Below are 56,430 nucleotides of genomic sequence, written 5' to 3' on the forward strand. Positions count from 1 at the left end.
ACCTCCCAGGCCCCTGGGCACTTCTCGATGCGCTGTATGCAGGCCGGGGCGGCCGGTTATGTCTGCAAGCAACAGGAACTCACCGAGCTGCTCAGCGCAATCAAGGCGGTCTTGTCCGGTTACAGCTACTTCCCCAATCAAGCCCTGCAAAAAGGCCGCAACATCAATGGTGGATGTACCGAGGAGGAAATGGTCGAACGCCTTTCGGGGCGTGAAATGATGGTGCTGCAACAACTTGCGCGGGGTAAGAGTAACAAGGAGATCGCCGACAGCATGTTCCTTAGCAACAAGACAGTGAGTACCTACAAGACCCGGCTGTTACTCAAGCTCAATGCCCGCTCGCTGGTTGACCTCATTGAATTGGCTCAGCGCCACGGGCTGGCCTGACACTGTAGGCCAAAAGCCTCTGCCGATGAGGCTTTTGGCTGGCCCGTCTTACAGGTCGTAGTCGAAGTCCGCCAGTTGCTTCTGCAGGCGGCGCTCTTCCAGCAGGTTGTCGATGGTGCGACGTTTGCTGAGATTGGTCTTGGCGATTTCGACCCGAGGCTCAACCTCTTCATCCGTGCTAGGGAAATCATCATCGACAACCAGGTCTTCTTTATCGGTGCTCATGCGTCACTCCAAGCCAAGGGGCCATTGGCCGTCCTTATAACGGGATTCTTGGAGTCGGTAAAAAAGATTTTTTCAATCGTGATATGCGGTTTTCTCTATGTGAGTCAATCGTCGCAAGTCTTGTGCTTGTATTCGCACAGGTCTTCGATACGGCAACTGCCACAACGCGGCTTGCGTGCCTGGCAGACGTATCGCCCATGCAGAATCAGCCAATGGTGGGCGTCCAGCAAATAGTCCTTGGGTACGAACTTGAGGAGTTTCTTTTCAACCTCTAGAACGGTTTTGCCTGGCGCGATGCCGGTGCGATTGCTCACCCGGAAGATATGCGTGTCGACGGCCATGGCCAATTGCCCGAAAGCGGTGTTGAGCACCACATTGGCGGTTTTGCGACCGACGCCGGGGAGCGCTTCGAGTGCTTCGCGGGTTTGCGGTACTTCGCCACCATGCAGTTCGATCAGCAGGCGGCAGGTCTCGATGACATTCTTGGCCTTACTGTTATAGAGCCCGATGGTCTTGATGTACTCGCTCAGCCCCTCCACCCCCAGGGCATGAATGGCCTGGGGCGTGTTCGCCACCGGATACAGGCGTGCCGTCGCCTTGTTGACACCGACGTCGGTCGCCTGCGCCGAAAGGATCACGGCGATCAGCAGTTCGAAGGGCGTGGTGTAAGCCAGTTCGGTCTTAGGGGACGGGTTGTCTTCATGCAGCCTGCGAAAGATCTCCAGGCGTTTTGCGGCATTCATGGGGTCAAAGGCTTCCTTGACGACGTGAGGGTGGAGGCGCTGGGCGCAGGCAATTGTACGCCCGATGCGAGGTCTGGCGGCAGGTCGCCGGCCCTCGCTTACCATGCAGACGAGCAGTTGCTGTTGCAACGCTCTGAGCGTACCGAGCGCCGCGATGTGGCTTGATTGGCGGGACTGCGCCTGGCGGATGCGACTGCCCCGGCCAAAGGGCCGGGGCAGTCGGGGGCTTACTTGATGCGCTGACCGGGCTTGGCGCCGCTGTCCGGGCTCAGCAGATAGATTTCTTCACCGCCAGGGCCTGCGGCCATCACCATGCCTTCGGACACGCCGAACCTCATCTTGCGCGGCTTGAGGTTGGCAACCATCATGGTCAGGCGGCCTTCGAGCTTGCTCGGGTCGGGGTAGGCCGACTTGATCCCGGAGAACACATTGCGGCGCTCGTCACCGATGTCCAGTGTCAGTTGCAGCAGTTTGTCGGCGCCAGCCACGGCTTCGGCCTTGACGATCAAGGCCACGCGCAGGTCGACGGCGGCGAAGGTGTCGAACTCGATCTCTGCCGACAGCGGATCCTTGGCCAGCTCGCCGTTGCCGGTGGACACCTTGGCCTCAGCGGCTAGCAGGTCTTCCTTGCTGGCGGCGACCATGGCTTCGACCTTGGCAGGCTCAATACGGCTCATCAGGGCCTTGAACGGATTGAGCGTGTGATTTTCCAGGCGCGACTGGTGATCGTTCCAGGTCAGCGGTGCGACGTTGAGGAAGGCCTCGGCGTCGGCGGCCAGCACCGGCAGAACCGGCTTGAGGAAGATCACCAGCTGGCGGAACAGGTTGATGCCCTGGGCGCAGATGGCCTGCACCTCATCCTGCTTGCCTTCCTGCTTGGCCAGCGACCATGGCGCCTTGTCGGCGATCCAGGCATTGGCGCGGTCGGCCAGTGCCATGATTTCGCGCATTGCACGACCGAAGTCACGGCCTTCATAGGCATCGGCGATCGAGGGGGCGGCAGCGATGAAGGCCTCGGTCAGCTCCGGTGCAGCGTCGCCTGCAACCATCACGCCCGCGTTGCCCTTGTGAATGAAGCCTGCGCAGCGGCTGGCGATGTTCACCACCTTGCCGACCAGGTCGGAGTTGACCTTCTGCACGAAGTCCTCAAGGTTCAGGTCGAGGTCGTCGACGCCGCGGCCGAGCTTGGCTGCGTAGTAGTAGCGCAGGTACTCGGGCTGCAAGTGGTCCAGGTAGGTACGCGCCTTGATGAAGGTGCCGCGAGACTTAGACATCTTGGCGCCGTTGACGGTCAGGTAGCCGTGCACATTGACTGCGGTCGGCTTGCGGAAACCTGCGCCTTCGAGCATCGCTGGCCAGAACAGGGCGTGGAAGTTGACGATGTCCTTGCCGATGAAGTGATACAGCTCGGCCTGCGAGCCTTCGTTCCAGAACGCGTCGAAGTCCAGCTCCGGGCGGCGTGCGCAGAGGTGCTTGAAGCTGGCCATGTAGCCGATCGGCGCGTCCAGCCAGACATAGAAGTATTTGCCTGGCTCGCCCGGGATCTCGAAGCCGAAGTACGGTGCATCGCGGGAGATATCCCACTCCTGCAGGCCGGAGTCCAGCCATTCGGCGAGCTTGTTGGCGACTGCGTCCTGCAGGGTGCCGCTGCGGGTCCACTGCTGCAGCATGGCCTGGAATTCCGGCAGCTTGAAGAAGAAGTGCTGGGAATCACGCAGTACCGGAGTGGCGCCGGAGATCGCCGACTTGGGGTTCTTTAGCTCGGTCGGGGCATAGGTGGCGCCGCATTTTTCGCAGTTGTCGCCGTACTGGTCTTCGGCCGCGCACTTGGGGCAGGTGCCCTTGATGAAGCGGTCGGCCAGGAACATGCCTTTTTCCGGGTCGAAGTACTGGGTCACCGAACGGGTGGCGATATGGCCTGCATCACGCAGACGCGTGTAGATCAGGCTCGACAGCTCGCGGTTCTCTTCGCTGTGCGTGGAGTGGAAATTGTCGAAATCGACCAGGAAGTCGGCGAAGTCGCTGCTGTGCTCGGCCTGGACGTTGGCGATCAACTGCTCAGGCGTGATGCCTTCCTTTTCGGCACGCAGCATGATCGCCGAGCCGTGGGCATCGTCGGCGCAGACATAGATGCACTGGTTACCGCGCAGTTTCTGAAAGCGCACCCACATGTCCGTTTGAATGTACTCCAGCATATGGCCAAGGTGGATGGATCCATTGGCATAGGGCAGGGCGCTGGTGACGAGAATCTGGCGTGGCTCGGACATGGTGGCTCGGCTACTTATCTGGCTACGGGGTAAAAATGAGGGTGATCGGCAACTATAAAGGCCTGACGAATATATTTCACCCCGCGAACGCATATGCTGACGATTGACGGGTTAGCATAGGCGCCTGTTTCGTATTCAGTTTGCCAATGGGAGTCTCCATGAGTGCCGTCACCCGTGCCGCCGTCGAAGGCGTGCTTCGCCAGTATACCGACCCCTACCTGAACCAGGATCCGGTCAGCGCCGGTTGCGTACGGGCCATCGAGATCCAGGGCGGGCAGGTCAGCGTGCAGTTGCAGCTCGGCTATGCCGCTGGTTTGTTCAAGGGCGGCTGGGCGCAAGTGCTGCAAACCGCCATCGGCAATCTGGACGGGGTCAGTTCTGTTAGCGTCTCCATCGATTGCGTGATCGCCACCCACAAGGCCCAGGCCCAGGTGCCGGCCATGGCTAACGTCAAGAACATCATCGCCGTGGCGTCGGGCAAGGGCGGGGTAGGCAAGTCGACCACCGCAGCCAACCTGGCCCTGGCGTTGGCCCGTGAAGGCGCCAGGGTCGGGATGCTTGACGCTGACATCTACGGCCCCAGCCAAGGCGTGATGTTCGGCATCGCCGAAGGCACTCGACCACAAGTACGCGACCAGAAGTGGTTCGTCCCGATCAAGGCCCATGGCGTCGAAGTGATGTCCATGGCGTTCCTCACCGACGACAATACGCCGATGGTCTGGCGTGGGCCGATGGTTTCCGGTGCGCTGCTGCAACTGGTTACCCAGACGGCTTGGGACGACCTGGATTACCTGGTGATCGACATGCCGCCGGGCACCGGCGATATCCAGCTGACCTTGGCGCAAAAAGTGCCGGTGGCAGGTTCTGTAATCGTCACTACGCCTCAGGACCTGGCGCTGCTGGATGCGCGCAAGGGCGTCGAGATGTTCCGTAAGGTCAACATCCCGGTATTGGGCGTGGTCGAGAACATGGCTGTGCACATCTGCTCCAACTGTGGTCACGCCGAGCATCTGTTCGGTGAAGGCGGGGGTGAGAAACTGGCCGCGCAGTATGGCGTCGAGCTGCTGGCGTCGTTGCCGTTGTCGATGCTGATCCGTGAGCAAGCCGACAACGGTAAGCCGACAGCTATCGCCGAGCCCGAAAGCCAGATTGCCATGGTCTATCAGGAGCTGGCGCGGCAGGTGGGCGCGCGTATCGTGTTGCAGGAAGCCGCAGCCCCTGCGATGCCGAGTATCACCATCAGCGAAGACTGAGCCGTAGGCCATCACGTTGGGGGCGGTGCAGCGCTGCTCCCACGGCCTGCATGGTTTTGCAACGCACACAAAAAAACCCGCCAATGGCGGGTTTTTTCTGAAGCGAGGAAGCTAAATCGACTTAGGCGATTTGAACTTCTTCAGCCTGCATGCCTTTCTGGCCGCGGGTAGCGACGAAAGTAACAGCCTGGCCTTCTTTCAGGGTTTTGAAGCCGTCAGCTTGGATGGCTTTGAAGTGCACGAACAGGTCGTCGCCCGACTGAGGGGTGATGAAGCCGTAGCCTTTTTCATCGTTGAACCACTTGACGGTACCGGATTGACGGTTGGACATTTTTCTGTCTCCTTGGACAAAGTTGATGGCGGCTCAGGAACAGCCCTGGCCGTGAACTGAGTGCAAAGGAGCAGAAGGGTTCTTGGAGATGGGCCGATCGTAAATCGTGCATCAAACAGATCTTCGGTGTCGCGTGCAGCACAGTGGCGTCACCTTAACCCACTTTCCCTGGCCTGCCAATAACCGTCGATGGGTTTGTCGCAATTCGGATCGGTGGCGCCACAGGCCCCGACTGGCGGGGATTGGGTCCAGGAGCAAGGATGCGACTTTGCCGCAGGCGCCGGGACCGGTAAGATGCGCGTCACGATTTTTTTCACCTTGCACTCTCAGGACTCCCCGCCATGAGCATCAAATCGGACAAGTGGATTCGCCGCATGGCGCAGGAACACGGCATGATCGAACCGTTCGTCGAGCGCCAGGTGCGCGGCGAACAGGACAGCCGAGTCATCTCCTTCGGCGTCTCCAGCTACGGCTACGACGTGCGCTGCGCCGACGAATTCAAGGTCTTCACCAACATCAATTCGGCCACCGTCGACCCCAAGAACTTCGATGCCGGCAGCTTCGTCGACATCAAGAGCGACGTGTGCATCATCCCGCCTAACTCCTTCGCCCTGGCGCGTACCGTGGAGTATTTCCGCATTCCGCGCGATGTGCTGACCATCTGTCTGGGCAAAAGCACCTATGCGCGCTGCGGCATCATCGTCAACGTCACCCCGCTCGAGCCCGAGTGGGAAGGCCACGTGACTCTGGAATTCTCCAACACCACCACGCTGCCTGCGAAAATCTACGCCAACGAAGGCGTGGCACAGATGCTCTTCCTGCAATCGGACGAAGAGTGCGAAGTCTCGTACAAGGACCGTGGCGGTAAGTACCAGGGTCAGCGCGGCGTCACCCTGCCGCGCACCTGAGTCGACCAATTGCCTGGAATTGTTTGCAGGCAATGGACTCCAACGAGATGAACAGTCCCGGTGTGCATGACGCTCACCGGCTCTCGTCAGGAGTTGCCCATGAAGATTGACCCCGCAATCAGCGCCAAGCTGGCCGTCCTGCAGCCGAACCAGATCGGGATACTGGCCTGGTCGCTGCTGGCTCATCCGCCCACTTGCGTACAGGCTGGCGGCGTGCCGCACCAGCCTGGTCCCGATACCCCACAGCCGACTGAGCCCGGCGAGCACCCGCCAATGGAGCCCGGCGAACCGACCTTGCCCGACGAGCCGCCTCCTGCGCCCGTGGCCTGATCATTCTGGAATCGGCCATACCTGCCCGGCACCCGTCAGATACAGGCGTGTGCCGGGCCTCGACACGACGTTCCAGCCACCGGTGAATTCGCCAAAGGCCGGCAACAGCGTGACCTGTGGCCCGACCACGAAGCAGGGCAGACGTACGCGCTGGCGGCCGCGCCCATGCAGCACGAAGGCCGGGTGGACATGGCCTGCCAGGACCGGGTGGGTCGGATGCGCCTCGGGATCGTGGCGCAGGGCGAACGGCTCCAGCAGCCAGGGTTCCTCGTGCACGGTAATGTTCAGCTGCGCGGGCGGATCGCCCGCATGGCGGTCATGGTTGCCCCTTATCAGGATGATCTGAAGGTCTGCATGGCGTTCCCGCCACGCGGCCAACTTGGCCAGTGTGGTGGGTGTGCGGGCATGCCGGGCGTGCAGGAAGTCGCCGAGCACGATCAGCATTGAGCAGGTGTATCGCGCCAGCAGGGCGTCCAGCCTGGCCAGGGTGGCCTCGCTGGTGCCGCTTGGCACCGGTTGATGCAATGCACGGTAGCTGGCCGCCTTGCCAATGTGCAGGTCGGCCACCAGCAGCGCTTGCCGGGCCGGCCAGTACAGGGCTTTGTCGGCCAGCAGCCACAATGGCTCGCCGGCATGTTCGATCAGCAGTTCATCCATGCCCATTGCCTGCGGCGCTTTCCAGGTCTCGTACCATGCGTGCGATGCGGTCGGCCAGCTTTTCGGTGCTCAGGGTTTCGCGCATGCCTTCCACCAACAAGGTGAAGGCCAGCGGACCAGGGCGGCGCAGTGCACGCAGCTCCAGGCGCTGGCTGGCGATCCTGCGCAGGTGATGTTGCAGGCGCTCGATCTGTAGTTCCTCGGCCAGTACCTCAGCATGGGCCTGATCGAGCAGCAGGTTGCCGGGGTCGTGCTTGCGCAGCACCTCGAAGTAAAGGCCGCTGGACGCCTGTATCTGCCGGGCACTCTTGTGCGCGGCCGGGTAACCGCCGAACACCAGCCCCGAGATCTGGGCGATTTCGCGAAAACGCCTGAGGGCCATTTCGCTGGCGTTGAGGCTGGCCAGGGTATCGGCCAGGAGCGCCTCGCCTGACAGTGCAGCGGGCAGGTGGGCGGCCCAGTCCAGATGCGAAGGGGTGAGCAGTTCGAGGCCGTAGTCGCTGACCGCTATCGAGACCGACAGGGGTTGGTCGCGGCTGACACGCCAGGCGATCAGGCTGGCCAGTCCGAGGTTGGCCATGCGTCCGGCGAAGGGGTAGAGGAACAGGTGCGAGCCCTGGCGAGTGGTCAGGGTTTCGGCCAGCAAGCTCGAGCGCGTGGGCAGTGCCGACCATTGCGCCTGAAGCGCCAGCAAGGGCCGCACGGCGCGCAGTTCGTCGCTGTCGAAGCGGCCCTGGGCTGCGGCCTCGAACTGTTCGACCACAGCGTCGGCCAACTCGCTGGACAGAGGCATGCGCCCGCCATTCCAGCGCGCCACGGCGGCCTTGCGCGAAGTGCTACGGCGCACGTAGGCGGTCATGTTCTCGACCCTCACCAGCTCCAGTACGCGGCCACTGAACATCAAGCTGTCGCCGGGACGCAGGCGCGCGATGAAGGCCTCCTCGATGCTGCCCAGCGACTGCCCTGCGCCGCCTTTGCTCCAGTATTTCACCTGTAGGCTGGCATCGCTGACGATGGTGCCGATACCGAAACGATGGCGCCGCGCCAGGCGCTCGCTGGTGACCCGCCAGACTCCGTCGGCGTGTGCTTCGACGCGTTGGTAGTCAGGGTAGGCGCTCAGCGCGCCGCCACCGTTGCGGACAAAGTCCAGGGCCCATTGCCATTGGCTGTCGTGTAGATCACGGTAGGCCCAGGTACTGCGCACCTCTTGCAGCAATGAGTCCGGGCGCATGCCGGCGCCAAGCGCCATGCTCACCAGATGCTGCACCAGCACATCCATGCAAAGCCGCGGTGAGTAGCGTGCTTCGATGCGTCCGCTGGCCAACGCCTGGCGCGCGGCGGCGGCCTCGACCAGTTCGAGGCTGTGGGTCGGGACCAGGGTGATGCGCGAGGTGCGTCCCGGCGCGTGCCCCGAGCGTCCAGCACGCTGCATCAGCCTGGCGATGCCTTTGGCTGAGCCAATCTGCAACACCCGTTCCACCGGCAAGAAATCAACGCCCAGGTCCAGGCTGGAGGTGCAGATCACCGCCTTGAGCTGGCCTTGCTTGAGCGCTGCTTCGACCCAGTCGCGGGTCGCACGGGCCAGTGAAGCGTGGTGCAGGGCGATCAGCCCTGCCCATTCCGGGCGGGCCTGGAGCAGGGCTTGATACCACAGTTCGGCTTGGGCGCGGGTATTGGTGAATACCAGGCTGCTGGCACTCTTTTCGATGGCGTTGGCTACCGGCTCGAGCATCTTCAGCCCCATGTGCCCAGCCCACGGGAAGCGTTCGAGTTGTGCGGGGATCAGGCTGTCGACCACCAGTTGCTTGCCCTGGCGACCTTTGATCAACAACCCGTCATCGGGCACCAGCACCTGCAAGGCATGGTCGAGGTTGCCCAAGGTCGCCGACAGCCCCCACACCTGCAACGTTGGATGCCAGCGGCGCAGACGTGCCAGCGCCAGTTGCAATTGCACGCCGCGTTTGTTGCCCAGCAATTCGTGCCACTCGTCGACAACCACCATGCGCAGGCTGGCGAAGTGATGTTCGGCCTGGGCGTGGGTGAGCAACAAGGTAAGGCTTTCGGGGGTGGTGATCAGCGTACTGGGCAGGCGCCGAGCCTGGCGGGCACGCTCGGCGCTGCCGGTGTCGCCGCTGCGTACGCCAACGGTCCAGTTCAGGGCAAGATCATCCAATGGGGCCTGTAAGGCTCGCGCCGTGTCCGCGGCTAGGGCGCGCATGGGGGTGATCCACAGCACCTGCAAGGGGGCGGGCTGGCGCCGGCCATCGGTTTGGGCGAACGCGCGCAGGGCGGCCAGCCAGAGCGCATAGGTCTTGCCCGCGCCGGTGCTGGCGTGGAGCAGGCCTGAGCGGCCTCTGCCGACCGCCGCCCAGACCTGGCGCTGAAAGGCGAAGGGTTTCCAGCCGCGGGCGGCGAACCAGGTGGAAGCGAGGTCAGGCATGCTGGCGAATGATCCGTCGAGGACTGTGCCTCTAGTGGACCACGCCAGCCACCCAATGGTTTAGCCGATCAGTTGCCCAGCAGGTAGCCGCTGCGGCACACCGTTTCGCCCGCCACGTGGGCAACCACCATGCCCGCCGTGGCCATGCGCCGCAGGCTACGTGCATATAGCAGCCCGGCCTGGCTGTTGCGCAGCGGCGTCACGCGATCGCTGAGAGGGTCGATGACTTCGGCGATCAGTTGCCCGGCCTCCAGGTACTGTCCGGGCTTGGCGTGAAACACCAGCAGCCCGCCCAGCGCGGCGGTGACGGGTTCCACCGCCGCCAGCGGCGTGGCGGGTTGGCGCAGGGGCGGCAGTGGCGCTGGCTGGCCCTCGAGGATGCCGTTGTGGGTCAGGAAGTCGAGGATTGCCTGGCAGTCCTGGGTGGCGAGTTCATGGCTGACGTCGGCTTGTCCGCGCAGTTCGACGGTCACCGAGAAGCTGCCTTGCGGGATCGGGAAGCGCTTGCCGAAACGTTGTTGCAACTGCCACCAGAGTAGGCTGAAGCATTCGTCGAACGATTGCCCGCCGGAGTCGGTGGCCAGCAAGCTGGCCTGCGCGCCCAGGTAGCGCGCCAGGGGCTCGACCTGGGGCCATGCCTCGGGCGTGGTGTACAGGTGCTCCACGGCCTCGAAGTCACAGTGCAGGTCGAGCACGATGTCGGCATCGCAGGCCAGCCGTTGCAGGGTGAGGCGCTGGGACTGCAGCGGGGTGAGCGCCGGGTGGGCATCCAGGCCGCGACGCAGGTACTCGCGGATCAGCGCCAGGTTATGCGCGGGGTCCTGGGTGAGGTGAGCCTCGATCTGGTCGCCGAGGCTGTCCGACAGGTCGACGAAGTTGCGGTTGAAGTTCTCGCCGCTTTGCAGCGCGAAGCGGCCCAGCGGCGCATCCAACAACACCTGCTCCAGACCCACCGGGTTGGCCACCGGCACCAGCACGATCTCGCCACGCAGTCGGCCTTGTTGCTCAAGCGCACCCAGACGCTGCTTCAGGTGCCAGGCCACCAGCATGCCGGGCAGCTCGTCGGCGTGCAGCGAGGCCTGGATGTACACCTTGGTGCCGCCGCGCGGACCAAAGTGGAAGCTGTGAAGTTGGCGGGCGCTGCCCGGAACAGGGGAGAGCAGGTCGTGGGTCGAATGGTGCATGGGGGTCCTGGGATAACGATCGGTGACATGAGCCGGGGCCAAGGATAGCAGCACAACTTCACCTGCGGCGCAGCGTCAGCCCAGCAGCGCCTGGAGAGTGGCCAGATCGTCGGCCTGCTCGACGGTTTTGTCCTGACGCCAACGCAGCATCCGGGGGAAGCGCACCGCGATGCCACTCTTGTGGCGCTTGGACAAGGCGATGCCTTCGAAGCCCAGCTCGAACACCAAGGTCGGGGTGACGCTGCGTACCGGGCCGAAGGTCTCGACGGTGGTCTTGCGCACGATGGCATCGACCTGGCGCATTTGTTCGTCGCTGAGCCCCGAGTAGGCCTTGGCGAATGGCACCAGGCTGCGTCCGGCTGTACCGGGTGGTGCATCCCACACCGCAAAGGTGTAGTCGCTGTACAGGCTGGCGCGCCGGCCGTGGCCCCGCTGGGCGTAGATCAATACCGCGTCGATACTGAACGGGTCGACTTTCCACTTCCACCACAGCCCCATGTCCTTGGTGCGGCCCACGCCGTACAGGGCATCGCGTCGCTTGAGCATCAGCCCCTCGACGCCCAGGCTGCGCGAGCGCTCGCGTTGCCGGGCCAGTTCGGACCAGTTGTCGCCGGTGAGCAGTGGCGATAGCAGCAAGGGCGCCAACGGGTAGCGTTGCAGGAGTTGTTCGAGTTGCTGGCGACGCACATGTTGCGGTTGGTTACGCCAATCGTGTCCTTGCCATTCCAGCAGGTCATAAGCCTGCAGGACCACCGGCGCCTCGGCCAGCAGCTTCTTGCTCAGGGTCTTGCGCCCCAGGCGCTGTTGCAACAAGGCGAAGGGCTGCACGGCAATGCCTTGGGTATCCGGTTTCCAGACCAGTATCTCGCCATCGATCACCACGCCATCGGGCAGTGTGTCCGCCAGGCTATGCAGCTCGGGGAAGCGTTCGGTCATCAACTCCTCGCCTCGCGACCACACCCATACGCGTCCCTCACGCTTGACCACCTGGGCGCGGATGCCATCCCACTTCCACTCCACCAGCCAGTCGCACGGTGGCCCGAGCAGCGCGTCGAATTGCGCCACTGGCAGTTGCAGCGCATGGGCCAGGAAGAACGGATAGGGCTGGCCGCCACGTTGCTGGTGTTCATCGGTGGATTCGGGGGCGATCAGCGCAAGGTAGCGCTCGGCGTTGGGGCGATGGTTGAGGTCGGTGTAGCCCACCAGGCGCTGGGCTACGCGCTTGGCGTCGAGCCCCGCCAGTTGTGCCAGGGCGCGGGTGACCAAGAGTTTGGAGACCCCAACGCGGAAGCTACCGGTGATCAGCTTCAGGCACAGCATCAGGCTCGGGCGGTCTAGCTGTGACCAGAGTATTGGCAAGCGCTCGCGCACAACCTCCGGTGGTTGACCACGCAGCGGCAGCAGGTGCTGCTCGACCCAGTCGGCCAGGCTTTCGTCGCTGGCGTCGGGGCTTTCGGGCAACAGCAATGAAACGGTTTCGGCCAGGTCACCCACGGCTTGGTAGCTCTCCTCGAAGAGCCACGGCGGCAGGCCAGACAGTTGCGTGGCCAGCTCGCGCAGCAGGCGGCTGGGGACCAGTTGGCGTGGCCGGCCTCCTGCCAGAAAGTACACCGCCCAGGCGGCATCCTGTGGCGGTGCGCTGGCGAAATAGTCGACCAGCGCGTGCAGGCGTGCATTGTTCGACGTGGTGGCGTCCAAGCGCAGGTAGAGGTCGGCGAAGGCCTTCATGCGCCAGGCTCTGCGCTGGCGTTGTCGTCTTCCTCGCCGTACTCGGTGACGAAGCCCCGGGCATCCAGCCCTTGCTCGGTGAGGTAGCGCACCAGCACGTTGACCGAGCCGTGGGTCACCATCACCCGCTCAGCGCCCGTCTGGGCGATCGCCCACAGCAGGCCGGGCCAGTCGGCATGGTCGGAGAGTACGAAGCCACGGTCGACGCCACGCCGACGGCGCGTGCCCCGCAGGCGCATCCAACCACTGGCAAAGCCGTCGCTGTAGTCGCCGAAGCGCTTCATCCAACTGCTGCCCGCCGCCGAGGGCGGTGCCAGCACCAAGGCTTGGCGCAGCAGTGGGTCATTGCGTGGGATGTCGCCTGCGTAACGGGTCTCTGGCAGGTGCACGCCGGCTTCGCGGTAGACCCGGTTCAGAGGCTCCACCGCACCGTGCACCAGAATCGGCCCGAGCCCGGCGTCCAAGCCGTGCAGGATGCGTTGCGCCTTGCCGAAGGCATAACAGAACAGCACGCTGGCCTTGCCCGCCTCGCGGTTGCCGCGCCACCAGGCGTTGATGGCGGCGAACACCTCGGCTTGCGGCGGCCAGCGGTAGATCGGCAGGCCGAAGGTGGATTCGGTAATGAAGGTATGGCAGCGCACCGGCTCGAACGGCGCGCAGGTGCCGTCGGGCTCGACTTTGTAGTCGCCCGAGGCGACCCACACCTGGCCCTGGTATTCCAGGCGAACCTGGGCCGAGCCCAGTACGTGGCCGGCCGGGTGCAGGCTCAAGGTCACGCCATGGTGCAGCAGGCGTTCGCCGTAGGGCAGTGTTTGCAGATCAATGCCCTGGCCCAGGCGGCTGCGCAGCACACCGGCGCCGTCAGCGGCGGTCAGGTAGTGACGGTTGCCGGGGCGCGAGTGGTCGCCGTGGCCGTGGGTGATGACCGCGCGCTCCACCGGGCGCCACGGGTCGATGTAAAAGTCCCCAGGTGGGCAATAGAGGCCTTCAGGGCGGGCAATGACGAGGTCCATGGGCATGGGCTTCGGTAGCGACGTTACAAGGTGGGAGCGTGAAAGCTTCGGGAAAGTTCTGTTATTGGCGCGCTTTGGCGCAAGGGTGTGTGTTGAAGGAGCACGCCGCCAGCCCAGGCGGCGTGTTCATGCCTGCAACCGGCTACTTGCCCGGCACCAGCGTCAAGCGCTGGCTGCCGTAGGCCCGGCCGAAGTTCTGCGGTTGCAGCGGCAGGCTGCTGAAGCGGCCCTTGAACCAGGCGTCCAGTGCGTCGCTGTAGTGACGGCTGGCGGGGTTGCCCGATTGCCCGCTGCTGGTCAGCACTTGCAAGGGCTCGGCCTGGCCGAAGTCGACGATCATCCGTGCCGAGGCCGGCAGGCGGGTGTCGAAGTGGCTGCCCCAGGCGTACGGGGTCAGGGCCAGGGTGGTGAAGTCGCCACCGGCGGCCATCGGCGAGCGGTTGAGGGTGTCGCCCAGCCCTTTGTAGTTAGCCGCTGGCCAGCGGTACTGGTGCAGCTTGCCCCACTGCCAGGCGCGGCGGTCGGCGCCCAGTTGGGCCGTGCCGGCATCGATGGCTGCCGCCAGGCTGCGGGCCAGGATCGTAGGTTTGTCTTCTTTGTGTGGGGTGCTGCGGTCGTCCCAGAACGGACTGTCGTCGCGGCCCAGCAGGTGGTCGGCCTGGGCTGAGTACGACAGCTGCGCGTTGCTGACGAAGGCTTGCCAGGCTGGGCTGGACTCCGGGCCAAGGTCGTCGAGGAAGGTCTGCCGGGTGACCTCTTGCAGGAACAGCTCGTACAGCGCGGCATCCGCCGATACCGGGCTCAGGCGGCCGTCGAAGGCCTTGAGCCGCGCAAGCGCGTCACGCGCCTTGTCGCGCTGCGCCGCAGGCAGGGCATCGATGGCCTGCTTGAGCGGCTGGGCCATGCCTGGGGCGTCGAACATCTGCTTGAGTTTGGCCGCCAGCAGCGTCACCTGATCGTTCTGCAGTGCCATCAGGCTGCGGCTGTCGTGGCGACCGTTGCCAGCCAGTTCGGCCAGGCGTTCGGCGCGCTCGGGGTAATACCAGGTGCTTGAGAGCTGCATGCCATAGCCCTTGGGCAGGCTGCGCTGGTTGGCGTGGCCGATGAAGCCACTGGCCGGGTCCTGGTCATAGGGATGGAGCATGGCGTCGGCAAAGCCGTCCCAGTCGTAACGACCGTCCCAGCCGGGCGAGGGCAGCAGGCCCTGACCGTCGCGGCGGTTCGGGTAGCGGCCGCTGACTTGCCAGCCAATGTGCTCGGGCTCGGCGAACACGAAGTTCAGGGCGGCAGCGCCGACTTCACGGGTGCTGTCGAAGGCCCGCTCCACGTTGCTGGCGCGGGTCAGGTCGAACAGCGCATCGAGGCTGCGGTCATTTTTGAGCTGCGGTAGGTGCAGGGCCAGGCCCAGGCTGCCGTGACCCGGCAGCAGCGTGCCATGACGGGTGTCGTACATCAGCTCGCGCTGTGGGCGCTGGCCACGCACGAAGAAGGTTTCGTTGCGCGCCCGGGCATTCTGCCATTTGCCGTCGGCCAGGTAGGTGAGCTGGTTGCCTTGGCGACGCACCTGTTCGAGGAACAGGTCCTGATTGTCGGCCATCACCGCGCTGGCGCTCCAGGCCAGTTTGCCGTTGTAGCCCGCCAGCATGATCGGCAGGCCCGGTAGCGACAGACCGGCGACCTGATACTTGCCGGTGTGAATCTGCACCGGGCTCAGTGCCCAGGTGGCGCGGTTTTCGCTGGCCAGCAGGCTCTTGCCGCTGCGGCTGCGCTGTGGCCCCAGGGCCAGGTTGGATGAGCCAGGGTTGCCCAGCAGGCCGAGATCAGCCAGTTGCTGGCTGGAGGCGGCCAGCGAGGTCAGTCCCGGCAGTTGGCTGGCCAGGTTCAGGCCCTTGAGCTTGTCGGTTTCGGCATGCGCCAGCGGCTCGTCGGGGGCACCGGGCAGCAGCCAGGCCAGCTTGTCGATACCCACCTGTTGCGCGAGGGTCAGGGCCGACAGCTCTTCTTGCAGGTTCACCGACTGGCTGAACGCATAGAGGCTGAAGATCAGCGCCGAATCCTCGGGTTTCCAGTATTCCGGGCGGTAGCCGTTGCTGGCCAGCTCCGCTGGTAGCTTGTCGCGGTAGCGGAACAGGTAGGCGTTGACGCCGCGGGCGTACACCTCGAAGAAACGCTTGAGCCGTGGCGAGGCGTCGGCGTAGAGCTGGCCGGCGCTCTGCTTCAAGTTGGCCGCACGCATCAGCCGGTCGATGTCCAGTGCCTCGGGGCCGGCCAGCTCGGCCAGGCGACCCTGGGCCAGCAGGCGCATGCTGAGCATTTGGCCGATGCGGTCACCGGCATGCACATAACCCAGGCTGAACAGCGCGTCATGGAAGCTGCTGCTTTCGATCAGTGGCGCGCCCATGGCGTTGCGCCGTACCGACACGTTCTGTGCCAGGCCCTTGAGCGGTTGCACGCCCGTGCTTGGCGGAACGCTGTCCTGGTAGCCGCCCATCTGGCAGCCGGCCAGCGCAAGCATGCCGAGCAGCGCGGCGGCGCCGCCGAAGCGAAGGCGGAAAGGGGGAAGGGCGGCCATGGCGGGGCTCCTGCAGGGCGTGGCGGGGTTGGAAAGGCGCTAAGGTAGTGAGCGCGCAGTCGCCATGCAAGGTGCCGGGGCGGTTTATTTACCAGTGGTAGGGCAAGCTGCAAGTAAAAGCACGTGCGCTGGTGATTTGCTCTTGCTTGCAGCTTGTAGCTGGCCGCGAGTGGCTGCTGTTAAGCGCCGTGGCACTTCTTGAACTTCTTCTCGCTGCCGCAGGGGCACGGGTCGTTGCGACCAACGTCTTTCAGGGCGTTGCGCACAGGCTCCTGGTGGCCGTGGTTGCAGTGTGGGCCGTGCACATGGCCGTGGTCGTGATGGTGGTCGTGATCGTGGTTGCAGTCGGGGCCATGGACGTGGGGTTGCTGGGTCATTGCGGGGTACTCCGGTTGAATATGGCGCGATTATCGCACCAGTGCGCCTCAGCCTGCGAGGTAGGCGGCACAGCACTTCTTGAATTTCTGTCCGCTGGCGCAGGGGCAAGGGTCGTTGCGTCCGGCTTTCAGGCCCACGGTGGGGTCGATAAAATACCAGCGCCCGGCGTGCTGGACGAACGCCGAGCGCTCACGCTGCTGGTGATCGCCTTCCAGGTCGTGCCAGCGTGCGGTAAAGGTGACGAAGGCGTGCTCGGGCTGCCCGCCAAGCACCTCGGCGCTCTCCACCTCCAGGCCCAGCCAGGTGCTCTGGGCGCTCCAGGCCGCCATGCCGGCGCGGTCCAGGCCCGCTTGCTGGGCCGGCAGGGTGGTGGCCACCAGGTAATCCACCAGCCCCAGCACGTAGGCGCTGTAGCGCGAACGCATCAATGCCTGCGCATCCGGTGCCGGGGTGCCGGCGTGATAATGCCCGCAGCAGGCGTCGAGCAGGTTGCCACTGCCACAGGGGCAGACTGAGACCCTCATTGAATCACCACCAGTACTTGCCGAAGTTTTCAGGATTGGCCCAGAACTTGGCGTTGAGCCAATCCGGGACCTGTTTATAGTCATGCAGATCATAGGTAAACAGGCTCAGCACCTGGCCATCGCGTTCAAATTTTTCGCTGGCGACCAGTGCCAGGGAAAAGAAATCGGTGTCCTGCCAGCCGCAGGCGGGCAGGTCGGCCAGTACCGCCACACGGCTGGCATTTAGGTTGCGGATGCCGCCCAGCAGCTCCAAGCCGCCGCGCTTGGGCAGGTGTTCGAGGCAGTCCACCAGCAACGCCAGGTCGAAGCGCTGTGCGGCCAGTGGCGCCGGCAGCGGACCGGGCGCTGCTTGCTCGATGCGAGTGTCCGGGTGAGCCTGGGCGAACGCCTCCAGGGCCGGAAAACGGCTGCCCACCAGCAGCAGGTTGTGCGGGGCGAAGCGCTCGAGCAGGGCGGCTAGCGCCTGTTGCGGGGTGCGGGAAGAGAAAACGTCGGTCATTGCCAGTCCTCGTTCAGATCGGCCAAGACTAGCGGGCTTGGGCTTGCGGGCAAAGGGGCATGACGCCGTTGCGTGGCTGATTGCTGGCAATGCGCCAAACGGCGGTCTTTACTCCCAGAGCATCGGTTTTGCACCGATTCCCCCTAGGAGAAGCAACAAGATGAGCATAGTACGCACAGCGATACCCCTGGTTCTGCTCACCAGTGTGTTGACTGGTTGTGCAGGTTTGCAAAAAACCGACTGGCCGAAGTGTGCTGCCGTCGGGGGTGTAGGTGGCGCTGCCTTGGGCGCCATTGAAAGTTCTAGTTGGGCAGGTTGGGGCGCGTTGCTCGGTGGTGGTCTGGCGGCCGGCTATTGCTGGGCCCATGGCGATGGCGACGAGGACGGCGATGGTGTGCCGGACAGCCGCGACAAGTGCCCGGGCACCCCGCGTGGCGTGCAGGTGGACGCCAATGGCTGCCCTCCGGCACCACCACCTGTGACAGCGCCAGCGCCTGCGCCGGCACCGAAGGAAGAGGTCATCGTCATCCGTGATGTGCACTTCGAATTCGATTCCGCGCGTCTGACGCCTGCCGACAAGCAGCGCCTGAACACGATCGCCACACGCCTGAAACAAGAAACCAGCTCGGCTCGCCTGAGCGTCACCGGGCACACCGACAGCGTTGGTTCCGACCGTTATAACCAGAAACTCTCCGAGCGCCGTGCGCACTCGGTGACTGATTACCTGGTCGAGAACGGCGTTCCGCGCAGCAGCTTCGTCTCGGTGGTGGGCGCCGGTGAAACGCAGCCAGTTGCTGACAACGCCACTGCCGAAGGCCGTGCCATGAACCGTCGCACCGAGATCAAGATCCAGCGCTGACGGCCCCTGCGTGCGCGCCTTGTGAAGTGGCGCGGGCGCGTCTTTACTCCTGTGTGACCGGTAGCGGCCGGTGACACAGGAGCATTCACCATGAGTGTTTTGTCGAAGGCGGCACTGCCGCTGGTGATGGCCACCGGGCTGTTGGCCGGTTGCGCCACCCACAGCGATGGCAGCGCGCCTCTCAATCAAAGGACCTGGCCACTGTGCAGCCTGCTTGGTGGGCTGGTCGGCGGTGGCCTGGGGGCCATCGAGAGTTCCAGCTGGGCAGCCGGTGCTGGCGCAGCCGGGGCGATTGCTGGCGGCTTGATCTGCTACGCCCAGGATGGTGACGAGGATGGCGATGGCGTCTTCGATCGCCGCGACCGTTGCCCGGATACCCCGGCGGGCACCCAGGTTGACCACATGGGCTGCCCGTTGCCCCAATACCCGCCGTCACAGCCAAGGCCTGAGCCGGTCGCCGCAGCGCCCGAGGTGATCACCCTCGATGATCAGGGCCCGGTGTTGTTCGCCTTCAACTCGGCTGCACTCAGCGCCGACGCCCAGCAGCGTCTGCAAGCCTTGTTGCCCAAACTCAGCGACCCAAGCGTGCTCAGCGTCAAGGTGATCGGTCACACCGACAGCGTGGGTTCCGACAGCTACAACCAAGGCTTGTCCGAACGCCGTGCCAGTAGTGTCGCTGAGTACTTGATCAGTCAGGGACTGGTGCCGCAGAAGGTCACCAGCCAAGGCCATGGCGAGAGCGAACCAGTGGCCGACAACGACACCGACGAGGGCCGGGCGCGCAATCGTCGGGTAGAGCTGCACCTGAACTGAGCCACCACTGGCGTGCGCCCCGGCAAGCGGGGTACTGTTGCTGGCCGGGCCCGTGGCTACGGGCCTGGCCGACACAACCATAAAAATCCGTGGGGGCGGTTCATGAAGTTCATCCTGGGCTTGGGCAAAGCCCTGACCGTGGTGTTCTGGTGGGTGGTGCTGTTCAACGTGTTCATGCCGCAGCCACTGCCGATCAACCTGCTCATCAATGCTGCTGGCCTCGTGCTGCTGACGCTGCATGTGCTCGAAGTGCTGTGCTTCAACGGCAGCCTGCGCGGCCGTAGCCACCGTTGGTTCGACCGGTTGCAGATCCTGCTCACCGGGATCTTCCATGTCATGTCCATTCGCAAACCTGAAGAGGCGACCCGTCGTGCGTAAATTGATGTTGCTTGCCGCCCTGGCGGCGCCCCTGGCTCAGGCCGAGAATCTTGATGTCGCTGCCCACTCGATGTTGCGTCTGCCCAACAACGCGGCCAGCGTGCACTTGGAGCACGTGCGGGTAGCGAATTCGGCAACCCTGCTGCTGCCGGCCACGCTGACTGAACTGAAGATCGACCGACTTGAGCTGGGCCGCGATGCGCGCATCGCCATCGCGCCTGCCGGGCAGGACCTGCGTATCGCGGCGGCCAGCGCTTATCTGGGTGAAGGTAGCGAGATCAGCGCGCCAGGTGCGTCGGGCACCTTCGAGCGGCCGGCGCGTCCTGGGCGCAACCTGGATTTGCGTTTTGATCGCCTGGACGCCGAGCGGCTGTCCATCGATGCGCGGGGTGGTGCCGGTGCACCGGGGTATGCGGGGCTCGACGGAGGAAATGGCAAGCCCGGAGGTTGTACCTGGGGGCAGGCCAGCCGTGGGGCCAATGGGGATAATGGCGGCAATGGGCATGATGGGGCGCCGGGTGGGCGGGTTCGCCTGGCCGTGCCTGAAGGGTTCGCTCAGGAGCGAATCGTGGTGCGGCTGGAGGGGGGCGCTGCGGGTAAGCCGGGGGCTGCCGGGAAGGCTGGCAAGGGCGGGGTCAGCAAGGGATGCCTGGTGTACCGGACCGATGCTGGGGCTAATGGGCGGCCTGGGGTGGAGGGAGCGGCTGGGTTGGTGGGGGCATCGGGGGAGTTGATTTTGCAGAGGTTGTGAGGGTTTTTTAGTTGTTTGTTTTGGGGTTTGTATGCGCATTCATTTGTGAAGTTGACTTTGAGTCACCTTTCCGCCCTTACGGCGGGTCCCTTTTTGAAGCATCAAAAAGGAACCAAAAAATGCTCGCTCCATTCATTCGGCCCCTGCGCTTCGCTCCGGGGTTCCCTCGCTGCGGTGACTTGCGGGCCCGCGCGGCCTGCGACTTGCTACGCAAGTCTACATCTCGCGCCTTCGGCTGCGCCGAAGGGTGCTGCGCACCTTGGGCCCTACAGTCACCTCCGCTCGGCCTACTGAAGTCGCGAAGTTAGGGGTGGCGCCTGGACTGGCGCAGCTAACCGCTAGTTGCAGTTGTGGGAACTCCGGATTACATGAATACGCCAAGCCTGAACCCAGCGCTGCACCTGTAGGAGCGGCCTTGTGCCGCGAACACCGGCACAGCCGATGCCATCCACCGCGTTGCCTGCTTCGCGGGACAAGCCCGCTCTCATAGAGCTACACATAACTTGTTGATTTAAAAGTAATCTGTGGGAGCGGGCTTGCCCGCGAACACCGGCAAAGCCGGTGCCATCCACCGAGTCGCCTGCTTCGCGGGCAAGTCGGGGCGCCGAACCGCCGCTCCCACAGGGTACGCGGAGCGCTTGCGAAATCAGTTCTCTGCGCGACAGCGCAGCCCAAAGGGCTGGGTGATCTCCTACAGGATTGCGCAAAGCCTGAATTGCACAGAACTTCAGAACTTGCTCTTGCTTCTAAGCGCGCAATAGTCCAAGCGCCGCCAATTGCGACTTCAGGAGGCCGAGTGTAGGCGTCTGTAGGGCCAGGTGCGCAGCACCCTTCGGCGTAGCCGAAGGCGCGAGATGTAGACTTGCGCAGCAAGTCGTAGGCCGCGCGGGCCCGAAAGGCGCCGGAGCGAGGGAACCCCTGCGCGTAGCGCAGGGGCCGGATGATGGAGCGGGACGGCTTTGGTTACTTTGGCCACGACCAAAGTAACCCGCCGTAAGGGCGGAAAGGTGCCTAAAAGTCGACATCGCCAACGAATGCGCACACATCTCCAAAAACAAACACGTTGGCCATCGAGCCCAAACGAATCAAATCAAAACCCGCGAACTCGCCACAACCACCACCCCAACCCCAATCAGCAAGTTAGCGCCGACCATCCGTCGAATCCGCCCCAACACCCCAGCGCCCGCCGCCCAATCCTCAGCCTGCACTGCCGCCCGCAACTCCGGCAGCAATAGTGATTGAACCCGCATGAACAAGGCGAACATGACGATCCCTGCGCCGATCATCACCTGCACATAGCGCGGCGCCGTCTCGAACCCGGCGAAGCGCAGGTGGATCATGCCCACCCCGCTGACAGCCAGAATCGCCACCGCCAGCCAGACCCATCCGAAGAAGCGTCGGAAAACTTCCACCCACAAGCGCAGCCGAGCCGGCCCTTCCAGCGTTGTAGCCGTTGCCGGGCGCAGCACCAGCCAGGCGAAGAACATCCCGCCGACCCAGACCAGGGCAGCCAGGACATGCAGTGTGTAGGGCAGGGCAAAGGCGAGCATGCGGATCTCCATGCGGCATAAAGGTCAATAGCGGGGTATGATAGCCGGCCCATGCGAAACACTGAAAATATATCCAGCCCTCCGGGCGCCCGCAGACCATGATCAGCAACGAACTCAAAGCCACCATCCAGGGCGCCTATTCGCGTTTCCTCGAAGCCAAAAGCCTCAAGCCACGCTATGGCCAGCGCCTGATGATCGCCGAAGTCGCCAAGGTACTTGGCGACATCGCCTGTGACGACGAAGGTCGCCGTGCCGGCGAGCCAGCGGTGGTCGCGGTCGAGGCCGGCACTGGTACCGGCAAGACGGTCGCCTACAGCCTGGCTGCGATTCCGGCAGCCAAGGCGGCCGGCAAGCGCCTGGTGATCGCCACCGCGACCGTCGCGCTGCAGGAGCAGATCGTGTTCAAGGACCTGCCCGACCTGATGCGCAACAGCGGGCTGAATTTCAGTTTCGCCCTGGCCAAGGGCCGTGGCCGCTACCTGTGCCTGTCCAAGCTCGACATCCTGCTGCAAGAGGGCCACGCCCAGTCGGCCACCGCCCAGTTGTTCGAGGAAGAAGGCTTTCGCATCGAGGTCGACGAGCGCAGCCAGAAGCTGTTCAACAGCATGATCGAGAAGCTCGCCGGCAATCGTTGGGACGGCGACCGCGACAGCTGGTCGGAAACCATCGAGGACCAGGACTGGGCGCGCCTGACCACCGACCACGGCCAGTGCACCGGCCGGCACTGCCCCAACTTTCAGCAGTGCGTTTTCTATAAGGCCCGTGAAGGCATGGGCAAGGTCGATGTGATCGTCACCAACCATGACATGGTCCTGGCCGACCTCGCCCTGGGCGGTGGCGCGGTGCTGCCCGACCCGCGCGACACGATGTACGTGTTCGACGAAGGCCACCACCTGCCTGACAAGGCCATCGGTCATTTCGCCCATTATTCGCGTCTGCGTTCCACCGCCGAATGGCTGGAGCAGACGGCCAAGAACCTCACCAAGCTGCTGGCCCAGCATCCGTTGCCGGGCGATCTGGGGCGCTATATCGAGCAAGTCCCCGAGCTGGCGCGGGAAGTGCGAACCCAGCAGCAGTTCATGTTCACCCTCTGCGAGCAGGTGGCGGACTTCCGTACTGGCGAGGACGTCGAGGGCCGTGATCGCCCGCGGTATCGTTTCGAGGGCGGCGTGGTCCCCGAGCAAATTCGCGAGGTGGGCATCGAGCTGAAAAAAGGCTTTGCTCGCCTCAATGACCTGTTTACCCGCCTGGCCGACCTGCTCAAGGAAGGCATGGACGGTGAGAACAGCATCGGCATCGCCAGTCACCAGGCCGAGGAGTGGTACCCGCTGTTCGGCAGCCTGGTGACGCGCGCCCAGGGCAACTGGGAGTTGTGGACCGCTTTCACCGCCGAAGACCCTGAGGACAGCCCGCCCATGGCCCGGTGGCTGACGCTGGCCGAAAGTGGCGCGTTGTTCGATATCGAGGTCAATGCCAGCCCTATCCTGGCCGCTGAGATGCTGCGCAAGAGCCTGTGGAATGTCGCCCACGGCGCCTTGGTGACCTCTGCGACGCTGACCGCACTGGGCAAGTTCGATCGTTTTCGCATGCGTTCGGGCCTGCCGCGCGATGCCGTGCAGTGCGTGGTGCCGAGCCCGTTCGTGCATGGCGATGCCGGCCTGTTGCGAGTGCCAGACCTGGGTGCCGATCCACGGGACGCCACGGCGCATACGGCGGCGATCATCCGCGAGCTGCCAGCTATCGTCGAAGAAGCTCGTGGCGCGTTGGTGCTGTTTTCGTCGCGCAAGCAGATGCAGGACGTGTTCGATGGCCTGGACCGCGACTGGCGCAAGCTGGTGCTGATCCAGGGCAACCTGTCCAAGCAGGAGACGCTCAACAAACACAAGGCGCGGGTCGACGATGGCCAGCACAGCGTACTGTTCGGCCTGGCCAGCTTCGCCGAAGGTGTCGACCTGCCCGGTGCCTACTGCGAGCATGTGGTGATCGCCAAGATCCCGTTCTCGGTGCCGGATGATCCGGTCGAGGCGGCGTTGTCCGAATGGATCGAGGCGCGCGGCGGTAACCCGTTCATGGAAATTGCCGTGCCCGACGCCTCGTTGAAGTTGATCCAGGCCTGCGGGCGGCTGCTGCGAACCGAGCAGGATCGCGGGGTGATCACCTTGCTCGACCGGCGTCTGGTCACCCAACGCTATGGCAAGGCTATCCTCAACGCACTGCCGCCGTTCCGGCGCGAAATCGGCTGACCCCCGGAGCACGATGCTCCGGTCCGTTGTTCATCACGCTGTCGCGAACCCGTGAGGGTTCAGAAGGAGATCGACCGCCCCATGATCCGTCGCACCTTGCCCGCCATGCTCACCCTGTTGTTCAGCGCGCCATTGCTCGCTGGGCAACAGACCCTGTTCAGTTTCGTGCGTCCGGCTTCGGTGGTGAACGTGATCACCCAGGATGCCGGGATGCCGCAGTACAATGCGGAGCAGACCGCTGAGGGCGAAGTGTTGCGGCGCGTGGTGTTCAACCCGGCGGCCCAGCCGACACTTCGCTTGGCCCCGCAAGCGGGAGTCTGGGACTGGTCTGCTGGGCGTTTTCTCACGCTGCGCCTGCAAAGCGCCATGGATTGGGCGTTGACGGTGGACGTGCAGGTCACCGACAGCGACGGGCGGAGCCTGAACAGCCGAATCGACTTGCCGGCCGGGCCTGCACAAACCGTCATGATCCCACTCACCGCCCGCTCGCCGCTCAGCCAGGGTATGCGCGCCGGCCCACCGATGCCGTGGAGTTACGAGGGGCAACGCCTGCTGCTGACTAGCAGCAATGGCGCGTTGGACCTTAAGCAGGTGGCTTCTGTCAGCCTCAGCATTCCCAACCCCAAGGTGGCCCAGAGCCTGCTGATCGAGCGGGTCGGCCTGCAGGATGACGAGCAGGCCTACCAAGCGGCCTATCATGAGCTGATCGACAGCTATGGCCAGTCCACCCGGGGGCAGTGGCCGGAAAAGATCACCAGCGAAGACCTGCTCAAGGCTGCCGACAACCGCGAGCAAGCGCAGCTCAAGACCTGGCTGGCCGAACGCGACAAGCTTGGCTTGGACCCGTACGGCGGCGTCCGAGCCGGGCCAGCCTTCGAAGCCAAGGGCTTTTTCCGCACCGAAAAACGCGACGGGCGCTGGTATCTGGTCACGCCCGACGGCCATCCGTTCTATTCGCTGGGCGTCAATGCTGTGGCAGTCGACGGTGGGCGTACTTATGTCGAAGGCCGTGAAGGCATGTTCAGGGACTTGCCCGCTGAGGGTGAGCCACTGGCTGCATTTTATGGGCAGGGCAACAACGATGATGGCAACGCGTCGTCTGACGGCCGGCATTTCAAGCAGGGGCGCTGGTTCGACTTCTATGCGGCCAACCTGCAACGTACCTACGGCAAGGCGTGCCAGACTGGGCCGCAGGAACCGGCCTGCGCGCCATTCGCTTTTGATGCGCCGCGCTGGCAGGCGCACACCCTCGATCGGCTGCAAGCCTGGGGCTTCAACACCCTTGGCAACTGGAGCGACCCTGAGCTGGAACAGGCCAAGCGCATGCCCTACACCTTGCCGCTGTCGATCGTCGGTGACTACGCCAGCATCAGCACCGGCATGGACTGGTGGGGGCGCATGCCCGATCCGTTCGATCCGCGTTTTGCCATGGCCACCGAGCGCGCCGTCGCCATCGCGGCGCGCGACCATCGCGATGACCCCTGGCTGATCGGCTATTTCGCCGACAATGAACTGGCTTGGGCTGCGCCGGGCGATGACCCCAAGGCCCGCTATGGCCTGGCCTACGGCACCTTGCGCCTGACCACCGACGTGCCCGCCAAGCGTGCTTTCCTCAAGCAACTGCGCGACAAGTACCGCAATCAGGAAGGGCTCTCGAAGGCCTGGGGCATCGAGCTAAGCGCCTGGGAACTGATGGAAGACCCAGGCTTCGAGGCGCCGTTGCCCAACCCTGAGCACCCGGAGATCGAACGCGATTACCAGTACTTCCAGCAGGTGTTCGCCCAGACCTATTTCAAGACCATCTCCGATGCCCTGAAGTGGCATGCACCGAACCACCTGTTGCTGGGGGGGCGCTATGCGGTCAGTACGCCGGAAGCGGTGAAGGCCTGTAGCGAGTTCTGTGACGTGCTGAGTTTCAACTTCTATACGCTCAAGCCAGAGGATGGCTACGACTTCGCCCGCCTGGCCGAGTTGGACAAGCCAGTGTTGGTCTCGGAGTTTCAGTTCGGTTCGCGCGATCGTGGCCCGTTCTGGCCAGGGCCTGTGGAAGTGGCCAGGGAGGAGGACCGGGGGCCGGCCTATGCGGCGTTCCTCAAGGCAGCTCTGGCCCAGCCTATGATCGTCGGGGTGCATTGGTTCCAGTACCTCGACCAGCCCGCCAGTGGCCGCCTGCTCGATGGCGAGAATGGCCACCTTGGGCTGGTGGCCATTACCGATGTGGCGTATCCGGGGTTTGTCGAATCGGTGCGCAGGAGCAACCTGCAAGCCGTTGGTCAGGTGCGCGCCGTATTGGAGAAACCCGCGCAGTGAGTGCCTTGCGCTTCAACCAAAGCGGGGTTTACTGGCGCCCAACACGCGACATCCAGTAGGCAAATCGCTTAACTACTGAAACAATGCACGCCTTTGCCAGCCAGGTCGTTCGGAGAGGTAGCGGGTGCAGATCCAGGGTCACTATGAGCTGAAGTTCGAGGCGGTGCGCGATGCCTTCGCCGCGTTGTTCGAAGATCCCCAGGAGCGTGGTGCTGCGCTGTGCATCCAGGTCGGCGGCCAGACCGTGGTTGACCTCTGGGCCGGCAGCGCTGACAAGGACGGCCGTGAGGCCTGGCACAGCGATACCATCGCCAACCTGTTCTCATGTACCAAGACCTTCACTGCTGTCACTGCCCTGCAACTGGTGGGCGAGGGCAAGCTGGCGCTCGATGCCCCGGTGGCCCGCTATTGGCCGGAGTTCGCCCAGGCCGGTAAGGAAGCCATCACCCTGCGCCAGTTGCTCAGCCACCGTGCCGGCCTGCCGGCCATCCGCCAATTGCTGCCGGCAGACATGCTCTACGACTGGCAGGCCATGGTCGACGCCTTGGTCGCCGAGACGCCCTGGTGGGAGCCTGGCACCGCACATGGCTACGCCGCAATCACCTATGGCTGGCTGATCGGTGAGTTGATCCGCCGTGCCGATGGCCGTGGCCCTGGCGATTCGATCGTGGCACGGACCGCCAGGCCACTGGGCCTGGACTTCCATGTTGGCCTTGCCGACGATGAATTCCATCGTGTGGCGCATATCGCGCGCGGCAAGGGCAATCCCGGTGATGCGGCCGCTCAGCGCCTGTTGCAGGTGACCTTGCGTGAACCCGAGGCACTCTCGACGCGTGCCTTCACCAACCCGCCAGCCATCCTGACTAGCACCAACAAGCCGCAGTGGCGGCGCATGCAGCAGCCGGCGGCCAACGGCCATGGCAATGCGCGCAGCCTGGCCGGCTTCTATGCCGGCCTGCTCGACGGCAGCCTGCTTGAGTCCGAATTGCTCGATGAACTGACCCGCGAACACAGCCTTGGTGATGATCGTACCCTGCTCACCCAGACGCGCTTCGGCCTGGGCTGCATGCTTGACCAACCGCACGTGGCCAACGCCACCTTCGGTCTCGGCGCGCGTGCCTTCGGTCACCCTGGCGCGGGGGGCTCGGTGGGCTTCGCCGACCCCGAATACGACGTGGCCTTTGGCTTTGTCACCAATACCCTGGGGCCCTACGTGCTGATGGATCCGCGTGCCCAGCAGCTGGTACGGGTTCTGGGTGAGTGCCTTTGATCGGGTAACGCGGGTATTGCCCGGTCCCATTGACTATCCTCAATGCCGACGCCTGATACGTGTGGGCAAAATCTCTTTCTATTTCATGGTGTATCGCTGATGTCTTCACACAAAACCTTAGCACTCGCCCTGTGCCTGGCCATGACCGGCTGCGCCAGCCACTCGCAGGATGCCTCCAAAGACGAGGGCTTGAGCTGGTGGCCCTTCGGTTCGGACAAGGTCGCCGACAAGGAAGTGAAGCAAGCCGTTACCGAGAACGTCGCCAAGGCCGATGCCAAGTCCGAGAGCGGTAGCCGCTGGTGGTGGCCGTTCGGCGGGGACGACAGCAAGCCGCAGGCCGCTGCCGTGCCGAAGATCGACCAGAAAGCCACCCAGGCCTGGCTCGACCAGTACGAACCCAAGGTGCGCGAAGCCATCAAGGGCAGCAAGTTCGAGCTGGAGCGCCGTGAAGACGTGCTCGCGGTGACCATCCCGGTGGACGGTTCGTACAACCCGGACCGTCCGAACATGTTGCTGCCGGTGACCCTTGGCCCGATCACCCAGGTGGCCAAGGCCATCGAGTCCGACAGCAAGACTGCGATCCTGATCCTCGGCCACGGCGACAGCACCGGCGCCACCGCTGCCAATCAGAAACTCAGCCTTGAACGCGCCGCCTCGGTGTCGGCGATCTTCCGCCTGAGCGGCCTGCAACGCGACCGCTTGATGCTCAAGGGCATGGGTTCGGTGATGCCGCGTGCGGCCAACGACAGCGCTGCTGGGCGTGCCTTGAACCGCCGCGTGGAACTGCTGCTGACCCCGCAGAACACCATGGTCGCGCTGCTGGCCAAGTACCAGCAACCAAACCTGAGCCCTGCGCCAACCTCGCTGGTGGCGAGTCAGGAAGCCAAGGCTCCTGCCGTGGCGGCTGCCAAACCTGCTGCAAAACCTGTCGCCAAGGCGGCCGCGAAGAAACCCGTGGCCAAAGCCAAGGCGCCGGTCAAAGCCACTGCCGCCAAGAAGAAAGCCGCGCCTGCCAAGCCTGCGGCGAAGACCGCCAGCACTGACAAGAAAGTCGCTGCCAACAGCCCTGCGAAGACCAACTGATCGTCAAGGAAACGCAGCCATGACCCAATCCCTGGCCGATATGCGCCGCGACTACACCCGTGATGGCTTGGCCGAAGCCCAGGCCCCGGGTGAGCCGTTCGCACTCTTTCACCAATGGTTCGCCGATGCGGTGAACACTGAGCAGTTGCCGGTGGAAGCTAACGCTATGACCCTGGCCACCGTCGATGCCGACGGCCGCCCGCATTGCCGCGTGCTGCTACTCAAGGCCCTCGATGCGCACGGGTTCACGTTCTTCACCAACTACGAAAGCGCCAAGGGCCAGCACCTTGCGGCGAACCCTTTTGCCGCCATGACTTTTTTCTGGCCGGCGCTGGAGCGTCAGGTGCGCATCGAGGGGCGGGTGGAGAAAGTCTCGGCCAAGGAATCGGACGACTACTACCAGGTGCGTCCGTTGGGCAGTCGCCTGGGAGCCTGGGCCTCGCCGCAGAGCCGGGTGATTGCCGACCGCACCGAGCTTGAAGACATGGTGAAGGCCACTCAAGCGCGCTTTAGTGACACCCAGCCGCATTGCCCCGAGCACTGGGGCGGTTACCGCTTGCTGCCAGAACGCATCGAGTTCTGGCAGGGACGTGCCAGCCGTCTGCATGACCGGCTCAACTACCGTCTGGTAGATGGACAGTGGGTACGCGAGCGCCTGGCGCCTTGAAATCCACGGGGCTGCGTCGCAGCCCCTGATCATCCCGTCCGCTGGTCCTCGCGCTCAAGCCAGGCCGCCAAGGCCTTGCGATTGACCTTTTCGCGGCGTGCCCGTTCCAACAATTCAAGCATCCGCGCCTGCTTGAGCGGATCGTCTCCGGCTAGCGACAAGGCCAGGTCACGGTCCATCCAGCGGCGCATGCGCAGGTACAGCCAGCCATGGAAGTACAGGCCGGCAACCGTGATGACGACGACGATGAAGTAATCCATGGCTATCCTTGGTCCAACGTGAAATGCCCGTGCTACAGCCGTTGCTGGCTGTCGCGAAGCTGAATGAGAACAAATAAACAACATTTGCGTCGTGACACTCGTCATGACGAAGCGTCTAATACTCACCTGTCTTATGGAGATTGTCCTCATGCGTAAATCCGTTTTGCTGGTGGCGAGCTTCACCACCCTGTCGTTGCTGCTGGGCGGCTGCCAGTCGTCGCTGACCGGCGACAGCTACTCCCGTGACGAGGCCCGCCGCGTGCAAACCGTGCGCATGGGCACCATCGAATCCCTGCGTCCAGTCAAGATCGAAGGCACCAAGACCCCGATCGGCGGCGGTGCCGGCGCCATCGTTGGTGGCGTGGCGGGTTCTGCCGTCGGGGGTGGCCGTGGCAGCATCGTCGCTGCGGTGATCGGTGCCGTAGCGGGTGGCCTGGCGGGTTCCGCCGCCGAAGAGGGCCTGACCCGTACCCAAGGTGTGGAGATCACCGTGCGTGAAGACGACGGTAGCATGCGTGCCTACGTGCAGCAGGTGCAGCAGAACGAAATCTTCCGCGTCGGCGAGCGCGTGCGCATCATGACTGTCGATGGCACCAGCCGCGTCAGCCACTGATCGCGATAAAAGAAAAACCCCGAATGGGCTTAGCCTGTTCGGGGTTTTTCTTTGCCTGCTCTAGCGCATTCGCAGGTCAACCCGCGAATGCACTGGCGCTTTAGAGGCCGAGGATGTCCCGCGCCACTGCTTCGGCAATGCGGATGCCGTCCACACCTGCCGACAGGATGCCGCCCGCGTAGCCTGCACCTTCGCCGGCTGGGAACAGGCCCTTGAGGTTAAGGCTCTGGAAGTCGGCGCCGCGGGTGATGCGCAGCGGTGAAGAGGTGCGTGTCTCGATGCCCGTCAGCACCGCGTCGTGCAGGTTGTAGCCCTTGATCTGGCGGTCGAAGGCCGGCAGGGCTTCGCGGATGGCTTCGATGGCGAAGGCCGGCAGGCTCGGAGCCAGGTCGCAGAGGGTGACGCCCGGCTTGTACGACGGCTCGACGCTACCCAGGGCAGTAGACGGGCGGCCTGCGACGAAGTCGCCGACCAGCTGTGCCGGTGCCTGGTAGTTACTGCCACCCATCACGTAGGCGTGGGCTTCCAGACGTTCCTGTAGTTCGATCCCGGCCAACGGGCTACCTGGGTAGTCGCGCTCAGGGTCGATGCCCACGACGATGCCAGAGTTGGCGTTGCGCTCGTTACGCGAGTACTGGCTCATGCCGTTGGTGACCACACGACCCGGTTCGCTGGTGGCGGCTACCACGGTGCCACCTGGGCACATGCAGAAGCTGTAGACCGAACGGCCGTTCTTGGCGTGGTGTACCAGCTTGTAGTCGGCAGCACCGAGTTTCGGGTGCCCGGCGTACTTGCCCAGACGAGCTTTGTCGATCAGCGACTGCGGGTGCTCGATACGGAAGCCCACCGAGAACGGCTTGGCCTCCATGAACACGCCCTTGGCATGCAGCATGCGGAAGGTGTCGCGGGCACTGTGCCCCAGCGCCAGCACCACATGGCGCGATTGCAGTTGCTCGCCGCTGTGCAACACCACGCCGGTCAGCTGTTCGCCATCGGTGAGCAGGTCGGTGACCTTCTGTTCGAAGCGCACTTCGCCGCCCAGATTGATGATCTCTTCGCGCATTTTCTCGACCATGCTGGTCAGGCGGAAGGTGCCGATGTGCGGTTTGTTGATGTACAGGATTTCTTCCGGTGCACCGGCTTTGACGAACTCTTCCAGCACCTTGCGACCGTGGTGCTGTGGGTCCTTGATCTGGCTGTACAGCTTGCCATCGGAGAAGGTCCCGGCGCCGCCTTCACCGAATTGCACGTTGGACTCGGGGTTGAGCACGCTCTTGCGCCACAGCCCCCAGGTATCCTTGGTGCGCTGACGCACTTCCTTGCCGCGCTCCAGGACGATGGGCTTGAAGCCCATTTGCGCCAGCAGCAGGCCTGCGAAGATACCGCAGGGGCCGAAACCGACCACCAGTGGGCGCTCCTGCAGGTCGCCCGGCGCCTGGCCCACGAATTTGTAGCTGACATCCGGCGCCACGCCGACCTTGGGGTCGTCGGCGAAGGTTTTCAGCAGTTCGGCTTCGTTGCTGGTTTCGAGGTCGATGGTGTAGATGAACAGCATCTCGCTGTTCTTCTTGCGCGCATCGTAGCTGCGCTTGAACAGGGTGAAACCGAGCAGTTGCTCATCCGCGATGCCCAGGCGCTGGACGATGGCGGCGCGCAGCGCGTCGTCGGAGTGGTCCAGGGGCAGCTTCAGTTCGGTGATTCGTAGCATGGCAGGGTCCAGTATCCCGGCCATGGGCGGCCGGCGGCTTTACACAAACCGCCAAGTATAAGCTGTTCGCCGCCCCGACTGGCAGGATAAAAGTGCCTGGCGATCAGAGGTCGCGGGCACCGCCGTAGTAGGCGCAGCCTTGCAGGGTCTTGCCGTCGATGCGCAGCTCGGCCTTGAGGTGGCGGATGGCGCCGGTGACGGGCTCGACACAGCGTTGCGGGGCGACCCACAGTTCGACGCGCTGGCCATTGGCCTCGCTGGACAGGCTGAGGCCGCCGCCGGGCATTTCTTCTTCCAGATACGGCAGTGGCAGAGGCGCCTGGCCTTCGCGGTTGATCACCATGCCCTTGCCGCTGGCCTTGACATCCCAGACAGGCTGTTGGCCGCCTGCACGCAGGGTCAGTTGCTTGAAGTTAGGGTCTTCACAGCCGCGCGCGCCGTGTTCCAGGCGGTACACACGGGTCACGTCGATCTGCCCATCGCTGCCGGCCTGCTTGCTTGCAGCCAGGCGTCCGCGCAGGTCGGCGAACAGTTTGTCCTTGGCATCCTTGGCCAGGTTGGAGGCCTCTTGCAGGATGGCCGTGCCACCGGCGTCGTTTATCACGAACTGGCGGGCTTCGCTGCACGGCTTGAACAGCAGGTGGCCGCCACCGGCGCTCAGTTCGCCCTGCATGCGCGTGGTGCCGAGGTTCGGATCGACGGGCTTTTCGGCCAGCATCTGGCAACCGGCGAACAGCGGCAGCATCGAGGCGAGCAGCAGGGAAGGGGTGAGGCGCATGGGGCGGGCTCCGGGAATCTTCGCGAAAGAGCTGGCCACGTTACGCAGGGTGCGTCGGGATCTCAAGCACCAGGGCGATTTGCGTGTGCTTGTTCGCGGGTAAACCCGCTCCCACAGGTACCACGCCAGCCCGAGCTTGGGCGGACGTCCATCGCGGCACAAGGCCGCTCCTACAGTGGTCGCATGAGCCTGCAACATAGTGGCCCATGCGGTTGGTGTAGGAGCGGCCTCGTGCCGCGATGGGCTGCAAGGCAGCCCTAAATGAACAACATCAGCCCGAAGGCCCTTTGTTGATTCAACCCCCGAGGTACGCGTCGCGCACCTTCGGGTCGGTCAGCAGGGCTTCACCGGTGCCCTGCATCACCACCTTGCCGTTCTCCAGCACATAGGCGCGGTCGGCGATCTTCAGGGCCTGGTTGGCGTTCTGCTCCACCAGGAACACCGTCACGCCATCGCGGCGCAGCTGTTCGATGATGTCGAAGATCTGCTGGATGATGATCGGCGCCAGGCCCAGCGATGGCTCGTCGAGCAGCAGCAGCTTGGGCTTGCTCATCAAGGCCCGGCCAATCGCCAGCATCTGTTGCTCGCCGCCGGACATGGTGCCGCCACGCTGCAGGTAACGTTCCTTCAGGCGTGGGAACAGTTCCAGGACCTTGTCCAGTTGTTCCTGGAAGTCACCCTTGTCGGTGAAGAACCCACCCATGGCCAGGTTTTCCTCGACGGTCAGGCGCGCGAACACACGGCGACCTTCGGGCACAACCGCGATGCTCTTGCGCATGATGTGCGAGGACGGTTGGCCGACCAGTTCCTCGCCCAGGTACTTGATGCTGCCGCTGTGGGCCTGTGGCGAGCCGCAGAGGGTCATCAGCAGGGTCGACTTGCCGGCACCGTTGGCGCCGATCAGTGTGACGATCTCGCCTTGATTGATCTCCACGTTGACGCTGTGCAGCGCCTGGATCTTGCCGTAGAAGGTGGAAACGTTCTCGAACTTCAGCATTTACGCCTCCCCCAGGTAGGCCTTGATCACATCAGGGTTGCCGCGAATTTCTTCCGGCGTGCCGTCGGCCAGGGGCGTGCCCTGGTTGATCACTACGATGTGGTCGGAAATGCTCATCACCAGCTTCATGTCGTGCTCGATCAGCAGCACGGTCACGTTATGCGACTCACGTAGGTAGCCAATGAGGGCCTTGAGGTCTTCGGTTTCCTTGGGGTTCAAGCCGGCTGCCGGTTCGTCGAGCATGATGATGCGTGGCTGGGTCATCATGCAGCGGGCGATTTCCAGGCGACGCTGCTGGCCGTAGGCCAGGGTCCCGGCGGTGCGGTTGGCGAACTCGGTCAGGTTGACCTTCTCGAGCCAGTATTGCGCACGCTCCATGGCCTCCTTTTCGCTGCGGCGGAACGACGGGGTCTTGAACAGGCCGGCGAAGAAGTTGGTGTTGAGGTGGCGGTGTTGGGCGATCAGCAGGTTTTCCAGCGCGGTCATTTCCTTGAACAGGCGCACGTTCTGGAAGGTCCGCACCACGCCCTTGCGGGCGATCTGATGGCCAGCCAGGCCCTGGATGGGCTGGCCGTCGAGCAGGATGGTGCCGCCGCTGGGCTTGTAGAAGCCGGTGAGGCAGTTGAATACGGTGGTCTTGCCAGCGCCGTTCGGGCCGATCAGGGCTACCACCTGTTTCTCTTTTACGGTCAGGCCCACGCCGTTGACCGCCAACAAGCCGCCGAAGCGCATGCTCAGGCCGCTGACTTGCAGAATTTCGCGGCTCATCGACGCAGCTCCAAATGTGGACGTTGCATGGGCAGCAGGCCCTGCGGACGCCAGATCATCATCAACACCATCAGCGCACCGAACATCAGCATCCGGTATTCGCTGAACTCACGCATCATCTCTGGCAGCAGGATCATCACGATGGCCGCCAGAATCACGCCCAGCTGCGAGCCCATGCCGCCCAGTACGACGATGGCGAGGATGATCGCCGATTCGATGAAGGTGAACGACTCAGGTGTCACCAGCCCTTGGCGAGCGGCGAAGAAGCTACCGGCGAAACCGGCGAAGCAGGCACCCAGGGTGAACGCCGAAAGCTTGATCACGGTGGGGTTCAGGCCCAACGCACGGCAGGCAATTTCGTCTTCACGCAGCGCTTCCCAGGCACGCCCGATGGGCATGCGCAGCAGGCGGTTGATCACGAACAGTGCCAGCAGAGCCAGCAGCAGCGCGACCAGGTAGAGGAAGATCACCTTGTTGATCGAGTTGTATTCCAGCCCGAAGAACTCGTGGAAGGTCTGCATGCCCTCGGCGGCGCGACGTTCGAAGGTCAAACCGAAGAAGGTGGGCTTCTCGATGTTGCTGATGCCGTTGGGGCCGCCGGTCCAGTCGGTGAGGTTACGCAGGAACAGGCGAATGATCTCGCCGAAGCCCAGCGTCACGATCGCCAGGTAGTCGCCACGCAGGCGCAGTACCGGGAAACCGAGCAGGAAGCCAAAGGTAGCAGCCATAAGACCTGCGATCGGCAGGCACACCCAGAAGCTCCAGCCCAGGTAGTGCGAGAGCATCGCATAGCTGTAGGCGCCGACCGCGTAGAAGCCGACGTAGCCCAGGTCCAGCAGGCCGGCCAGGCCGACCACGATGTTCAGACCAAGGCCCAGCAGTACGTAGATCAGGATCAGTGTGGCGATGTCCACCGCCCCGCGCGAGCCGAAGAACGGCCAGATCAAGGCGACCACGATCAGGCCCATGATGATCCAACGCTGGGTTTTCGGCAGGGTGAGGAAGTTGCTGACGGCCGGTGAGATCAGCTTGCGATCCGAGCGGCGGCCCATCACTGCGCTCCACTGCTTGTCGAACAGCACGCGCAGGAACATCAGCACCGAGCACACGCTGATGATGGTCAGGTTGAACGAACCCTGGCTGTGCACCACCAGGCTGATGCCGTCGATGCTCAGTTTCAGGCCCAGTACCGGGAAGGCCACGGCCCAGACCAGCAAGGCGCTGAAGAACGCCTGTTTGAGATTTTTGTTCATACTTTTTCAACCTCCGGGCGGCCCAGGATGCCGGTCGGCCGGAACAGCAGGACAAGTACCAAAAGACCGAATGCCACCACGTCCTTGTATTGGTCGCCGAAGATGTCGGCGCCGAACGCTTCGGCCACCCCCAGCACCAGGCCGCCGAGCATGGCGCCCGGGATACTGCCGATGCCGCCCAGTACCGCCGCAGTGAAGGCTTTGAGTCCCACCAGGAAGCCGGCGTTGGGGTTGATCACCCCGTACTGCATGCTCAGCAGCACGGCCGCCACCGCCGCGAGGGCGGCACCGATGACGAAGGTCAGGGCGATGATGTTGTTGGTGTTGATGCCCAGCAGGTTGGCCATCTTGATGTCCTCGGCACAGGCGCGGCAGGCGCGGCCCAGGCGGGAACGGGAGATGAACAGGGTCAGGCAGGTCATGGCGATCAAGGTCACCACGAACACCAGGATCTGCATGTACGAAACCAGCACTTCCTCGGCGCCGCCGGGGCCGAACGAGAAACTGCCAGGGATCAGGTTGGGAATCGACTTGTCTTTGGAGTCCTGCGAGAGCAGCACGGTGTTCTGCAGGAAGATCGACATGCCGATGGCCGAGATCAGTGGGATCAGCCGGTTGCTGTTGCGCAGCGGCCGGTAGGCGACCCGTTCGATGCTGTAGCCGTAGGCACTGGTGACGCAGATGGTGGCGACGAAGGCCACGGTCATGAGGATCGGCAGTGAATGGATGCCCATCATGGCAAGGCCGGCGAGGGCGATGAAGGCCACGTAGCTACCGATCATGTACACCTCGCCGTGGGCGAAGTTGATCATGCCGATGATGCCGTACACCATCGTGTAACCGATGGCGATCAGCGCGTAGGTACTGCCGATGGTCAATCCGTTAACCAGTTGTTGTAGGAAATGGTAGATCTCAGGCATTACAGCGCTCCTAAAAACCTGATTTGCATTTCGCTGGAGGGGGGTGACCCCGGCCCAGGTTCTCGTGGTCTACGCCACGTGATGTGTGTGGGCACTGCCAGGAAACCGCGGGTGACGGTTTTAAGATTTTCAGGTGGGCGGGCTCCCGGATCACGGGAATCAGGCCCATAGAACCTCGTAAAACAAAGCCCACTGCTCGCACAGTGGGCTTCTCGGTCAGCTATTAGTCACGCAGTTACTGAGGGGAGACTTCGGTCTTCGGCTTGCCGAAGTGCCATTCGTAGACCACGAACTTGAAGTCTTTCAGGTCGCCTTTTTCGTCGTACGACAGGTTGCCGGTGGGGGTCTTGAAGGTACCGGCGTGGATGGCGGCTGCCACCTTGTCGGTATCTTCGGACTTGGCCGCCTTGATGCCTTCGGCGATCAGTTCCACAGCCGAGTAGGCCGGGAACACGAACGGACCGCTCGGGTCTTTGCCGTCGGCCTTGATGGCGTCGACGATGGCCTTGTTCTCAGGATCCTGGTCGAACGATTTCGGCAGGGTCACCAGCAGGCCTTCGGAGGCGCCTTGGGCGATCTGCGAGATGGAGTCGTTACCCACGCCTTCCGGGCCCATGAACTTGGCTTTCAGGCCCTTTTCCTGTGCCTGGCGCAGGATCAGACCCAGCTCTGGGTGGTAGCCACCGTAGTAGACGAAGTCGACGTTGTTCTGCTTGAGCTTCTGGATGATCGAGGAGAAGTCCTTGTCACCGGCGTTCAGGCCTTCGAAGACGGCGACCTTGGTGCCTTTCTTCTCGAGGGTTTGCTTGACCGCGGTCGCGATACCTTCACCGTACTGTTGTTTATCATGCAGTACTGCGACGACCTTCGGCTTGACGTGGTCGGCGATGTAGTTGCCAGCGGCCGGGCCTTGGGCGCTGTCCAGGCCGATGGTGCGGAAGATCAGCTTGTAGCCACGGGCGGTGATTTCCGGCGAGGTAGCGGCCGGGGTGATCATGATCACGCCTTCGTCTTCGTAGATGTCGGACGCCGGCTGGGTGGAGCTGGAGCACAGGTGGCCGATGACGAACTTGACGCCGTCGTTGACCACTTTGTTGGCGACTGCAACGGCCTGTTTAGGATCGCACGCGTCGTCGTATTCCTTGGCTTCGAGCATCTTGCCATCGACGCCGCCCTTGGCGTTGATGTCCTTGATGGCCTGTTTGGCGCCGATGAACTGCATGTCGCCGTACTGGGTGACAGGGCCGGTCTTGGGACCGGCGATACCGATCTTGATGGTGTCGGCGGCAAACGAATGGCTGGCAACCCCGGCCAGGACCATCGCGGCGAACAGCTTGGAAATCTTGATCATAGTGCTCCACTCATTCTGTTGTAATTCTTATAGTCCTGGCGGCCAGGGCTACAGACCAGGCGGGTTCACGGTTGGCCACGCCGAACCGCAACCCCACCTTCCCCGGAATCGTGTCCCGGAACTGTACCGGTACAGTGTAGAGCGCCGTTGGATCGCTTGAAAAGCGGGCGAAAAGCGTCTGTTTCCAGGGGTGTCGCTTGATCGACATAAAGATATAGAAAAGCGCCATCACTTTGCCGGTATCTATGGCCCGCCCCCATGAGTTCGGGCCTGATCGACCAAATTACGTATTTGAAACCGGGTTTTTCTGCAAAAATGCCGACCTTTTTTGTTGGCCGATCTTTGTGCAGGTGAACCCATGACTGATCAAACAAGCACCCTCTATGCCAAATTGCTCGGTGAGACCGCCGTCATCGAGTGGAAAGCCCTGGAGCGTTTCTGGGCCAAGGGTGACCTGATTTGGGTCGACCCCGCTCTCGACCTGATCGCTGTTGCCGAGGCGATGGCAGAGAATCGTAGCGATATCTTCGCCAAGTGGCGCAGTGATGGCAGTGTCGGCGCGGTTACCGCCGAACAAGCGCGCGACCTGCAAACCCGCGATCCAGAGATCTGGGCGGTGGTGGTCTCGCCGTTCATCGTGATCCAGGTGAAGAAAGCGGAATAAGTCTGCGCGTTTTTAGTGCGTGAAAATACGCAGCGGCATTACGATGGTGCGTATTGACGCTCACGTAAGGTGGAAGTTGGTAACAATACCGGTGTAATTCGGCGTGGCGGTAACAGTTTACGGGATGCGTAACTGAGGCGGCTGCGCTTGCCCTGTCGTCGTCGCCTGTAGGAGCGGCGGTGCGCCGATGCGACTTGTCCCGCGAACACCGGCTTCGCGGGTGTTCGCGGTGGTCCGGCACTCCGTTAAACCCGCTCCCACAGGGTACGCGGCGCGCTTGCGAAATCAGTTCTCTGCGCGACAGCGCGGCCCGGCAGGGCTGGGTGAAATCCCACAGAGGGTGAAGGTGCAAGCAGTCGGGATACAGGGACCGCTGCGCGGCCTGTTCGCGGCACAAGGCCGCTCACACAGAGTCCCTGCTAAGCCAAAGGCTCAGTAGTCCACGCGTCCGGTATGGCTGTTCAGCGAGATCACGCGGGTCTTGCCGATACGGTGGCGGAAAATTTCGCGCAGGTATTTCACGGCTTTCTTGACGCATTCGCGCGACAGCCGGATATCGTTGATCGAGACGAAACGGCTCTTGTCGTTGATGAGTTCACGGTACTTCTTCTCGTACATCGGCTTGATCGCGTACCAGTTGGTGTCGAGAATTTTCGCCGGGTTCTCGTACTCATTGAGCAACTCGTCGATGCGCGCCTCGTCGAAGTGTTCGCTGGTGATGAATTCCAGGATGGCGTTGTCCATGGTGTCGTCGAAACGATACGGATTGCGCGCGAAGCAGCGTTTGATGAACGCCACGATCAAGGTCAGGAAGTCATCCGACAGGCATGGGCTCTTGGCGATCAACGTGGTCAGCGACAGGTTGGCCGAGGCGCCGATCACCAACGCGTAGCGCTTGAGCGTGGTGTTGGGGAACAGGCTGTTGAGGTGGGTCTTGAGCCGGTTAAGGTCCATGTACGACAGCTTGTAGTCCTTGGGCAAGGAGACGATCGACACCACCGAGGAGCAGTTCTTGAAGAAGTGCAGGTCGTGCAGGGCGGCGGCGTCGTAGCCCGAGGCCTGGTACTGCTCCAGTGCCGCGCGGTAGCGGCGCGACTCGATCGGCAGCAGGCTGATGCCTTCGATGGCCTGGGTCTGCTTGTTGAAATGCGGCAGGTCGATGGAGCGGAAGAACAGGTCGTCGATGTCCAGGCGCGGTTGTTCGCGCTCGAATACCTTGAACTTGTCCGTGCCTGCCGGTGGCACCTCGGGTACTACCGATTCGGCGTAGGCGATGGCCACAGGGCCGGCCAGGCTCATGAACAGGTCGTTGGCATCCAGGCGGATGGTCTCGCCGATGTCGATGCCGGCGCGGCGGAAATAGTTCTGGTCGTAATCGGTGGTGACGGCCTGGGCGGTGAGGATGTTGAAGATCTGCTGGGAGATGTACTGGTTGGCGTGCTTCTCCATGGCGTTGACGTCGATGTTTTGAATCGTGCCGTCATCGCTCTCTTCGGCGTAGCGCATGATGTCGTTGGAAATCAGCATCATCGCGTTCCATGGGCGGATGCGCCCCATGACGCTGGCTTCGCTGCTGTCTTCGTTATCGAAGTTGTACGAGAAGTCCCACTCTTCCGACAGGTATTTGCACAACAAGCGCCCGGCGTTGATGTGCAGCGCTTCGGACATCTCGCTGCGATGGTCCGAGGCGTTGGGCAGCACGCAGATACCGCTGGTGAAGATCGGCTCGAAGACGAACGAATGCCCGCTCTTGCCGTCGTTCTCTTCGGCGGCCTTGGTGTCGAAGGTCTTGTTCATGTACGAGTACTGCTGGGCCAGGCCGAACTCCGATGCCATGCCCGAGCCGGTACCGCCGCCTGCGCTGAAGATGTAGAAGTACAGGCGCGACTGGTTGGCTTTGATGCCGCAGGAGTCGATCAGGTACGAGTGGATCAGTTTCCAGTCGGCGCTGGAGAAGCGCTGGGTGTCCTTGTTGAGGATGATCTTGGCCAGGTACTGGCCCAGGATCGGCGCGTTACCGGCGCCGCCGGCATGCACCTCGGACAGGTCCATGATCTTCATCTTGCTATAGTCGCGCAGGAAACCGCCGCGCTCGCCCTTGCGCGAGAAGCGGATACGCCCGGCGATGTCCTTGTCCAGGTCGCCCAGCATCACCAGTGGTTCTACCAGGAACACAGGCTTGGACCCCTTGCTCTTGACCAGACGCAGGTTCTGGCGGATCCAGCGCGCCGGGCTATAGCCAGACTCCCCCTTGAAACGGTCTTCGTTGTTGAACTCGTTGAGGAAGAAGGTGCGGGCGTTGTATACCAGCTCCGCGACGTCCAGGGCGATGTTCGAGCCGCAGCGACCCAGGCCGATCAGGCACACCGAAGGGAACTGCTGCTCAAGGCGCAGTTGCTCGTCGTCCTCCACATGCAGGTTTTGCGGGAACACCAAGTCGCGCAAGCCGTCGAGGTTATCGAGAATGCGCTGGATGTCCTGTTCGGTGAAGTACAGGTACTGCGACTGTGGGCTGCGCGGAGCTGGCAGCTCTCGAGCACTGCCTGCGGTCAGCGAGGTGGAGGGGTTCGACAACTCGGGGAGCGCATTGGCAGAAGTGTTCGTAGAGGTCATAGTGCGCCATTTGCCTGGGAGAGTGGGCTTTTCGATGATGAATGCCATTTGGCCATCAGCGAGGGGTTTCGCGACTTTATCAGTGCGTCTTTTCCGCATGCGATAGGGGATTTCCCTATCCCCTTGAAGGTTTTTATTGCGTACCTGCACTGCATCGCCCGTTTGTCACGCTTCTTTAATCTTCTGCTGGAGTTGCTCATGAGTCATGCGTTGCCTTCGCTGGGATTTGCCGGAATCGGCTTGATGGGGCTGCCGATGTGTCATCGCCTGTTGGCTGCCGGTTATCCGTTGACCGTGTGGAACCGCAGCCCGGACAAATGCGCCGCGCTTGTGGCTGCTGGGGCGCGCTTGGCGCACAGCCCGGCGCAGTTGTGTGAAGCTGCGGACATGTTGCTGCTGTGTCTGGCCGACACAGCGGCGGTACGCGAGGTGGTGTTTGGCGAGCAGGGCATTGCCGAAGGTGGGCGTGCGGGGCAGTTGCTGGTGGACTTTTCCAGCCTGGAGCCTGGCGCCACTCGCGAGATGGCCGCCCAGTTGGCCGCCCAATGCGGCATGCGCTGGCTGGATGCCCCGGTATCCGGTGGCACCCCGGGGGCGCAGGCGGGCACCCTGGCGATCATGGTCGGGGGGCAGGCACAGGACCTTGAGCGCGCGCGTACGGTGCTGCTCACCTTGGGTCAGCGGGTCACCCACATGGGCGATGTGGGCGCGGGCCAGGTGACCAAGGCGTGCAACCAGATGATCGTGGCTTGCAATGCACTGGTCATTGCTGAAGTGGTGGCTTTGGCCGAGCGCTCCGGGGTCGATGCGCGCTTGATAGCCGAGGCCTTGGCCGGTGGCTTCGCCGACTCCAAGCCTTTGCAGATACTCGCGCCGCAAATGGCCGAGCGCCGTTTCGAACCAATCAAGTGGCACGTACGCACGTTGCTCAAAGACCTTGACGGGGCCGTGAAGCTTTCTCGTGAGCAGGGCGCAGCGACGCCGCTCAGTGGCCTCGCTGCGCAACTGATGCGCCTGCATGGTAGCCAGGGCTATCTGGAACAAGACCCGGCGACGCTGGTCGAGCTGTATCGCGACAAGCCGTGACGACGGCATGCTGGCGGTCGAGGCGTTCGAGCACGGGGCGCAGTTCGCCGAGCGGCACCGGTCGGCTGAGCAAGTAGCCTTGGAGGTAGTCGCAGCCTTGGGCGGCCAGGAACGCTTGTTGCTCGAGTGTTTCGACACCTTCGCTCACCACCTTCAGGTGCAGGGAGTGAGCCATGATGATGATTGCCCGGACGATCTCGCCGTCGCTCTGGTTGCCCGGTACGTCGATGACGAACGAGCGGTCGATCTTCAGCACATCCAGCGGCAGGCGCTTGAGGTAGGCCAGCGATGAGTAGCCGGTGCCGAAGTCGTCGATCGACAACGCCACGCCCTGGGCGCGGATGCGTTTGAGCAAGTCGATGGTTTGCTGGATGTTGCCCATCAGGGCGTTTTCGGTGACTTCCAGTTCCAGTTGGCGGGGATCCAGCCCGGCCTGGCGCAGCGCCAGCTCCACTTCGCTGGCCAGCTCTTCACGGGCCAGGGTCAGGGTCGAGCAGTTCACCGACACCTTGAGTTCGCCGTAGCCGTATCGATTGAGCCAGGCAAGGTCGTTACACGCCTGGCGTAATACCCACAAGTCCAGCTCGGCGATCAGCCCGTTGGCCTCGGCCATGCCGATGAATCGGTCAGGGCTGAGCAGGCCATGCTGTGGGTGTTGCCAGCGTACCAGCGCCTCCAGCTTGGCCACGCGGCCGCTGTGCAGGTCATGGATCGGTTGGTAGTACACGCACAGGCCATGCGCGCCCCGCAGTGCCTCGCGCAGTTCTTCTTCCAGTTGCAACTCCAGCGTGGCGCGGGTTTTCAGGCGGTTGTCGAAGAAGTGCAGGCTGTTGCGCCCGCAGGCTTTGGACTGGTACAGCGCAAGATCGGCATTTTTCAACAGCTCCTCGGCGTTCAGGCCATCTTCGGGGAACACGCTGATACCGATGCTGGTGGTCATCACCATGCGCCGCCCGTCTAGATCGATGGGGTCCTTCATCCGCGACATGATGCGTTGAGCCAGGTGGCGCGCCTCCTCGCGGCTGTTGAGTGGGGTGACGATGCAGAATTCGTCGCCACCAAAACGTGCGACCAGGTCATGGCCACGGGTCGCGGCCTTGATGTGCCCGGCGATCACCTTGAGCAACTGGTCGCCAGCGGCGTGGCCGAGGCTGTCGTTGATGCGCTTGAAGTGGTCGATGTCGAGGAACATCACCGCCAGCATGCTGCCACTGGCCGCGTGGTCAACCAAGCGTTCGGCGAACACCTGGTTGAAGCCGCGCCGATTGACCAGGCAGGTCAGTGCATCGTAGTGAGCGGCTTGTTGCAGCGAGGCACGGGCCTGGTCGAGCTGGCTCAACAACACACTGACGCGGCGCAGGTCGCGCTCCTTGCTTTGTAGTTTCTTGTCGGCCAGGGCCGCACTGATGCTGCTGCCACTGATCAGCAAGGTGATGAACGCAATGGCCAAGGCCAATTGGGCGCTGTTGTCGTGGGTGGGCAGTCGCAGTGCTGTGGACTCAGGTATCACCAGGGTCATGGCGGCCATGCCGGTGAAGTGGGTCAGCACGATCCCGCTGGCCATCAGCAGGCAGGCGCCGTGCTTCATCAATAGATGCAGGGTGCCGCTGCCATTGCGAAAGCGTCTGGCCATCAGCAGCGCCACCAGGCTGCTGGCCACCGCAAGGCCGACCGAGACCAGCAGCAGGGGCGTCTGATAATACTGCTGGGCGCCGGTCTGCAGGGCAGCCATGCCGGTGTAGTGCATCACACTGATGCCCAGACCGATGCACAAGGCGGTTTGCAGGTAGTGGTGCGGGCGCATGTGGCTGTGTTCGAGGCTGCGCATGGCCAGCCAGGCGGCCAGCAGGGCCGTCAGCAAGGAGAGTGCGGTCAGGGGCGCGTCGTAATGCACCTCCAATGGCGCTTCGAAGGCCAACATGGCGATGAAGTGCATGGCCCAGATACTTCCGGCCAGGCAGCAGGCACCGAGTATCCGCCATTGGCGCCGGGCCATGGGGTCTTCGCAGTGGCTTTGGCGCTCGGCCATGTTCAGCGTGGCGAAGCAACCCACGCACGCCACGGCAAAGGCGAGCAGCACCAGCAGGGTATTGTGTCGGCAGTCGAGGATGATTTGCCCGCTCGCCGGCAGGTCGGCGAACAGTTGCAGTCCCAGCCAGTCCATTGCATGCCTCTTCGTCGAGTTCGCACGGGTCTCCAAGGCCGGAGACAGGTCTGGGGAAGTATAGAAAGCGGTATTTAAACCTTCCTGATTAATGGCATTTTGATTTCTACCATTTGGATATGAAAGCTATAGCGCAGGGATCTAAAAGGATGACATGCCTGCGCGGGACAAGGGGCAGCGGCGCGCCGCCGCGACTTGCCCCGCGCAGGCATCAGGGCACTCAGCCAGCGACCAGGACGCGAATCGCTTCCAGGCGCAGAGCGGCCTTTTGCAAGGCTGCCAGGCCTTCTGCACGCTGCTTGCGCAAGGCCTCGATTTCGCTATCGCGCACGCTTGGGTTGACGGCCTGTAGCGCGCTCAAGCGGGCAAGCTCTTCATCCGCCTCGGCGGCTAAGCGTTGCTGGGCTTCGGCCACTCGGCTCTCGTGGGTCGGCACGACCTTGGCTTCGCCTGCGGCAATGCGTTGGGCAAGCACGTCACGCTGGGCCTGGACGAACTTGTTGGCGCTGGCCTTGGGCACGCTTTCGAGTTGGTCGTTGAGGGTTTCGAACGCCACCCGTGGCCCCAGGTCGTTGCCATTGGCATCGAGCAGGCAGCGCAGCGCCGCAGGCGGCAGGTAGCGACCCAGTTGCAGGCTGCGCGGCGCCACTACTTCGCTGACATAGAGCAGTTCGAGCAGTACGGTGCCGGGTTTGAGCGCTTTGTTCTTGATCAGCGCAACGGCGGTGTTGCCCATCGAGCCGGACAGCACCAAGTCCATGCCGCCCTGTACCATGGGGTGTTCCCAAGTGAGGAACTGCATGTCCTCGCGCGACAGGGCCTGGCTGCGGTCGTAGGTGATGGTCACGCCTTCGTCGTCGCCCAGCGGGAAGCTGGCGTCGAGCATTTTTTCGCTGGGCTTGAGCACCAGGGCGTTTTCCGAGTGGTCCTCGCTGTCGATACCGAAGGCGTCGAACAGGGTCTCCATGTAGATCGGCAGGGCGAACTGGTCGTCTTGCTCAAGAATGGCCTCGACCAGGGCCTCGCCTTCGCCTGCGCCGCCAGAATTGAGTTCCAGCAGGCGGTCGCGGCCGGTGTGCAACTCGGCTTCCAGGCGCTCGCGCATTGCGCGGGCGTCGCTTACCAGGGCGTTCCAGCTGTTTTCGTCACCCTCGGCCAGCAACGGCAGCAGGCGCGAGCCGAATTGATGCTGCAGGGCGTTACCGGTCGGGCAGGTATTGAGGAAGGCGTTGAGGCCTTCGTCATACCACTGGAACAGGCGCTCCTGCGGGCTGTCCTGCAGGTAGGGAATGTGCAGTTCGATGGTGTGCTTCTGGCCGATCCGGTCGAGGCGCCCGATGCGTTGTTCCAGCAGGTCGGGGTGCGCCGGCAGGTCGAACATCACCAGATGGTGGGCGAACTGGAAGTTGCGGCCTTCGCTGCCGATCTCCGAACAGATCAGCACCTGTGCACCGAACTCTTCATCGGCGAAGTAGGCGGCGGCGCGGTCGCGTTCGAGGATGCTCATGCCCTCGTGGAACACCGTGGCCGGAATGCCGGAACGTACGCGCAGGGCGTCTTCCAGGTCCATGGCGGTTTCGGCGTGGGCACAGATCACCAGCACCTTGGTGCGCTTGAGCATCTTCAAGGTGTCGATCAGCCAGTCGACGCGTGGGTCGAAGCGCCACCAGCGTTCTTCATCGCTGGTCTGGCCCTGGGCCTGGAAGGCGACTTCCGGGTACAGCTCGGCGCGCTCGCCGGCTGGTAGTGCGGCATATTGTTCGGGGTTGGCTAGCGGGTAGGGGTGCAGGTGGCGCTCGGGGAAGCCCTGGATCGCCGCACGGGTGTTACGGAACAGCACGCGACCGGTGCCGTGGCGGTCGAGCAACTCACGGATCAGGCGCGCGCTGGCCTGGGTATCACCCTCGTTGATGGCAGCCAGCAGGGTTTCGCCTTCGGCACCCAGGAAGCCTTGGATGGTGGCATGCGCCTTGGACGACAGGCGGCCTTCGTCGAGCAGTTCCTGCACCGCTTCGGCCACCGGGCGATAGTGCTCGCTTTCGGCGCGGAAGGCGGCCAGATCGTGGAAACGGTGGGGGTCGAGCAGACGCAGGCGAGCGAAGTGGCTGTCCTGGCCGAGCTGCTCGGGGGTCGCGGTGAGCAGCAGCACCCCTGGGATCACTTGCGCCAGTTGCTCGACCAGCGCGTACTCGGGGCTGGCCTGTTCTTCATGCCAGACCAGGTGATGAGCCTCGTCGACCACCATCAGGTCCCAGCCGGCGGCGAACAGCGCGTCCTGGGCTTTCTCGTCGTCAACCAACCATTCCAACGCGACCAGCGCCAGTTGGGCGTCCTCGAACGGGTTGCTGGCATCGCTTTCGATGAAGCGCTCGGCGTCGAACAGTGCCACTTGCAGATTGAAGCGGCGGCGCATTTCCACCAGCCACTGGTGCTGCAGGTTCTCCGGTACCAGGATCAGCACGCGGCTGGCGCGACCCGAGAGCAACTGGCGATGGATTACCAGGCCGGCCTCGATGGTCTTGCCCAGACCGACTTCGTCGGCCAGCAGTACGCGTGGCGCGATGCGATCGGCCACTTCGCGGGCGATGTGCAATTGGTGAGCGATGGGTTGGGCACGTACGCCGCCCAGGCCCCACAAGGATGAGAGCATCTGCTTGCTGGTGTGCTGCAAGGTGTTGTAGCGCAGGGAGAACCAGGACAGCGGGTCGATCTGCCCGGCGAACAGGCGGTCGCTGGCCAAACGGAACTGGATGAAGTTCGACAATTGCGTCTCGGGCAGCGTGCGTGGCACGTTCTGCGCGTCGATACCGTGGTAGACCAGCAGGCCATCGGCATCATCGACCTCGCGCACGGTCAGCTTCCAGCCTTCGAAATGCGTGATCTGGTCGCCCGGCGAGAAGCGCACGCGGGTCAGCGGCGCATTGCGTAGCGAGTACTGGCGAGTGTCGCCTGTGGCCGGGTAGAGCACGGTCAACAGGCGGCCATCCTGCGCCAGGATGGTCCCAAGACCGAGCTCGGCTTCGCTGTCGCTGATCCAGCGTTGCCCCGGTTGATACTGCTGCGCCATACTGCCAAAACTCCCGCGATGAAAAAGTCGGTCATGTTAACGGATCGGCTGCGCCAGACCAATGAATCAAAGAGTCTAGCGTGTTCATCGACCACCACCGTGTCGTCACGAGGGCCGCGCGCCAACATGTTTGCCAAGCACCGCTGGTTGAACGTTACCTTGGGCCTGGGCAGCCTGGCGCTGCTGGCAGGCTGCGAGCAGAAGAGTTTCGAAGTGCTGGCGCCGATCCCGGTCGAACAGCTGGAGGTGCTCGGCGTGCAGGCTCCGATCAAGAGCGTGCACTTCCATGACCGTGAGGGTGAAGGGCTGTTGGTGCTGAGCCGGGTTGATGGCCAGGCCACCGACCCGGATACCGAGGAGGAAGTCGACAAGGTCGTGCTCAAGGCTACTTTGTACGGCCGCATGGCTTCGGCTGATACCTTCAAGCCGCGCTGGCAGATCGAGCAAGAGACCACGTGCGCAGGCTTGGACCTGGATGTCGACTTCTATAACGACGTCAGTGACGTGAGTGACCTGAACAAAGATGGCGTCGCCGAGGTGACCGTGGCCAGCCATGCGTTCTGTGGTGGCGGGATCGACCCTCACGATATCGCCATCGAGCTGCGTGAAGGCCAGGCGATATACACCATCACCGGTCAGTCGTTGATTACACCTGCTGGAGAAGAACCGTTCGGCGGTGAGCGCGAAGACAGCGCCTCGTTGAAAAACGCCCCGCAGGTGCTGCGCGAGCATATGGATAGCGTCTGGCAAAAAGTCTACAAGCGGCCATGGAGCGAAAGCACAGCGCCTGCGGACGATGCGCCGGACGACGATGGCGAATGACCGGCAGTGTGATGCACCGCACACTGTCAGCCTTCGCCGTTCAAGGCGGCTGAGCATCGGCCGACACAGTAGCTACAGGAGAACACCCAATGCTGCCGCCGATCATTCCCCTCAGCGCCGCCCCCGTGACGACGCAACAAGACCCGATCAGACAGACCCCGAACATTCCTGCCGTGGTCCCGGCCCAGCCTGCCTCCAGCGAAAGCACCATCGACCTCAAGCAGCAGCGCGACCCCGAAGAGCAGGGCTTCTTGCTGCGCGAAAAGCAGCGCCGCGAGCAAAAGCGCCGGCGTGATCGCGAACAGGAACGTTTCGAAGCGCTGCCCGGCGATGAGCTGAATGCTGACAATACGGTGCCGGTCGCCCCATTGGGCGAGCGTACCCGCCAAGGGTTGCTGGTCGACATCGAAGTCTGACTGGTCAGCGCCGCCATCTGCCTGCATCATTGAGGCCTCTGCTGTCCGTCGAGCCTGTTATGAGCCAAGACAACCTGATCGATTTCGGTGCCGAGCGCGCCAAACGTATCCACGACCTTAATGACAAGCGCCTGGACGACATGCGCAAGGCCTTCGAGCAGGCCATGCCATTGGCCTCGGGCAAGAAAAAGAAATCCAAGGGCAAGCCCAAGAAGCGCTGAAACTTGATGCAGGTCAAGCCTGCGCCCGCCTCGCGTGCCCGGCCCCGGGCACCATTGATCCCGGTCAATTCCCCCGCCCACCTCATTGGTTACCTTGCACCCATCGGATGACGGCACATCAAGGGAGGGGCCGACATGTTCTTCGACAACGTGGTTATCGCCGGTGTGGTAACGGTCGGGTTGATGTTGGCGTTCTTTGCCGGTCTAGGCATTTTCATCTGGAAGGACTCAAGCAAGCGCAAACAGCGCTGATCCTTCCCGATCCATGAGCACGCAAGGCATTTAGGGCGACTTCGGTCGCCCATTTTTTTGTCTGTGATGTGGACTCGCTGATTGAGCAGCGTCCCTGAGCGGTCTTGCCGGGGCGCCGGACAGGCAGGAAAGCCTTAGGATCTCGATATCTCGCAGGGTCGCCAAAGCTGCGCCACAGCCTTTCGCGGCGCAAGGCTGCTCCCGCAGGGACGAGCTAAGTCTCCAGGTTAGTGCAGGCAAGATGATTAGCTAGCTAATTACTTGTGTTCGACTTATTCTGCTATCTGTTGTCTATCTTTCTATCAGTACCTCTTCTACCCGCAAGGTCCGCTTCGTGCCCATCACTTTCCTGGCCCTGTTCGCCCCCAGCGGCCTCGCTCTCAAGTTCGCCGCCAAGACCCTGTTCGGGGGAGGCCTGGCACTGTGGCTGGCGATGCGCTGGGGCTTGGAGCAACCATCATGGGCGCTGATGACGGCGTTCATCGTTGCCCAACCACTGTCGGGCATGGTGGTACAGAAGGGCTTGGCGCGGTTGGCCGGGACGCTGGTAGGCACCTTCATGTCGGTGGTGTTCATGGGCCTGTTCGCGCAGACACCCTGGCTGTTCCTGCTTACCCTGGCGGCATGGCTGGCATTGTGCACCGCCGCGTCCACCCAGTTGCGCAGCGCATGGGCTTATGCCTTCGTGCTGGCCGGCTATACCGCGGCGATCATTACCCTGCCGGCGATCAGCAATCCGCTGCAAGTGTTCGACCAAGCGGTGGCGCGCTGTACCGAAATCTCCCTGGGTATCTGCTGCGCCACTGCCAGTAGCGCATTGATCTGGCCGTTGCGGGTCGAGCAGCAGCTCGCCGGCCAGGCGCGCCGAGCCTGGCACAATGGGCTGCAAGCGGCCAGCGCGATGTTGGGCGGTGAGGACCAGGCGCGCGAAGGCCTGCTGGACACCCTCGGCGGTATCGTGGCCATTGATGCACAGCGCGAACACGCCTGGTTCGAGGGGCATCGTGGCCGGCAGCGGGCTCGGGCGATCAATGGCTTGAGTCAGACACTCATGGTGCTGCTGCGGATTTCGCGGTCGGTGCGCCGCCAGTGGCGCCAGCTCGATGAGCGCGAAAGTGCGCGCTTGGCGCCTTGGCTGGATCAGGTCCGTGCGCAGCTGGCCACGCCCGATCAGCCGAGCCTGTTGCTGCTGCGCCAGCGCATCTGGGATGCCGCCCACGATGACGGCATCAGCTCTGCCGAGCACTACTGCCTGGCCCGTCTGGCGCTGCTGCTGGACTACGCCATGGCGGCCAGTCAGGCGCTGGAGGATGTCGAGCAGGGCAGGGCACCGAAGCGACCGGTGCAGAGCCTGGCTGTGCACCGAGACGTGTCCTTGGCCCTGCTGTTCGGATCGCGCAGTGCTCTGGCATTTTTGATCATGAGCAGCTTCTGGCTGGCTACTGCCTGGCCGTCGGCCCCAGGCGGGCTGGTACTGACCTGTGTGGTCTGCAGCTTGTTCGCCAGCCGCGAGAATGGCGCGCAAATCGGCCTGAGTTTCTTGCGTGGCATCCTGCTGGCGGTGCCGGCAGCCTTTATCGTCGGGCAAATCCTCCTGCCGCAATGGAGCAGTTTCGCCATGCTGTGCCTGGGGATGGGCGTGCCGTTGTTTCTCGGGGCGCTGGGCATGGCCCATCCGCGCACCGGGCCCACGGCAACCTCGTATTGCCTGCACTTCATCGTGTTAGTGGCGCCGCTCAATGCGATGCAGTTCAACGTGGCGACCCTGCTCAACAGCGCCCTGGCAATGCTGGTGGGGGTGGGCGCGGCGGTGATGGCCTTTCGGTTGCTGGTGCTGCGCCATCCTGCTTGGCTGGGCCGGCGTCTGCGCGCGGCGACCCAGAGCGACTTGGTACGCCTTACCCGTCGTGACCTACGGGGCGCCGACAGCTGGTTCGGTGGGCGGATGGCCGATCGCCTGATGCAGTTGGCGCGCCACGCCAGCGAATTGCCACCCGCTGCTCGCCAGCGTTGGGACGACGGTCTACATGGGCTGGACATCGGCGATGAGCTGGTGCACCTGCGCATGTGTCTGGCCGTGGCCCAGGCCCCACTGGGCAATGCCGAACGCCGCTACCTGCAAGCCCTGGAGGCGGTGCTGGCCAGCGGCCCTGCACCTGGGCGCGGACAACAGCTGGATGCGGCCAGTGAACAGTTCATCGAGGCCTTGCGCGAACAGCCGCCCAACGATCCGCTGCGCTTGGCCATTGGCGCTGTGTTGCAGTTACGCAATAGCTGGGGCAAATGGTGCCGTTGGCAGGAGGAAACCCATGGGGTTACGTGAATGGGCTCTGGGCGGCGTGCTGCTGAGCCCCTTTCTGATCTATGTATTGATGGCGCTGGTGCTCACCGGGGTGTTGCGTGTGATCGTGCAGGCAACGCCGTTGGGGCGCTGGATCTGGCATGAAGCACTGTTCGATGCGGCGCTATTCGTTTGTGTCCTGTTCCTGGTGGTGCGTCTGCTGGGACCTTTGTAAGGAGTAAGTCCATGCGTACAGCCGTACGTGCCCTGGTCACCCTATGCGTGGTGGTCGTTGCCGTGTTCGCCGGTTATCAGCTCTGGCAGTACTACATGCTTACGCCCTGGACTCGGGATGCGCGGGTGCGCGCCGATGTGGTGGTAATCGCCCCTGATGTGTCCGGCTGGGTGAGCGGGCTCAAGGTGCGTGACAACCAGCAGGTCAAGGCGGGCGATCTGTTGATGACGATTGACCGCGAGCGTTTTCAGGCCGCCGTCGACCAGGCCAGCGCGGTGGTTGAAACGCGTACCCAGCAAGTGCGCCTGCGCGAGCGCGAGGCCGCGCGGCGCAACGCCCTGGGGCCCGAGGCAATCAGTGCCGAGTTGCGCGAGAACGCGCAGATCAACGCTGCCGTGGCGCGCGGCGAGTTGCACGAAGCCGAGGCGCAACTGAAGGTGGCCAGGATCAATCTGGCCCGCAGCGAAGTACGCGCGCCACGCAGCGGGCACATCACCAACCTGCGCCTGGCTGAAGGTAACTATGTCAATGCCGGGCAGTCGGTGATGGCATTGGTGGATGACGCCACGTTCTACATCCAGGCCTACTTCGAGGAGACCAAACTGCCGCGCATTCGCGTCGGTGATTCGGTCAAGGTCTGGCTGATGGGGGCCGGCGAGTCGCTGCCGGGGCAGGTGGAGAGCATCAGCCGCGGTATTACCGACCGCAACTCGACGCCAGATGGGCAGTTGCTGCCGGAGGTCGAGCCAACCTTCAACTGGGTGAGGCTGGCGCAGCGCATTCCGGTGCGTATTCGCCTGGAGCAGATCCCTGAAGGCACGAGCCTCAGTGCGGGCATGACCGCCAGCGTGCAGGTGCGTGAGGCGCAGTGAGGTCGGTGCGCGGCGGTTGGATGAAAAAGCCTTGGCGAAGAGTCCGGCGGCTGGGGTAGGCTGTTGCCTGCGCGTTGCCCGTCAGAGGCAACCGCTTTGCAGCCGGGCGTGCGTCACTTCCATTGATCGCGAGGTTACGCCATGGCCATCACGTCCCAAGACATCTGCAACGCCGCCGACCAACTCAAGGGTTTTGTCGGATTCCACGGTAAACGCGGCACCCATATCGTGCGTTTTTCCGAAGACGCGTTTGGCATGGATGTCGCTGATGACAGCATCACCCCCAGCAGCGAGTTCGTCTGGCGCCCCGAGAGTGAGCAGCGCATGGCGTTGTGTCGCGAGCGCCTGGCCTTGCTGTTCGGCCAGCATGTGGATGACCGGCTGAACATCGGCGAGCCCCTGCGCGTTTACCTCAAACGCAGCGACCTGCCTGAGATCGTCGCTGAGCGTAGGGTGCGCTGAGCCTGTTCAGCAGGCGCCGTGGCGCGGCTCGCGCTTGGCCAGCAGCGCTTCGAACTGAAGGCGCTCCAGCGGCCGGCTCAGGTAGAAGCCCTGTACCTCATGGCAGCGCTCCTTGCCGAGCGCCTTGAGTTGCTGCTCGGTCTCCACCCCTTCGGCAGTGACGGTCAAGCCCATGGCTTTGCCCAGGTTGATGATGGCCTGCACCACGGCGCGGTCATTGCCATTCGGGTTGTTGAGCCCGGCGATGAAGCGTTTGTCGATCTTGATGCTGTCGAAGGGGTAGGTGCGCAGGTATCCCAGGGACGAATAGCCGGTGCCGAAATCGTCCATATTCAAGCGCACCCCCAGCTCCTTGAGCGCCAGCATGGTGCCCAAGGCACCTTCGATATCGTTGAGCATCACGTTCTCGGTAATCTCAAGCTCCAGGCGCTGTGCCGGGAAACCCGTCTCCAGCAACACCTGACGCACGTCGGCTACCACATCGCTGCGCAGGAACTGTGCCGGTGACAGGTTGACCGACACCAGCAATGGCTGTGGCCAGGTGCAGGCGGTGCGGCAGGCTTCGAGCAGCACCCAGCGGCCCAGGGTGACGATCAGGTCGCTCTGTTCGGCCAGGGGAATGAAGGTGTCCGGCCCCAGCAAGCCCTCCTGTGGGTGCTGCCAGCGCAGCAACGCTTCGACCGATACGATGCGCAGGTCGTCCATACGGTAGCGCGGTTGGTAATGCAGTACGAACGCCTGCTCTCTGACAGCCCGTCGCAAGTCGTTCTCCAGTTGCCGACGGTACTGGATTTGCTGGTTCATCTCGGGCGAGAAGTAGCGCCAGGTGTGCTTGCCGTCGGCCTTGGCCTGGTACAGGGCGATGTCAGCGCAGCGGATCAGCTCGCCTGCATCCGTGCCCTGGGTGCGGGTCTGGGCGATACCGAGGCTGGCGCTGACGTGCAATTGGTGTGCTTCGAAGGTGATTGGTTGCTGCAGCTGTTCGATCAGTCGTGCGCAGAAGCGGTCGATTTCGCTGCGGTTATCCAGGCCTTGCAGGACCAGCACGAATTCGTCGCCGCCCAGGCGAGCCACCAGGTCGCCGTCACGGGTGCTGTCGCGCAGGCGTGTGGCGACCTCCTGCAAGACTGCGTCTCCGGCGGCGTGACCGAGCGAATCGTTGATGGGCTTGAAGCTGTCCAGGTCCAACAGCAGCAGTGCCAGTGGCGGCGAGTCGTTGCCACGCAGCAGCGCTTGTTCGAGGTGACGCGAGAGCTTGTTGCGATTGGCAAGGCCCGTGAGCGCATCGTGCATCGAAAGGTGCTGGATGCGGGCATGGGCATCGACTTCATCGGTGATGTCGCTGGCGGTGCCGCGAAAACCCGCCAGCTTGCCGTCGAACAGGATTGAGCGTGCCGAGATACGGCAGTAACGGTGCTCGCCATTGTGGTCGCGGTAGGCGCAGCGCAGGTTGGCCAACGCCTGAGGATCGCTGTCGGCCTGGGTATCGAGCCATGCCAGCAAGGGCGTGGTGTCGCAGGCCAGCAACTGATTGATAGGCTGGCCGAGCCATTCGTCGACCCGGTAGCCGGTGACGTTGGCGAAGCGTTGGGAGATATAGGTCAATCGATGGTGGCGGTCGGTTTCCCAGATCCAGTCAGAGGCCGCCTCGGCCACGGCGCGGAAACGTTGTTCGCTGGCTTCCAGTGCCTGGTTGCTCTTTTGTAGGCGTTGCAGGCTCTGGTCAATGGCCTTGGAGCTACGCCACGCATGACGGAACAGGTACAACAAGGCCAGGCCGAGCACCAGCAGCACACCCGACAGCGCCGGCAACACGGCCCAGAGCAATTGTTGCCCGGGGTGGGGGCTGTCCCAGCTCAGGCTGAAACCGGTATCGCCCAAGCCCACCTGGGCAGAGGTTTGCTGGGTGGATTCGTTGCTCTGCAGGTGCATGCCGGTCAGGCCCGCGCTTTCACCCAGACGCGCAAGCTTGGTGTCGGTCAATTGGTCGATGAATAGCATGACCGGGGCGCTGCGCACTTCGTCTTCACGTACATCCCGGTCCGGGCGCACGGCGGCTGCGCTGAGGATCGCCGGCCAGCCGTTGAAGCGTACGAAAGCGGTGACTTGCGCGCGTGCCGGGGCCGCCTTGCGCGCTCGCTCGATGATTGGTCCAAGCGGTGCCGCCACGTAGGCGCTGACCGACGACTCGCCGGGCTTGCCCTTGAACAGGGCGTAGAGCGTGCCCTCGTCGTTGACTACGAATACGCCCTCGTAGCCGCTGGCATCGTACAGCGATTGGCCAACGTTCTTCTGCTCGTACGCCCATTGCCAATCGGCTTGGCCGTCAAAGTGCGCATAAGCTGCATCCCAGACGGCGTAGCTGGAAAGGAAGTGGCTTGAGGCCTGTAGCCGTTGCTCCAGCGCTTGGTTGGCGTGAAAGCGGCTATGTTGCATCGCCTGCTGGTCAAGGGTAGCGGCGATGTTGAACAAGGCGCCGAGGACGATCAGGCAACCCAGGCCGAACAAGGCGCCGAGCGCCCCGATCAGGCGTCGGATTTGCAGGCGCGAAGTGGGGCTGGAAGGGGGAAGCTCTGCATTCCTGTGCATGCGTGGGCGGCTCCTTCAACTGCAGCCTCCCACCCGGGATCTGGGGGAAGGTCTAGTCAGGATAGGCCAGCCGGAGCGCGGTAGCCTCGCCACGTGCCAGGTTGATCTGGTCGCGTCCTTCATGCTTGGCCGCGTATAGGGCCTTGTCCGCCTCCAGCAGCCAGTCTTCAGGGCTCGTCAGACCCGGGTGGAAGGCGGCGAGGCCGATGCTCAGGCTGATGCGCAGCCCCGGCAACTGTGGGTTGCGGTAAGCCGCGACCTGCTCGCGCAATCGTTCCATCGCCTGACAGGCTTGGGCTTCATGGGTGTTGGGCAAGATCAGACAGAACTCGTCGCCGCCGTAGCGCCCCGCCTTGTCGTGCTCGCGCAGGTTGCGTGTCAGCTCTTCACTGAGTTGGCGCAACACGCAGTCACCGACCACATGCCCGTAGGTGTCGTTGATGGGCTTGAAGTGATCGATGTCGATCAGTGCCACCACCGCCGGCGCTTGTTGTTGCTGGCAGATCTGGAACTTGAGCAGCAGCAGGTCTTTCCAGGCACCGTGGTTGAGCAGGCCAGTAAGGCTGTCAGTGCGGCTCAGTGCGCCGAGGCGGCGCTTGTGGTCGGACAGTTGGATCGCCAACTGATAACACACCCAGCCCAAGGCGAGCGGGTACAGGGTGAGCATCGGCAGGC

General features: G+C 63.3%; 51 protein-coding genes (2 of these 51 running past the window's edge). 24 read left to right on the plus strand and 27 right to left on the minus strand.

Going from position 1 to position 56,430, the window contains the following annotated elements; all coding sequences use genetic code 11:
• Window positions 1–387 carry the 3' portion of a response regulator transcription factor gene (locus tag FEM01_RS19620; protein WP_138221130.1) on the plus strand. Its footprint begins 240 nt before the window's first position, so the window shows 387 of its 627 coding nt (coding positions 241–627); its start codon lies beyond the left edge, outside the window; it ends in the stop codon at window positions 385–387.
• A gap of 48 nt (window positions 388–435) precedes the next feature.
• On the opposite strand, the gene FEM01_RS24230 is transcribed toward FEM01_RS19620, so the two are convergent.
• The 3 genes from FEM01_RS24230 to metG all read right to left on the minus strand — a co-directional run bounded on the left by FEM01_RS24230 (window position 436) and on the right by metG (window position 3,622).
• A complete protein-coding gene (locus FEM01_RS24230) occupies window positions 436–612 on the minus strand; it encodes a PA3496 family putative envelope integrity protein (protein WP_171030998.1) in 177 nt (58 codons plus the stop codon).
• Between the two features lie 104 nt (window positions 613–716).
• Window positions 717–1,355 carry an endonuclease III gene (nth, locus tag FEM01_RS19625; RefSeq protein WP_138221131.1) on the minus strand — a complete coding sequence of 213 codons (639 nt, stop codon included), beginning with the start codon at window positions 1,353–1,355 and terminating at the stop codon, window positions 717–719.
• A gap of 227 nt (window positions 1,356–1,582) precedes the next feature.
• The gene (metG, locus tag FEM01_RS19630; protein WP_138221132.1) at window positions 1,583–3,622 is read right to left on the minus strand and encodes a methionine--tRNA ligase; all 2,040 of its coding nucleotides are present in this window, start codon (window positions 3,620–3,622) and stop codon (window positions 1,583–1,585) included.
• A gap of 158 nt (window positions 3,623–3,780) precedes the next feature.
• Between metG and apbC the strand changes: the two genes are divergently transcribed.
• Entirely contained in the window at window positions 3,781–4,875 is a 1,095-nt protein-coding gene (apbC, locus tag FEM01_RS19635; RefSeq protein WP_138221133.1) for an iron-sulfur cluster carrier protein ApbC, read from the plus strand.
• 121 nt (window positions 4,876–4,996) lie between these two features.
• On the opposite strand, the gene FEM01_RS19640 is transcribed toward apbC, so the two are convergent.
• Window positions 4,997–5,206 (minus strand): cold-shock protein, encoded by a 210-nt coding sequence (locus FEM01_RS19640; RefSeq protein ID WP_016488765.1) that lies wholly within the window; start codon window positions 5,204–5,206, stop codon window positions 4,997–4,999.
• 341 nt (window positions 5,207–5,547) lie between these two features.
• On the opposite strand from FEM01_RS19640, the gene dcd reads away from it, so the two are divergent.
• Together dcd and FEM01_RS19650 are read left to right on the plus strand one after the other, a co-directional pair.
• Complete coding sequence (dcd, locus tag FEM01_RS19645; RefSeq protein ID WP_003258001.1) at window positions 5,548–6,114, plus strand: dCTP deaminase; 567 nt, start codon at window positions 5,548–5,550, stop codon at window positions 6,112–6,114.
• A gap of 99 nt (window positions 6,115–6,213) precedes the next feature.
• Window positions 6,214–6,444, plus strand: a complete 231-nt coding sequence (locus FEM01_RS19650; protein WP_138221134.1) for a hypothetical protein — start codon at window positions 6,214–6,216, stop codon at window positions 6,442–6,444.
• On the opposite strand, the gene pdeM is transcribed toward FEM01_RS19650, so the two are convergent.
• The 9 genes from pdeM to FEM01_RS19695 form a co-directional block, all read right to left on the minus strand.
• Window positions 6,445–7,101: a ligase-associated DNA damage response endonuclease PdeM gene (gene pdeM, locus FEM01_RS19655; RefSeq protein ID WP_138221135.1), complete on the minus strand. Its 657-nt coding sequence runs from the start codon at window positions 7,099–7,101 to the stop codon at window positions 6,445–6,447.
• Entirely contained in the window at window positions 7,094–9,541 is a 2,448-nt protein-coding gene (locus FEM01_RS19660) for a ligase-associated DNA damage response DEXH box helicase (protein ID WP_138221136.1), read from the minus strand. Before FEM01_RS19660 ends, pdeM begins: the two co-directional genes overlap by 8 nt.
• A gap of 68 nt (window positions 9,542–9,609) precedes the next feature.
• Window positions 9,610–10,725, minus strand: coding sequence for a succinylglutamate desuccinylase/aspartoacylase family protein (locus FEM01_RS19665; protein ID WP_138221137.1), 1,116 nt, complete (start codon window positions 10,723–10,725; stop codon window positions 9,610–9,612).
• Between the two features lie 75 nt (window positions 10,726–10,800).
• Window positions 10,801–12,453, minus strand: a complete 1,653-nt coding sequence (locus FEM01_RS19670) for an ATP-dependent DNA ligase (protein WP_138221138.1) — start codon at window positions 12,451–12,453, stop codon at window positions 10,801–10,803.
• Window positions 12,450–13,466 carry a ligase-associated DNA damage response exonuclease gene (locus tag FEM01_RS19675; protein ID WP_138221139.1) on the minus strand — a complete coding sequence of 339 codons (1,017 nt, stop codon included), beginning with the start codon at window positions 13,464–13,466 and terminating at the stop codon, window positions 12,450–12,452. Before FEM01_RS19675 ends, FEM01_RS19670 begins: the two co-directional genes overlap by 4 nt.
• A 142-nt stretch (window positions 13,467–13,608) precedes the next feature.
• Window positions 13,609–16,038 (minus strand): penicillin acylase family protein, encoded by a 2,430-nt coding sequence (locus FEM01_RS19680; protein ID WP_138221140.1) that lies wholly within the window; start codon window positions 16,036–16,038, stop codon window positions 13,609–13,611.
• Between the two features lie 179 nt (window positions 16,039–16,217).
• Window positions 16,218–16,415, minus strand: a complete 198-nt coding sequence (locus tag FEM01_RS19685) for an SEC-C metal-binding domain-containing protein (RefSeq protein WP_138221141.1) — start codon at window positions 16,413–16,415, stop codon at window positions 16,218–16,220.
• A gap of 48 nt (window positions 16,416–16,463) precedes the next feature.
• Entirely contained in the window at window positions 16,464–16,940 is a 477-nt protein-coding gene (locus FEM01_RS19690; protein WP_138221142.1) for a YchJ family protein, read from the minus strand.
• A 4-nt stretch (window positions 16,941–16,944) separates the two neighbouring features.
• Window positions 16,945–17,439, minus strand: coding sequence for a DUF6231 family protein (locus FEM01_RS19695; protein ID WP_138221143.1), 495 nt, complete (start codon window positions 17,437–17,439; stop codon window positions 16,945–16,947).
• A 160-nt stretch (window positions 17,440–17,599) separates the two neighbouring features.
• Here FEM01_RS19695 and FEM01_RS19700 point away from each other — a divergent pair, with 160 nt between their 5' ends.
• From FEM01_RS19700 to FEM01_RS19715, 4 genes are all read left to right on the plus strand, one after another.
• Window positions 17,600–18,298: an OmpA family protein gene (locus FEM01_RS19700; protein ID WP_138221144.1), complete on the plus strand. Its 699-nt coding sequence runs from the start codon at window positions 17,600–17,602 to the stop codon at window positions 18,296–18,298.
• 90 nt (window positions 18,299–18,388) lie between these two features.
• Window positions 18,389–19,111, plus strand: a complete 723-nt coding sequence (locus tag FEM01_RS19705; protein ID WP_138221145.1) for an OmpA family protein — start codon at window positions 18,389–18,391, stop codon at window positions 19,109–19,111.
• A 102-nt stretch (window positions 19,112–19,213) separates the two neighbouring features.
• Window positions 19,214–19,489 carry a DUF1145 domain-containing protein gene (locus FEM01_RS19710; protein ID WP_138221146.1) on the plus strand — a complete coding sequence of 92 codons (276 nt, stop codon included), beginning with the start codon at window positions 19,214–19,216 and terminating at the stop codon, window positions 19,487–19,489.
• Window positions 19,482–20,240, plus strand: coding sequence for a collagen-like protein (locus FEM01_RS19715; protein ID WP_138221147.1), 759 nt, complete (start codon window positions 19,482–19,484; stop codon window positions 20,238–20,240). The genes FEM01_RS19710 and FEM01_RS19715 overlap by 8 nt, the downstream gene beginning before the upstream one ends.
• 1,085 nt (window positions 20,241–21,325) lie before the next feature.
• Here FEM01_RS19715 and FEM01_RS19720 read toward each other — a convergent pair.
• Complete coding sequence (locus FEM01_RS19720; protein WP_138221148.1) at window positions 21,326–21,790, minus strand: CopD family protein; 465 nt, start codon at window positions 21,788–21,790, stop codon at window positions 21,326–21,328.
• A gap of 98 nt (window positions 21,791–21,888) precedes the next feature.
• Between FEM01_RS19720 and dinG the strand changes: the two genes are divergently transcribed.
• From dinG to pdxH, 5 genes are all read left to right on the plus strand, one after another.
• Complete coding sequence (gene dinG, locus FEM01_RS19725; RefSeq protein ID WP_138221149.1) at window positions 21,889–24,033, plus strand: ATP-dependent DNA helicase DinG; 2,145 nt, start codon at window positions 21,889–21,891, stop codon at window positions 24,031–24,033.
• Between the two features lie 81 nt (window positions 24,034–24,114).
• Entirely contained in the window at window positions 24,115–26,343 is a 2,229-nt protein-coding gene (locus FEM01_RS19730; protein ID WP_138221150.1) for a beta-galactosidase, read from the plus strand.
• Between the two features lie 124 nt (window positions 26,344–26,467).
• A complete protein-coding gene (locus FEM01_RS19735; protein ID WP_138221151.1) occupies window positions 26,468–27,613 on the plus strand; it encodes a serine hydrolase domain-containing protein in 1,146 nt (381 codons plus the stop codon).
• A 99-nt stretch (window positions 27,614–27,712) separates the two neighbouring features.
• Window positions 27,713–28,696 carry an OmpA family protein gene (locus FEM01_RS19740; protein WP_138221152.1) on the plus strand — a complete coding sequence of 328 codons (984 nt, stop codon included), beginning with the start codon at window positions 27,713–27,715 and terminating at the stop codon, window positions 28,694–28,696.
• A gap of 19 nt (window positions 28,697–28,715) precedes the next feature.
• Entirely contained in the window at window positions 28,716–29,363 is a 648-nt protein-coding gene (pdxH, locus tag FEM01_RS19745; protein WP_138221153.1) for a pyridoxamine 5'-phosphate oxidase, read from the plus strand.
• Between the two features lie 29 nt (window positions 29,364–29,392).
• Here pdxH and FEM01_RS19750 read toward each other — a convergent pair whose 3' ends face one another.
• Window positions 29,393–29,623, minus strand: a complete 231-nt coding sequence (locus FEM01_RS19750) for a hypothetical protein (protein ID WP_138221154.1) — start codon at window positions 29,621–29,623, stop codon at window positions 29,393–29,395.
• 148 nt (window positions 29,624–29,771) lie between these two features.
• Between FEM01_RS19750 and FEM01_RS19755 the strand changes: the two genes are divergently transcribed.
• Window positions 29,772–30,236, plus strand: a complete 465-nt coding sequence (locus FEM01_RS19755) for a glycine zipper 2TM domain-containing protein (protein WP_138221155.1) — start codon at window positions 29,772–29,774, stop codon at window positions 30,234–30,236.
• Window positions 30,237–30,336: 100 nt separating this feature from the next.
• On the opposite strand, the gene FEM01_RS19760 is transcribed toward FEM01_RS19755, so the two are convergent.
• The 7 genes from FEM01_RS19760 to FEM01_RS19795 form a co-directional block, all read right to left on the minus strand.
• Window positions 30,337–31,944, minus strand: a complete 1,608-nt coding sequence (locus FEM01_RS19760) for an NAD(P)/FAD-dependent oxidoreductase (RefSeq protein ID WP_138221156.1) — start codon at window positions 31,942–31,944, stop codon at window positions 30,337–30,339.
• A 103-nt stretch (window positions 31,945–32,047) separates the two neighbouring features.
• Window positions 32,048–32,722, minus strand: a complete 675-nt coding sequence (locus tag FEM01_RS19765; protein WP_138221157.1) for a COG3650 family protein — start codon at window positions 32,720–32,722, stop codon at window positions 32,048–32,050.
• Between the two features lie 295 nt (window positions 32,723–33,017).
• Entirely contained in the window at window positions 33,018–33,719 is a 702-nt protein-coding gene (locus FEM01_RS19770) for an ABC transporter ATP-binding protein (RefSeq protein ID WP_138221158.1), read from the minus strand.
• Window positions 33,720–34,487, minus strand: a complete 768-nt coding sequence (gene livG / locus FEM01_RS19775; protein WP_070094357.1) for a high-affinity branched-chain amino acid ABC transporter ATP-binding protein LivG — start codon at window positions 34,485–34,487, stop codon at window positions 33,720–33,722.
• Window positions 34,484–35,740, minus strand: a complete 1,257-nt coding sequence (locus FEM01_RS19780) for a high-affinity branched-chain amino acid ABC transporter permease LivM (protein ID WP_138221159.1) — start codon at window positions 35,738–35,740, stop codon at window positions 34,484–34,486. Before FEM01_RS19780 ends, livG begins: the two co-directional genes overlap by 4 nt.
• Complete coding sequence (gene livH, locus FEM01_RS19785; RefSeq protein ID WP_138221160.1) at window positions 35,737–36,660, minus strand: high-affinity branched-chain amino acid ABC transporter permease LivH; 924 nt, start codon at window positions 36,658–36,660, stop codon at window positions 35,737–35,739. The genes FEM01_RS19780 and livH overlap by 4 nt, the downstream gene beginning before the upstream one ends.
• A gap of 235 nt (window positions 36,661–36,895) precedes the next feature.
• Window positions 36,896–38,011: a branched-chain amino acid ABC transporter substrate-binding protein gene (locus tag FEM01_RS19795; protein WP_138221161.1), complete on the minus strand. Its 1,116-nt coding sequence runs from the start codon at window positions 38,009–38,011 to the stop codon at window positions 36,896–36,898.
• A gap of 358 nt (window positions 38,012–38,369) precedes the next feature.
• On the opposite strand from FEM01_RS19795, the gene FEM01_RS19805 reads away from it, so the two are divergent.
• Complete coding sequence (locus FEM01_RS19805) at window positions 38,370–38,675, plus strand: DUF2288 domain-containing protein (protein WP_138221162.1); 306 nt, start codon at window positions 38,370–38,372, stop codon at window positions 38,673–38,675.
• Between the two features lie 432 nt (window positions 38,676–39,107).
• Here the strand turns inward: FEM01_RS19805 and FEM01_RS19810 are convergent, their stop codons facing one another.
• On the minus strand, window positions 39,108–41,288 hold the full coding sequence (locus FEM01_RS19810) for a hypothetical protein (protein WP_138221163.1): 2,181 nt from the start codon (window positions 41,286–41,288) through the stop codon (window positions 39,108–39,110).
• 198 nt (window positions 41,289–41,486) lie between these two features.
• On the opposite strand from FEM01_RS19810, the gene FEM01_RS19815 reads away from it, so the two are divergent.
• Complete coding sequence (locus FEM01_RS19815; RefSeq protein ID WP_138221164.1) at window positions 41,487–42,374, plus strand: NAD(P)-dependent oxidoreductase; 888 nt, start codon at window positions 41,487–41,489, stop codon at window positions 42,372–42,374.
• Here the strand turns inward: FEM01_RS19815 and FEM01_RS19820 are convergent.
• Window positions 42,274–44,538, minus strand: a complete 2,265-nt coding sequence (locus tag FEM01_RS19820) for a putative bifunctional diguanylate cyclase/phosphodiesterase (RefSeq protein ID WP_138221165.1) — start codon at window positions 44,536–44,538, stop codon at window positions 42,274–42,276. The genes FEM01_RS19815 and FEM01_RS19820 overlap by 101 nt on opposite strands.
• A 220-nt stretch (window positions 44,539–44,758) precedes the next feature.
• Entirely contained in the window at window positions 44,759–47,605 is a 2,847-nt protein-coding gene (gene rapA / locus FEM01_RS19825; protein ID WP_138221166.1) for an RNA polymerase-associated protein RapA, read from the minus strand.
• A 126-nt stretch (window positions 47,606–47,731) separates the two neighbouring features.
• Between rapA and FEM01_RS19830 the strand changes: the two genes are divergently transcribed.
• The 8 genes from FEM01_RS19830 to FEM01_RS19855 all read left to right on the plus strand — a co-directional run bounded on the left by FEM01_RS19830 (window position 47,732) and on the right by FEM01_RS19855 (window position 53,166).
• A complete protein-coding gene (locus FEM01_RS19830) occupies window positions 47,732–48,427 on the plus strand; it encodes a M949_RS01915 family surface polysaccharide biosynthesis protein (RefSeq protein ID WP_138221167.1) in 696 nt (231 codons plus the stop codon).
• 89 nt (window positions 48,428–48,516) lie between these two features.
• On the plus strand, window positions 48,517–48,843 hold the full coding sequence (locus tag FEM01_RS19835; protein ID WP_138221168.1) for an aspartate-semialdehyde dehydrogenase: 327 nt from the start codon (window positions 48,517–48,519) through the stop codon (window positions 48,841–48,843).
• Window positions 48,844–48,902: 59 nt separating this feature from the next.
• Window positions 48,903–49,064 (plus strand): hypothetical protein, encoded by a 162-nt coding sequence (locus tag FEM01_RS24235; protein WP_171030999.1) that lies wholly within the window; start codon window positions 48,903–48,905, stop codon window positions 49,062–49,064.
• A gap of 135 nt (window positions 49,065–49,199) precedes the next feature.
• Window positions 49,200–49,316, plus strand: coding sequence for a cytochrome c oxidase subunit CcoM (gene ccoM / locus FEM01_RS24530; RefSeq protein ID WP_276610966.1), 117 nt, complete (start codon window positions 49,200–49,202; stop codon window positions 49,314–49,316).
• 334 nt (window positions 49,317–49,650) lie between these two features.
• Window positions 49,651–51,639, plus strand: a complete 1,989-nt coding sequence (locus FEM01_RS19840) for an FUSC family protein (RefSeq protein ID WP_138221169.1) — start codon at window positions 49,651–49,653, stop codon at window positions 51,637–51,639.
• The gene (locus tag FEM01_RS19845; RefSeq protein WP_138221170.1) at window positions 51,626–51,832 is read left to right on the plus strand and encodes a DUF1656 domain-containing protein; all 207 of its coding nucleotides are present in this window, start codon (window positions 51,626–51,628) and stop codon (window positions 51,830–51,832) included. The genes FEM01_RS19840 and FEM01_RS19845 overlap by 14 nt, the downstream gene beginning before the upstream one ends.
• An 11-nt stretch (window positions 51,833–51,843) precedes the next feature.
• The gene (locus FEM01_RS19850) at window positions 51,844–52,704 is read left to right on the plus strand and encodes an efflux RND transporter periplasmic adaptor subunit (RefSeq protein WP_138221171.1); all 861 of its coding nucleotides are present in this window, start codon (window positions 51,844–51,846) and stop codon (window positions 52,702–52,704) included.
• Between the two features lie 141 nt (window positions 52,705–52,845).
• The gene (locus FEM01_RS19855) at window positions 52,846–53,166 is read left to right on the plus strand and encodes a DUF2025 family protein (RefSeq protein ID WP_138221172.1); all 321 of its coding nucleotides are present in this window, start codon (window positions 52,846–52,848) and stop codon (window positions 53,164–53,166) included.
• 6 nt (window positions 53,167–53,172) lie between these two features.
• Here FEM01_RS19855 and FEM01_RS19860 read toward each other — a convergent pair whose 3' ends face one another.
• Both FEM01_RS19860 and FEM01_RS19865 read right to left on the minus strand, forming a co-directional pair.
• Window positions 53,173–55,755: a bifunctional diguanylate cyclase/phosphodiesterase gene (locus FEM01_RS19860; protein WP_138221173.1), complete on the minus strand. Its 2,583-nt coding sequence runs from the start codon at window positions 55,753–55,755 to the stop codon at window positions 53,173–53,175.
• Between the two features lie 52 nt (window positions 55,756–55,807).
• A protein-coding gene (locus FEM01_RS19865) for a diguanylate cyclase (protein WP_138221174.1) crosses the window boundary here: on the minus strand, window positions 55,808–56,430 show its 3' portion. The gene runs 454 nt beyond the window's last position; only the last 623 of its 1,077 coding nucleotides appear in the window; its start codon lies off the right edge, out of view — the gene reads right to left on this strand; its stop codon occupies window positions 55,808–55,810.

Source organism: Pseudomonas mosselii (assembly GCF_005796105.1).
In the GTDB taxonomy this organism is placed as follows: domain Bacteria; phylum Pseudomonadota; class Gammaproteobacteria; order Pseudomonadales; family Pseudomonadaceae; genus Aquipseudomonas; species Aquipseudomonas mosselii_C.

Bases quoted from the DNA above. Each gene is read 5' to 3' on its own strand.
- FEM01_RS19845 (WP_138221170.1), top strand. From the start codon at position 51,626: ATGGGGTTACGTGAATGGGCTCTGGGCGGCGTGCTGCTGAGCCCCTTT.
- FEM01_RS19670 (WP_138221138.1), bottom strand. From the start codon at position 12,453: ATGAAGGCCTTCGCCGACCTCTACCTGCGCTTGGACGCCACCACGTCG.
- rapA (WP_138221166.1), bottom strand. From the start codon at position 47,605: ATGGCGCAGCAGTATCAACCGGGGCAACGCTGGATCAGCGACAGCGAA.
- FEM01_RS19860 (WP_138221173.1), bottom strand. From the start codon at position 55,755: ATGCACAGGAATGCAGAGCTTCCCCCTTCCAGCCCCACTTCGCGCCTG.
- FEM01_RS19855 (WP_138221172.1), top strand. From the start codon at position 52,846: ATGGCCATCACGTCCCAAGACATCTGCAACGCCGCCGACCAACTCAAG.
- FEM01_RS19820 (WP_138221165.1), bottom strand. From the start codon at position 44,538: ATGGACTGGCTGGGACTGCAACTGTTCGCCGACCTGCCGGCGAGCGGG.
- FEM01_RS19700 (WP_138221144.1), top strand. From the start codon at position 17,600: ATGAGCATAGTACGCACAGCGATACCCCTGGTTCTGCTCACCAGTGTG.
- FEM01_RS19690 (WP_138221142.1), bottom strand. From the start codon at position 16,940: ATGAGGGTCTCAGTCTGCCCCTGTGGCAGTGGCAACCTGCTCGACGCC.
- FEM01_RS24235 (WP_171030999.1), top strand. From the start codon at position 48,903: ATGAGCCAAGACAACCTGATCGATTTCGGTGCCGAGCGCGCCAAACGT.
- livH (WP_138221160.1), bottom strand. From the start codon at position 36,660: ATGCCTGAGATCTACCATTTCCTACAACAACTGGTTAACGGATTGACC.
- FEM01_RS19675 (WP_138221139.1), bottom strand. From the start codon at position 13,466: ATGGACCTCGTCATTGCCCGCCCTGAAGGCCTCTATTGCCCACCTGGG.
- FEM01_RS19755 (WP_138221155.1), top strand. From the start codon at position 29,772: ATGCGTAAATCCGTTTTGCTGGTGGCGAGCTTCACCACCCTGTCGTTG.
- FEM01_RS19780 (WP_138221159.1), bottom strand. From the start codon at position 35,740: ATGAACAAAAATCTCAAACAGGCGTTCTTCAGCGCCTTGCTGGTCTGG.
- FEM01_RS19770 (WP_138221158.1), bottom strand. From the start codon at position 33,719: ATGCTGAAGTTCGAGAACGTTTCCACCTTCTACGGCAAGATCCAGGCG.
- metG (WP_138221132.1), bottom strand. From the start codon at position 3,622: ATGTCCGAGCCACGCCAGATTCTCGTCACCAGCGCCCTGCCCTATGCC.
- FEM01_RS19695 (WP_138221143.1), bottom strand. From the start codon at position 17,439: ATGACCGACGTTTTCTCTTCCCGCACCCCGCAACAGGCGCTAGCCGCC.
- FEM01_RS19765 (WP_138221157.1), bottom strand. From the start codon at position 32,722: ATGCGCCTCACCCCTTCCCTGCTGCTCGCCTCGATGCTGCCGCTGTTC.
- pdeM (WP_138221135.1), bottom strand. From the start codon at position 7,101: ATGGATGAACTGCTGATCGAACATGCCGGCGAGCCATTGTGGCTGCTG.
- FEM01_RS19730 (WP_138221150.1), top strand. From the start codon at position 24,115: ATGATCCGTCGCACCTTGCCCGCCATGCTCACCCTGTTGTTCAGCGCG.
- FEM01_RS19805 (WP_138221162.1), top strand. From the start codon at position 38,370: ATGACTGATCAAACAAGCACCCTCTATGCCAAATTGCTCGGTGAGACC.
- FEM01_RS19835 (WP_138221168.1), top strand. From the start codon at position 48,517: ATGCTGCCGCCGATCATTCCCCTCAGCGCCGCCCCCGTGACGACGCAA.
- FEM01_RS19815 (WP_138221164.1), top strand. From the start codon at position 41,487: ATGAGTCATGCGTTGCCTTCGCTGGGATTTGCCGGAATCGGCTTGATG.
- FEM01_RS19660 (WP_138221136.1), bottom strand. From the start codon at position 9,541: ATGCCTGACCTCGCTTCCACCTGGTTCGCCGCCCGCGGCTGGAAACCC.
- FEM01_RS19680 (WP_138221140.1), bottom strand. From the start codon at position 16,038: ATGGCCGCCCTTCCCCCTTTCCGCCTTCGCTTCGGCGGCGCCGCCGCG.
- FEM01_RS19650 (WP_138221134.1), top strand. From the start codon at position 6,214: ATGAAGATTGACCCCGCAATCAGCGCCAAGCTGGCCGTCCTGCAGCCG.
- nth (WP_138221131.1), bottom strand. From the start codon at position 1,355: ATGAATGCCGCAAAACGCCTGGAGATCTTTCGCAGGCTGCATGAAGAC.
- dinG (WP_138221149.1), top strand. From the start codon at position 21,889: ATGATCAGCAACGAACTCAAAGCCACCATCCAGGGCGCCTATTCGCGT.
- FEM01_RS19710 (WP_138221146.1), top strand. From the start codon at position 19,214: ATGAAGTTCATCCTGGGCTTGGGCAAAGCCCTGACCGTGGTGTTCTGG.
- FEM01_RS19665 (WP_138221137.1), bottom strand. From the start codon at position 10,725: ATGCACCATTCGACCCACGACCTGCTCTCCCCTGTTCCGGGCAGCGCC.
- FEM01_RS19750 (WP_138221154.1), bottom strand. From the start codon at position 29,623: ATGGATTACTTCATCGTCGTCGTCATCACGGTTGCCGGCCTGTACTTC.
- FEM01_RS19760 (WP_138221156.1), bottom strand. From the start codon at position 31,944: ATGCTACGAATCACCGAACTGAAGCTGCCCCTGGACCACTCCGACGAC.
- FEM01_RS19685 (WP_138221141.1), bottom strand. From the start codon at position 16,415: ATGACCCAGCAACCCCACGTCCATGGCCCCGACTGCAACCACGATCAC.
- FEM01_RS19830 (WP_138221167.1), top strand. From the start codon at position 47,732: ATGTTTGCCAAGCACCGCTGGTTGAACGTTACCTTGGGCCTGGGCAGC.
- FEM01_RS19705 (WP_138221145.1), top strand. From the start codon at position 18,389: ATGAGTGTTTTGTCGAAGGCGGCACTGCCGCTGGTGATGGCCACCGGG.
- FEM01_RS19640 (WP_016488765.1), bottom strand. From the start codon at position 5,206: ATGTCCAACCGTCAATCCGGTACCGTCAAGTGGTTCAACGATGAAAAA.
- FEM01_RS19720 (WP_138221148.1), bottom strand. From the start codon at position 21,790: ATGCTCGCCTTTGCCCTGCCCTACACACTGCATGTCCTGGCTGCCCTG.
- FEM01_RS24230 (WP_171030998.1), bottom strand. From the start codon at position 612: ATGAGCACCGATAAAGAAGACCTGGTTGTCGATGATGATTTCCCTAGC.
- livG (WP_070094357.1), bottom strand. From the start codon at position 34,487: ATGAGCCGCGAAATTCTGCAAGTCAGCGGCCTGAGCATGCGCTTCGGC.
- FEM01_RS19850 (WP_138221171.1), top strand. From the start codon at position 51,844: ATGCGTACAGCCGTACGTGCCCTGGTCACCCTATGCGTGGTGGTCGTT.
- FEM01_RS19795 (WP_138221161.1), bottom strand. From the start codon at position 38,011: ATGATCAAGATTTCCAAGCTGTTCGCCGCGATGGTCCTGGCCGGGGTT.
- ccoM (WP_276610966.1), top strand. From the start codon at position 49,200: ATGTTCTTCGACAACGTGGTTATCGCCGGTGTGGTAACGGTCGGGTTG.
- pdxH (WP_138221153.1), top strand. From the start codon at position 28,716: ATGACCCAATCCCTGGCCGATATGCGCCGCGACTACACCCGTGATGGC.
- FEM01_RS19810 (WP_138221163.1), bottom strand. From the start codon at position 41,288: ATGACCTCTACGAACACTTCTGCCAATGCGCTCCCCGAGTTGTCGAAC.
- FEM01_RS19740 (WP_138221152.1), top strand. From the start codon at position 27,713: ATGTCTTCACACAAAACCTTAGCACTCGCCCTGTGCCTGGCCATGACC.
- apbC (WP_138221133.1), top strand. From the start codon at position 3,781: ATGAGTGCCGTCACCCGTGCCGCCGTCGAAGGCGTGCTTCGCCAGTAT.
- dcd (WP_003258001.1), top strand. From the start codon at position 5,548: ATGAGCATCAAATCGGACAAGTGGATTCGCCGCATGGCGCAGGAACAC.